Here is a 57,313-nt window from a genome sequence, read left to right as displayed (position 1 = left end):
CACCGTCGCTGCAATGGACGGTGATCCAATGTATACATCAACGACCGTGGCCAGCCCAGGGGTGAGCGTGGGATTTTGTTCGTTTATCGAACTTTATATCCGATTATCGGATTGACCGCCGCCAAGTCGCATCCTACCGTGGGACTGGGATCGATCAGGAGCCGACGTCGTGGCAAGCCCTTTCCAGAGGTATTGGTGTGCCTGTCCGCAGCATCGGCGAGCCGCCAGCGCTGGAGCGTGAGGATGATCGACAAGACCTTGCACTCGTGCGCCGCCGCAGTGGCCGACATCCCCGACGGGGCGACGGTGATGATTGGTGGTTTCGGCACCGCCGGCATGCCCGACGCGCTGATCGATGCATTGATCGCGCAGGGCGCGCGCGACCTGACGATTGTCAACAACAATGCCGGCAACGGCGAGACTGGTTTGGCCGCGCTGATCAAGCATCGGCGTGTGCGCAAGATTGTCTGCTCGTTTCCGCGCCAGAGCGACTCGCAGCATTTCGACAGCGCTTACCGTGCCGGCGAACTGGAACTGGAGTTGGTGCCGCAGGGCAATCTGGCCGCGCGGATCCACGCCGCCGGCAACGGCCTGGGCGCGATCTTCACTCCGACCGGTTACGGCACCGCGTTGGCCGCCGGCAAGGAGACGCGCGAGATCGACGGCCGCCACTATGTTCTGGAGTATCCGATCCGTGCCGACTTCGCACTGATCAAAGCCCAGCGCGGCGACCGCTGGGGCAACTTGATCTACCGCAAGACCGCGCGCAACTTCGGCCCGCTGATGGCGATGGCGGCCGATTGCACCATCGCGCAGGTCGAGCGCGTGGTGGATCTGGGCGATCTGGACCCGGAGGCGGTGATTACCCCGAGCATCTTCGTGCAACGGCTGGTGGCGGTGGCGAACGCACAGGAGCACGCATGCACGCAATGATCGGCTGTGGATTGGATCGCAATGCGCTGGCCGCGCGCGTGGCACGCGATATCCCCGAAGGTGCCTACGTCAACCTGGGCATCGGCCTGCCGACGGCGGTGGCCAACTTCCTGCCTGCGGACAAGGACATCTTCCTGCACAGCGAGAACGGCGTGCTCGGCATGGGGCCAGCGCCGCCGCCAGGGCAGGAAGATCCGGAGCTGATTAATGCTGGCAAACAGCCGGTGACGTTGCGGACAGGTGGCTGTTATTTCCACCACGCCGATTCGTTCGCGATGATGCGCAGTGGTCGCCTGGACGTGTGCGTGCTGGGGGCGTTTCAGGTCTCGGTGCATGGCGATCTGGCCAACTGGAGCACCGGCGAGGCCGATGCGATTCCCGCCGTTGGCGGCGCCATGGACCTGGCCATCGGCGCCAAGCAGGTCTACGTGATGATGGAACTGTTGAACAAGCGTGGGGAAAGCAAACTGGTGGCCGAATGCAGCTATCCGTTGACCGGGCTGCGCTGCGTGTCGCGGGTGTATACCGATCTGGGCGTGTTCGCGCTCGGCCCGGACGGCGCCAGCGTGCTCGAACTGGTCGATGGCGTGAGTCTGGACGAGCTGTGCCGGGTCACCGGGCTGGCGTTGCGTCTGACTCCCTCCAAGGTGGTCGCATGAGCGAGGCCTACATCATCGATGGCATCCGTACTCCGATCGGTCGCTATGGTGGCGCGTTGGCCGGCGTGCGCGCCGACGATCTTGGCGCGCTACCGTTGCAAGCGCTGCTGGCGCGGCAGCCGCAGTTGGATCCGGCCTGCATCGACGACGTATACCTTGGTTGTGCCAACCAGGCCGGCGAGGACAATCGCAATGTCGCACGCATGAGCCTGCTGCTGGCGGGGCTGCCGTGCAGCGTACCGGGCAGCACCGTCAACCGCCTGTGCGGCTCGGGGCTGGACGCCGTCGGCACGGTGGCGCGCGCGCTGCGCGCCGGTGAACTGGGCTTGGCAATCGCTGGCGGAGTCGAGTCGATGTCGCGTGCGCCATGGGTGATGGGCAAGGCCGACAGTGCTTTCGCTCGTAACCAGCAGATCGAGGACAGCACGATGGGCTGGCGTTTCGTCAACCCGCGCATGCGTGCGCGCTACGGCGTCGCGCTGATGGGCGAAACCGCCGAGAACGTGGCCGCGCGCCACGGGATCGACCGCCAAGACCAGGACGCGTTCGCGTTGCGCAGCCAGCAACGTGCCGCTGCCGCGCAGGCGGCAGGTTTTTTCGACGGGGAGATCGTCGCGGTCGATGTGCCGGGTGCCAAGCGCGGCGAAACGGTCACGGTGGCGCGTGACCAGCATCCGCGCCCGGACACCACTGCCGACGCACTGGCCCGGCTCGCGCCGTTGTTCCGCCAGCCCGGTAGCGTCACTGCCGGCAACGCCTCGGGCATCAACGACGGGGCCGCCGCGTTGTTGTTGGCCACGCCGATGCGGGCCCGCGCACTGGGGCTGACGCCGCGTGCGCGCGTGCTCGGTTTCGCCAGCGCTGGCGTGGAGCCGGATTACATGGGAATGGGCCCGGTGCCGGCAATCCAGGCCTTGCTGGCACGGCTGGGCCTGCGCTTGGAGCAGTTCGACGCCATCGAACTGAACGAGGCCTTCGCCGCGCAGGCACTGGCGTGCACGCGCGCGCTGGGCCTGGATGACGCCGCGCCGCACGTCAACGCCAATGGCGGCGCCATCGCGCTCGGTCACCCGCTGGGCATGAGCGGCGCGCGCCTCGCACTGACCTTGCTGCGCCAGTTGGAGGCAAGCGGCGGCAAGCGTGGCCTGGCCGCCATGTGCGTTGGCGTCGGTCAGGGCGTGGCGCTGGCGATTGAGCGGTTGTAGCCGACAGCACGTGCGGACCTGCATGATCCACTTTCAGCCAACCGGCTCCGCCTTGGAGCCAGCGAGACGACGATGACGATGCACGACGACGCTCCCATTGACCCCTTGCTCGGCTACCGTCGCCCGTACCCGGGTACGCAACCGGCCTATCGGCATCCGGCTTATGCCTCCACCGGCAGCCGTGGCCCGACCCGCGACCCGATCGCCATCGCGGTGACGTTGTCCGAGGCCACCGGCCCTACTTTGGACCGGATTACCCTGGGCGCGCACGCCGCCGACCTCACCGCCGGCTTTCCGGGCGCGCCGCTGGGCGAGCGCATCAGTGTCGGTGGGCGTGTCCTCGACGAAAATGGCAAGCCAGTGTGCAACCGCGTGGTCGAAGTCTGGCAATGCAATGCGGCTGGCCGCTATCTGCACGATGGCGACCGCCACGATGCGCCGCTGGATCCCAACTTTACCGGCACCGGCCAGGTGCTCACCGATGCGCACGGCCGCTACCGCTTCACCACCATCAAGCCGGGCGCGTATCCGTGGCGCAACCACTACAACGCGTGGCGCCCGGCGCACATCCATTTTTCGCTGCATGGCGACGGCATCGGCCAGCGTCTGATCACCCAGATGTACTTCCCTGGCGACCCGCTGTTGGCCTACGACCCGATCTTCAATTGCGTGGACGACCCCAAAGCGCGCGAGCGCATGGTGTCCGCGTTCGATTGGGAACACGCCGCCAACGAGTACGCGCTGGCCTACCGTTTCGACATCGTCCTGCGTGGACGCAAGCAGACCCCTTGGGAGTAAGCGCGATGAGTTTCCAGGCAACCCCCTCGCAGACGGTCGGCCCCTATTACCGGATCGGGCTGGAACCGCTGTACCGCACCGAGATCGCGCCAGCGCAGGCACAAGGGACGCAGGTGGAGATCGCCGGTCGCGTGTTCGATGGCCTTGGCGCGCCGGTCGGCGACGCATTATTGGAGATCTGGCAGGCCGATGCCGCCGGCATCTACGACCATGCCGCCGATCCACGCCGTGGCGATCACGACCCGGCCTTCCATGGCTGGGGGCGGGTGCCGACCGACGCGCAGGGCCGTTTCGCCTTCCGCACGATCAAGCCCGGTCGTGTGCCCGGACCGAATGGGCCGCAGGCACCGCATTTGGTCGTGCTGGTGTTCATGCGCGGGCTGTTGCGCGCCGCACCCACGCGCCTGTACTTCGGCGACGACGACCTGGAGAGCGACGCGATCCTGGCGCAGGTGCCGGTCGAACGCCGTGCCACGCTCATCGCGCAACCGCTCGCGCCCGGCCGCTACCAATGGGATGTGCGGATGCAGGGCGAACGTGAAACCGTGTTCTTCTCCTACTGACGGCGGCGCGCAGCGGTTACTCTGCTACCTGCCTCGCCATTGCCATTGCGCACGATCCGATGAGCGTTTCCGATTCGCTGTTGCGTCAGTTGTTCGGTGATCCCGCCGTCGATGCGTTGTTCGACGATCGCGCGCGTCTGCAAGCCATGCTCGATGTCGAGGCGGCGCTGGCGCGTGCGCAGGCGCGTTGCGGGGTAATTCCAATGAGTGCCGTGGCGCCCATCGTCGCCGCGTGCGAAGCCGAGCGCTACGACATCGACAGCCTCGCTGCCGCCACCGCGCTGGCTGGCAATCCGGCCATTGCGTTGGTCAAGGCGCTCACCGCGCAGGTGGCCGCCGCCGACACCGAGGCCGCACGCTGGGTGCATTGGGGCGCGACCAGCCAGGACATCATCGACAGCGGCGCGGTTCTGCAACTGCGTGCCGCGCTGGAGCACGTGCAAGCGCAACTGCAGGCCCTGTGCACCGCGCTGGCGGCACTGGCGCAGCGCGAGCGCGACACCGGCCTGCCTGGGCGCACGCTGTTGCAACACGCCGTGCCGGTCACGTTCGGACTGAAGGCGGCTGGCTGGTTGGATGCACTGCAACGCAGCCGTCGTCGCCTGCACGCACTGCGTGAGGATGCGCTGGTGCTGCAACTCGGCGGCGCCGCCGGCACCCTGGCGGCATTGCAGCAACATGGGTTGCAGGTAGCCGAGGCCTTGGCCCAAGAGCTGCGTTTGCCGCTACCCGCACTGCCGTGGCATGCCGCGCGTGACCGTATCGGCGACATCGGCGCGGCGTTTGCGCTGCTCGCCGGTAGCTTGGGTAAGATCGGTCGCGATGTCGCTTTGTTGATGCAGTCCGAAGTGGCCGAGGCGTTTGAACCCGTGGCGGCGGGCAAGGGCGGTTCCTCGGCGATGCCGCACAAGCGCAACCCGGTCGGTTGCGTGGTCGCGATGGCCGCTGCCACACGTGTGCCGGGCCTGCTGGCGACCCTGTTCGCGGCGCTGCCGCAGGAACATGAGCGCGCCGTCGGCGGCTGGCATGCCGAATGGGAAACCCTGCCGGAGATCGTGCGCCTGAGCGCCGGTAGCCTGCTACAGGTGCGCGTGCTGATCGACGGTCTGCAACTAGATCGCACACGTATGGCCGCACACCTGGACAGCCATGGCGGCCTGCTCTATGCCGAAGCGGTCGCGGTGAATCTAGCCGGACAGTTGGGCAAGGCCGCCGCGCATACGCTGGTGGAGGCGGCGGTGCACCGCGCGCTGGAAACCCAACGACATCTGCGCACAGTGTTGGCCGAGGATCCGCAGGTCGCCGCGGTGCTGTCGCCGACGCACCTGGACGCCTTGTTCGCCGAGGACAGTTGGCGCGGCATGGCGGCGGTGTGGATCGAGCGCGTCCTCGCCGGACAGACGCCTGACTGAACCGGAGTGACGGCGTGATCCGCACAGAACGCCGGTTGGAGCGCGGCCCAGACCGGGAGGCGAAACTTGCCCGAGTGGCACACGCCCTGGCGCAATCCGCGCCCAGTGGCGGCGTATACACTCCAACCTACATGACAGGTTCTAGACTGCATGTAGCGCCCGATTGCGGCGTCCCCCTCATCCTGCGAGCGTATCGTCCATGCCCATCCTCGAGCTGCCCGCGCATCGCCTGAATTACCGTATCGACGGCAGCGAAGGCCGTCCATGGCTGACCATGTGCAATTCGCTCGGCACCGATCTGCACATGTGGGATGCGCAGATCACGGCGCTGGCGCCGCATTTCCGCGTCCTGCGTTACGACCGCCGTGGCCATGGCGCGTCGACGACGGCACCGGGGCCGTATCGCCTGCAGGATCTCGGCGGCGACGTCCTGGCGCTATGGGATGCCCTGTCGATCGAGCGCAGCCATTTCTGCGGTCTGTCGATTGGCGGATTGACCGGGCAATGGCTGGGCGTGCATGCCGGCCAACGCCTGCTCAGCCTGACGCTCTGCGCGACCGCCGCCAAGGTCGGCACTGCCGAGAACTGGCAGGCACGCATCGAACAGGTGCGTGCACAGGGGCTGGCGTCGCTGCGCGAAGGCACCTGCACGCGCTGGTTCACCCCGGCCTTCGTTGCGTCCCAGCCGGCGACGGTCCAGGCCATTCTGGATACCTGCCAGGCCACCGACGTGGAGGGCTACATCGCCTGCTGCCACGCGCTGGCCGAGGCCGATCTACGCGACCATCTGAGCGCCATCGAGGTGCCGGTGCTGGCGCTGGCCGGACACGACGACCCGATCTGCCCGCCGGCTGAATTGCAGGCGATTGCCGCGCAGGTCGCCAACGGCAGTTTCACTGAAGTGCAGGGCCGACACCTGTGCAATCTGGAATCCCCGCACGCGTTCAACGACGCGCTGCTGCGCTTTCTGTTGCAGTAGCCGCGTGGCGCGTGTGCTTTTCCCTGTTGAGGAGCTTTACCGATGGACGAGAACGACCGTTACGCCGCCGGCCTGCGGGTGCGCCGCGCCGTGCTCGGCGACGCCCACGTGGATCGCGCGCTGGCCGCGCGCACGCCGTTTACCGAGGAATTCCAGGATTTCATCACCCGCACCGCGTGGGGTACGGTGTGGACCCGCGAGGGATTACCACGGCACACCCGTTCGCTGTTGACCTTGGCGATGATGGTGGCGCGCGGCCACGACGAAGAATTCAAGCTGCATGTGCGCGCTGCGCGCAACAATGGTGTCAGCGCCGAGGAAATCAAGGAAGTACTGTTGCAGGCGGCGATCTACTGCGGTGTTCCCGCCGCCAACCATGCCTTCGCCCTGGCCGCACCGATCCTGGCCGAGCAGGCCGCCGAAGCCGCCGAGTGATCCATGCCGGTGGACGTGTTGCTGCGCATACGTGCTCAGTCGTGTTCCGGCTCCAGTGTGCGGCGATGGATCAATCCAGCACCAGATGCAATTGCTGCGCAGCATGTTTCAGCGCAGGCAATACCTTGCTTTGCAGGTGGCTCAGCGTCATGCGCGCGACGGACGTGCCGACGTTGAGCGCGGCGACCACGCGTTGCTGACGGTTGCGCACCGGTACTGCGACCGAGCGCAGACCGATCTCCAGTTCCTGATCCACGATCGCATAGCCGTCGCGCTGCACGCGTTCGAGCAGCGTCTGGAACGGCGCACGTTCGGTGATGGTGCGCTCGGTGCGTGGACGCAGCGGATTGCGCTCCAGATAACTGTGCAGCGTGTCGGGCGGTTGCGCGGCGAGCAGCACCCGTCCCATCGAAGTGCAATACGCCGGTAGCCGACTCCCCGCACGCAACCCGATCGACATGAGCCGCACCGTCTCCGCGCGTGCCACGTACAGCAGATCGTCGCCATCGAGCACGCCCAACGAGCAGGACTCGTGCAACGTGTCGCGCAGTGCATCGAGCACCGGCTGTGCCGCTACCGACAGTGCCGCCGTGGACACATAGCCGCTGCCGATCCCTAACGCACGTGGCAGCAGCACATAACCGCGACCATGCACGCCGACATAGCCCAGCTTTTCCAGGGTGTACAACACCCGTCGCACCGCCGCGCGCGGGATGCCGGTGTCCACGCTGAGCTGGGCCATGCTGACATCGCGGCTGTGCTGAGCGAACGCGCTGAGCACCGCCAGACCACGCGCCAGCGAGGTCATGAAATTCGGATCGCCTGCGCAGTCGCCGATGCGGCGCATCAGTTCCGCTGGCAGCCCGTGCTCCGGCGTTGTCGCTGACGGGCGGGTACGTGGGCTGCGGCGCACACGCGGTGGAGCTGGAGAATCGGACATGAAAAAGGCAACGACGCGAAGGCGTTATCGCCGATGGTAGTGTCTGGATTGGGTAGCCTCAACATTCAACGGCAACGCTTGATGCCGAAAACGAGGAGCTTGTCCTGCCGCCCCTCGCCGAGCCGATTGCCGTCGAACAAGCGCAATACCATGGAAGTCCACCCGCCTGCGATTTGACCTGCCGTGGATAAAGCGCATATCAGCGGCTCCATGCGCGTGGCGCGATAAGCCGCATGATGGCCTCTCGTGTTGTCTTTCTGGGCGCAGCTACACGTCCAGCCGCACCACCAGCTTGCCGAAGTTGCCGCCATTGAGCATGTCGATGAATGCCTGTGGTGCGTTTTCCAGTCCATCCACCACGTGTTCGCGGTAGCGCACGCGGCCCTCGGCCAGCCAGGTACCCATTTCGCGCAGGAATTCCGGATAGAGCATGACGAAGTCGCCGACGATGAAACCGCGCACGGTCAGGCGTTGACGCAGGATCTGGTTCATCAGTGCCGGTAGCCGGTCCGGACCAGACAGTAATGCGCCATCGGCGTTGTAGGTGGCGATGGTGCCGCACACCGGGATTCGTGCGAAGTCGTTCAACAGCGGTAGCACCGCGTCGAATACATGGCCACCGACATTCTCGAAATACACGTCGATTCCGTTGGCGGCAGCGGTGCGCAACTGCGCGGCGAAATCCGCAGCGCGATGATCCAGGACTGTATCCATGCCCAATTCCTCGCGCAGATAACCGCATTTTTCTGCGCCCCCGGCGATGGCGATCACCTTCGCGCCGCGCAGCTTGGCGATCTGCGCCACGCTGGCGCCGACCGGGCCGGTGGCGGCGGCGACGACAACGGTTTCACCTGGCTGGGGTTTGCCGATCTCGTGCAGGCCGGCATACGCGGTGAAGCCGGGCATGCCGTAGACACCAAGCGCGGTGCTGGGTGGCAGCGGCGACTGCGGATCGAGCTTGCGCCGCAGGCTGTCGCCTTCGGCAACCAAGTGCGTCTGCCAACCGCCATTTTGCACCAGCACAAGATCGCCCGGAGCGAACCCAGGCGCATGCGATTGGACAACTTCGGCCACGGTGCTGCCGACCATCGTCTCGTCCAATTGCACTGGCGGCGCATACGACGGTGCCGCGCTCATGCGTCCACGCATGTAAGGGTCCAGCGATAGCCAGCGGTTGCGCAGCAACACCTGGCCGTGGCCTGGCGGCGCGAGCGGCACCTGCTCAAGGCGAAAATTTTCCGCACTCGGTGCGCCCTGCGGACGCGAGGCGAGCACGATGCGGGTGCTCAAGGGGGCCGCGCTCATGCGCTTTCCTCGCTGGCGGCGTTCAATTGTGCGATGTCCGTGGACGACAGTTGCACGCGTGCGGCGGCGAGCAGGTCTTGCAGTTGCGTCAGGCTGGTGGCACTGGCGATCGGTGCGGTGATGCTGGGGCGTGCGATCAACCAAGCCAGTGCCACCTGGGTTGGGGTGGCGGCATGCTTGCCGGCGAGGTCGTCGAGCGCCGCCAGGATGCGCAGGCCGCGTGCGTTGAGGTAGCGTGCGACCACGCTGGCGCCGCGCGCCTGGCTCTTGTCGGCGTCGGCGGCATTGCGATATTTGCCGCTGAGAAAACCACTGGCCAGTGCGTAGTAGCACAACACACCCAGCCCGTGCTCGTGCGCCAGTGGTTCCAGTGCGGCCTCGTAGCCGGCGCGGTCGTACAGGTTGTACTCCGGTTGCAGCGTCTCGTAGCGTGGCAGATGGTATCGCGCCGAGATTTGCAGCGCCTCGGCCAAACGTGCGGCGCTATAGTTAGATGCGCCGATTGCGCGCACTTTACCTTGCTCGATCAACCGCCCGAAGGCTGCCAGCGATGCTTCCAGCGGCACCGCATCGTCGTCGGCATGTGCCTGGTAGAGGTCGATGACGTCGGTCTGCAGACGTTGCAGGGAATCGTCCACTGCGGTGGCGATATTCTCGGCGGATAATCCTGGACGCTCGGCCCATTTGCCGACCTTGGTCGCGATCAGCACCTTGTCGCGCTTGCCACTGCGTTTCAGCCATTGGCCGATGATGCTTTCCGATTCGCCGCCGCGATTGCCCGGCGCCCAGGCCGAGTAAATGTCGGCGGTGTCGATCAGATTGAATCCGGCATCGACGAAGGCATCGAGCAGGGCGAACGACGTCTTGGTGTCGGCGCTCCAGCCGAACACGTTGCCGCCGAACGCAAGCGGTGCCGCATGTAGGCCGGAACGGCCGAGTTCGCGTGTGTGCCACATGGCGAAATCCTCCAGAGTGTGGACAGCGACAGGAGTGTCGTGGGTGCTTTCGGAGATGGGACAATCTTGGCAAGCATAACGTTCTGCCTGCGTGATCTGTGCGCGTTGCCGTCGGCGGTGACACGCATGCGTGCTAGGCTCGTGCGATCTTTCTGTGGATGCCTGTCATGACGCTTCGAACCTCGCTTGCCTGTGCCTGTACGCTGGCCGTTGCTGGCGCCCTGCTCACGCCCATGGCGCAAGCGCTCAAGCCCACTCACGGGGTGACATCGCCTGCAGCGGACGCGGCGCTGCGCGCGGCCATCGATGGTAGCTGGCGTGCTCCTGCCAACGTTGCGCGCGATGCGTATCGCCATCCCGACCAGACGCTGACGTTCTTCGGTATCAAGCCGACGCAGACAGTGATCGAAATCACTCCCGGTAGCGGCTGGTATGCGGAGATCCTGGCACCGTATCTACGCGAGCGCGGTCACTACATCGCTGCCGTGGTCGATCCGGCTGCGGTCCCGGAAGGGCGTCGCGACTATCAGCAGAAAGCGCGCAGCGGCCTGGAAGAGAAGTTCGCTGCCGCACCGGCGCAGTACGACCACGCCCACATCGTGGCGTATTCGCCGAGCGCTCCGGTGTTCGGCCCGCCAGGATCAGCGGACCTGGTGCTGACGTTCCGCAATGTGCACAACTGGCGCAAGGCCGGACAGGCCGAAGGCATGTTCAAGGCGTTCTACCAAGTGCTCAAACCCGGCGGCGTGCTCGGTGTGGTTGAACATCGCGCCAAGGCCGACCTGCCAGCCGACGACAAGAGCGGCTACGTGGGTCAGGCGCAGGTGATCGCGATGGCTGAGGCAGCGGGTTTCGCACTGGTCGGCAAGAGTGAGATCAACGCCAATCCGCGCGATACCAAGGACTATCCCAATGGCGTGTGGACGCTGCCGCCGAGCAACCAACACGATGCGGCCGATAATGCCAAGTATCAGGCCATCGGGGAGAGCGACCGGATGACCTTGAAATTCGTCAAGCGCTGATGCGGTCGTTGCACATGGCGGTATGCGCGCGTGGTGCATGCCCCGCGTCGCGCTGTGCGGCGCGGCTGTCGCGTGGTCCGCGGCGTCGATGCTGATTGCCTTCAACAAGCCGTTCAACGTGCTGTGCCAGTTCACCGACCGTAGCGAGCCGCGGCGGCGAACGCTGGCCGAATTCGGTTTGCCTGGCGATGTGTATGCAGCGGGACGGCTGGATTACGACAGCGAAGGCTTGTTGTTGCTGACCGACGACGGCGCGCTCGCGCATCGTCTCACCGACCCGCAGCACAAACAGCCCAAGACCTATTGGGTGCAGGTGGAAGGCGTACCGCAGCAGGAGCAACTGCAGCGCTTGGGCGATGGGGTGATGTTGAATGATGGCCCCACTGCGCCGGCCCAGGTCAGCGTGCTGGATGCTGCACCGGCGTTGTGGCCGCGCGACCCACCGGTGCGTTTCCGCAAGACTGTGCCCGATGCCTGGTTGCAGATCGTGCTGCGCGAGGGCCGCAACCGTCAGGTGCGGCGGATGACCGCTGCGGTTGGCTTGCCGACCCTGCGCCTGGTGCGTGTGGCGATAGGAGCGCACCGGCTCGATGGTCTGGCGTCGGGGAGTTGGCGCGCGCTGTAGACGCGGCAGTCGATGCTGTTTGACCTGATTGCGCATGGATCGCTCGCATCGCAGTGCGTCGGTGGCGGCAATGTGCCGCACGTCATCGAATATACCGCCTCGCTGCGCATTAGAGCATATCCTCTATCAAACAACGGAAATTCCATACACATGATCGGAATTTCCGTATAACCTGTGGGCTAACGTGTCGTCTTGATTGCGCGCCAGGCAATGACCATGGCTGGCTATGGCCTTGCCGATTCATCGGCAGGTCAGCCTGCTGGTGGCATCGGTCCATGACGTAAGATCGCAGACGTAGATGGGAAGCTAAGTCAAAACCAAAAGGAAAGGTCACGCGCGATGAGCCAGGACACCGACGATCACGAAGATCACAGCGACAATCCTTATCGCCCGCGCAAATTCAAGGTGCGCGATCTGTTGCACGATGCGCAATTACTGCGCGATATGGGGATTATCAATGCGCAGTTGTGCGCCCGGCTGGGCCCACTGCCACCTGGCGGATTGCCGGTGCAACCCAAACGCAAACCCGCGTCCTCGCCGTGTCTGCCTGCCGCTGCATCTGCGCCCATCGCCCCGAGGACGACCCGATGAAACTGCACCACCTTGCCGCCACCGCGATCATGTCGCTGGCCCTGACCGCTGCTGGGTGCTCCAAAGGCATCGATGTCGGCAATGAAGGTGCCACCGGGCACCTCAATCCACATCCAGTTAAACGCTACGAAGTGATTGCTACTTCACATGCACCGGGGCCGTGGGATTCGATCAAAGCGTATATCGAATACGACGTCATCAATGAAAAATGCGTGCCGATGATGTCGTCCGTTGGTGTGCGGAAAGTGCCTGGTACCGAGTTCGATGTTCACATGACACAGGTGGACGATCACACATGGAAGGGATATTTCTACCGCGACCCCTTGCTAGATGAGGATTATTTCAAGCTTGGCGTCTGCCATTGGGATGTCACCAGCGTGGGCGTTAGTGCGACTGGTCAAGGAGTAATTTTCAACTGGAGCGGCATGTTGAACCAGCTACTGCGAGAAAGTCAGGAGACGACCTATTTCAAGAAGAGTGCATACGGCGATCAGTCTCTTGTTCAATATGGCGCTCAGGAGCTCACGGCAGAAGACACTGAGGTGATTCAATATCCAGAGACTCATTTCTCAGTCACCATCGCTGTCAAGGAAGCCAGGCAATGAATGCTGCCGATCAAGCGTGAGCCGACGCGGCCAATGACTCTTAAGCCCGGACAAGGTCCTGGCCGAGCATCGTTTCAGCGAAGCGTCGCAACGCTGCGCGGACCACCAGAGTGCCTTCGAGCATTTCACCTGGGAGGTTGCTCACGAACGTGCCGAACGGTGGTGACTCTGGCGACTCCAGAGAATGTGCAAGCGCTCAAAGACGCGCACTACCTCGACGTCAGCCACGGCGCATCGTCCCCAATCCGCTGCCGGCCAAGCTTATGAGACCGTCACCCATCCAGGGCAGTGGTTCGGTCAGAGCGCGGCAGCCGCATCCACACCACATCCTGCCGTGGACAGGCAACAGGCGCAGCAACACCAAGCGCCGCATATGGTGCAGCCCCCACGCATGTACATGCACAACCTCCACAGCACACCCTCACCGAGCTCATAGGCAGGTCATGCAGTGGCGGCATCAGCCCCATGCAGTAAGATCGCAGGCGCAGTGGGGAGGCTTGCTCAAAATCAAAAGGAAAGGTCACGCGCGATGAGCCAGGACAGCGACGATCAAGACGATCACAGCGACAACCCCTATCGCCCGCGCAAACTCAAGGTGCGCGATCCGCTGCACGATCTGCAGCTCCTGCGCGATATGGCCATCATCAATGCGCGGGTGCGTGTCGAGCTGGGGCCACTGCCACCTAGTGGATTGCCGGTGCAACCCAAGCGTAAACCCACGCGGCCACCGCACCTGCCTGACGCCGCATCCGCGACCCATTCCCCCGAGGACGACCCGATGAAACTGCACCACCTTGCCGCCACCGCCATCATGCCGCTGGCCCTGACCGCTGCGGGTTGCTCCAAAGGCATCGATGTCGGCAATGACGGCGCTACCGGTCACCTCAATCCGCACCCGGTCAAACGCTACGAAGTGATTGCCACCTCACATGCGCCGGGGCCGTGGGATACGATTGAGGCATACATCGGGTATGACGTCATCAATGAGAAATGCGTGCCGATGATGCCGTTCGTTGGTGTGCGGCAGACGCCTAATACTGGACTCGATGTTCCCATGACACAGGTGGACGATCACACGTGGAAGGGGTATTTCTACCGCGACGCCTTGCTGGATGAGGACTACTTCAAGCTTGGTGTGTGCCACTGGGATGCAACCGGTGCTGGCATTTCGGCGATTGCCAAGGGGGTAAGGTTCAATTGGGGCGGTATGTTGGTGGAACTCCTGCATGACAGTCCAGAGACGAGCTATTTCAAGAAGAGTGTGTACGGGGACCTTTCTTTCGTTCCTTATGGTGCGCAGGACCTAGATCCTAGCGACCCTGAAGTGCTTAAACACCCTGATGCGTATTTCCCTGTCACCATCGCTGTCAAGGAAGTCAAGCCATGAATTCCTCCGATCAGGCACGCGCCGACGCTGCTATTAACTCCTATAGAAACCGTTTGCAGAGTGAAGTTGATAGCACAAAACGTATATATCTAGATGGTGATAAATATACCGTCTTTGGCTACGCAAACGATCCTATCAGTGGTTTTCATGCCACGGCTTACCGCAATAGAAAAACAAACGAAGTCATCATCGCCTACCGTGGTACCGACACGGATTTATTTACCGGCGAGACCAAGGCGGAAAAAGCAGGCCATGCGCTCACCACCCTCCAGGACATCGCCGTCGATGCCACGATGGTGCGCGACGCCGTCAATCCACAAAAGGCCGCCGCTGATGCGTTCACCGCACAGATGCTCGCCAAGGCTGCTGCACGAGGCATCCCAAAAGAACACGTGACCGTCGCCGGTCACTCCCTCGGCGGCGCACTGGCGCAGATCGAAGCGGCCAAATACGGCCTGGCCGGCTCAACCTACAACGCCTATGGCGCTAGGGGGCTGACCGATGGCACCCCGCAGCCCGGCTGCCACGTCACCAATTACCGCATGGCGAACGATGTGGTGAGCGCGGCCAGTCCTCACGTCGGCAGCATGGTGTCGTTGGCCAGTCATGACGATGTGCAGAGTCTGCGCGTTGGCCGTTATCTGGATGCGCCCGTCGGCGCACCGCCACCCAATGTGCTGATGGCAACGCGATGGGGGGACCACGGCGCTGCCCAGCACTTCGGCAGCCAAAGTCCCGACAACGTCCTGGCCCCGCAGCGGTTCAGTGAAGCGTCGCAGCGTTACGCGGACCACCAGAGTGCCTTCGAGCATTTCACCTGGGAGGTTGCTCACGAGCGTGCCGAACTGTCCCAGGCGTTGCGCCAACTACGCGCGCACCCTGACCAAACCCACCTGCCAGCGGATATCCAGCGGCAGGTGAACGAATACCTGGCGTTGAACTTCGACACGCCGCTGCGCGAGGGCATCGAACATCACGCATACGTACAGAGGAAAGCACNCATGCGGTACACGACATGGACGAGCGAATGGCCTCGGCGGCGCATCGGGCGGGCATTGCGGCTTTTCCCTTGAACCCCATGGGGGCGCTGACCGGTCTGGCGGCACGTTCGCGCAACACGGACAGCGCGCAAACCATGGGGATACCATCATCCATGCCTCCGGTGTCGCACTAACATGAAACCCACTCTGTCGTTGCTCGCCCTTTTCCTTAGCCTATCCGCAGGATGTTCTATGTCGCACGGTGATCCAAAGAATCCAAAGCACAACCCACATCCGGTCAAACGCTACGAGGTCATCGTCACGGCGGATGCGCCGGGGCCGTGGGACTCGGTGAAAGGCTACTTGGAATATAAAGTTTCAAATCAAGAATGCACCCCGGAAGATAAGTTCCTTGGCGTGCATGTCATGCCGCCAATCGTGGGGCAGGATTTCGAGATGACGCGCATCGATGAAAAGACCTGGAAGGGATATTTCTATCGAGACTTCATGCAGGATGAAGATTACTATGGTTTAGGTTATTGCCATTGGGAGCCTTCCAGTGTGGGCGCCTCATTTGTTGCAAAAGGCGTGGCATTTGGTGCTGGGTCAGTATTTGAGGATTTCTTGAAAAATGGCTCGCAGACAGACTATTTCAAGAAAATAGACTATGGCAATCCAGGCTCTGTGCGCTATGGCGCGCTTGGTTATTCATCAATAAATCCAGATTACGTCAAAAATCCTAATTCATTTTTCCCAATTGTCATGACAGTCAGGGAGATTGCGCCATGAGTTCTAAGGATCAAACACGAGCCGATGCGGCGATTGATGCCTATAATGATCTAAGGCAGAGTGGCGCTGGCAATAAAGTTAATTTCACCTATTTGGATGGGCGTCGGTACGAAATATTCGGTTACAAAAGTGATCCATCCACCGGGTTTCACGCGACTGCCTATCTCAATAGAGATACAAATGACATCATCATCGCCTATCGCGGTACCGATCCAGATCTGCTGCACCACACGCGCACCACCGTGTCGGATGCAATCGCCGACCTCACGATGGTGCGGGATCGAGTCAATCCGCAGAAGGCGGCTGCCGATAGCTTCACCCGGGAGATGCTCGACAAGGCGCAGCAGCAAGGCATTTCCAAAGACCACATCACCGTCTCCGGTCACTCCCTCGGCGGCGCACTGGCGCAGATCGAGGCGGCGGAGTTTGGTCTGCGCGGCGCCACGTTCAATGCCTACGGCGCGGTGAGCCTGAGCCACCACGTGCCGGAGGGCGGCAGGCAGGTGACCAATTACGTGATGGCCGGCGATCCGGTCAGCGCGGCCAGCCGCCATTACGGCATGGTGGTGATCTTGGCCAGCGCGGAGGATGTGCAATCGCTCCGGACAGGGGGTTATCTCGGCGCCAGCCCCGGCGCCGCGCCGCCCAATCCGTTGCGGGCGATGCGCCTGGGCGATCACAGCGGCACCCATTTCACTGGTCCACAGAGTGTGCTTGAGCCGGCTAGGCTGGCGCAGCACCAACAACAGTACGCGCACAACAAGGCCGCTTTCGATCAATTTCACCTGGACGTCCATCGGGACCGCGAGGCGTTGAGCGCGGCGCTTCAGCAAGTCACTGCGCAGGCGCTTCAGGCACGGGCGGAACATGCCTACGACGCGGCCAAGCACAGCGTTTCGCGCGACATCGACGCGGTCGAACACACCGCTGGGCAAGCCTACGACACGCTGACGCATCCGGGTCAGTTGTTCCAGCACAGCGCGCAAGCCGCGTCCATCTCTCCCACAGCGACGCACGCGGATACGTCCTCCTCTTCATCATCTGCTGCTGGGTCCGTGCCACCACCCGTCATGGACAGGCACACGTCGATGCAGGAAGACCACGCCGCCCAACAGCACCACGAACGCATACAACAGGCGCCGCAGCACGCGCCGCAACTGGCGCAAGCGCATTCGCAGACACATGCGCCGACGTCACATGACAACGCATTGGCTCCACAAAAACCAGCCAGCGTGGACATGCAGGAACAGGAGCGGATCGCGCAACTGCAGCAGCAGGAACAGCAAGCGCAGGCAGCACGCGAGCAGCAACACCGCCTCGCGCAGCAACACGCGCAGTTGCACCGCCAAGCCATGGATGCGCAGCAACACGAACGCGAACAGCGCCATAGCCAAGACACCCGTTCGCATCAACACGAACAGCGTCAGGCCGCCGAATCGATGTTGCATACCCCGCCAGTGGCGCACGCACCACAGCTCCCGCTGATGACGGCACATCCCCTGGAGCCTGGCGACCGCAGCGTCGCCGTGCAGTCCTTGCAACAACATTTGCAGAGCATCGGCGCCACTGACCACGATGGCAAGGCCATCCAGGACGACAAGGACTACGGCCCCCGCACCCAACAGGCGGTAGAGAATTTCCAGCGTTGGGCTGGCCGCGAGCCGACCGGCATCGCCGACCCAGGCACGCTCGAAGCACTGCACACGCATGCCCAGTTCGCCACGCGGCAGAAGACACAGGACCTCGCCACCGACCGCCATTTGGCAGGCCAAGCTAAGCCTGCTCCCTCCCATTTGACCGATGCCGTCGCCGAGCGCTCGAACCCGCCTCGTCCCGACCTCGCCACTGCGCAGCAGCAGGCAGCCCCAAAAGCGCTGGAACCCTACAGCAGCCCCAATTCCCCGCTGCACGCGCTCTACGCACAGACCAAAACCACCATGGAGGGCAGGGGCATCTCGGTGTCCGAGGAACGCATGCACCAGCTCGTCGGCAAGATGGCGCTCCAAGGAATGAACACAGGAGGGAAAAACGATTTCGTGGTCAAGGGCGATACGCTCTATGGCCGCAATCTCGATGTCCCTTATAACCACTTCATGCTGGACATGAGCGAACCTGCGCCATCGGTGCAGTCCACGCTTCAGCACGTGCAGACCCAATTGCAGACACAGGAGGCGGAATTGACGGCCATGCGGCAGCAACAGCAGCAACATCAATACGAGCACCCGTATGTTCGATAGCCAGACCGATGGCATGAGCGCCACAGCACGCGATACACACAGACAGGGAATTGTTCGATAAGCCAAAGACGGCTGAATGGCAGGAGCACGAGCAGGCGCGGATCGTGCAATTGCAGTAGGAACAGCAAGCGCAGGTGGCGCACGAGCAGCAGCATTACCTCGCGCAAGCAATACCACCAGTTCACCACCATGCCAAGGACGCGCGGCAATGCGAGCAGGAGCAGTGCGATAGCCAGGGCACCGGTTCCACACCCGCAGCAACAGCGCCAAGCCGAGTACCTGCGCGAAAACTACTCCCGCAGTCCATGCCAGGGCCACAGGCGCGTACCCGGTTGAACAACCCGATTGGTCTTGCTCCGCAGACCGTCACCTCCTCCATCGAAATGGCGCGGGTGTCGCTGAACATTCTCAGCAGCCCGATGCTGTGGGCGCGGCGATCAGTCGTAGGCAGACGTGGTGGATGACCGCGGAGGTCGTCGCGCGTTTTGTCAGCACTAGCCGTGCGCACAAAAACGCGATCCAGTGGTGTCGCCCGGTCGCGGCGTTGTGTCTGGCTGCGGCCGGGCGATGTCGCGACGCGACTGCTTATTGTTCGGTGGCGTCCTGTGCGGTCTTGCTACGGCGCACGCGGCGTGTGGCCGATGTGCTGCGGCCCGCACCGCTGTTGCTATTGCTGCGCTTGCTGGTCTCGATGCGCTGTGCCTTGCCCTCGATGGGCGCGGTTTTGTCGCGTTGGCGCTTGCGATAGAGGGCGTAACCGATCAGGCCCACGCCTACCGCTGCCGCCGCAATCGCTAATGCCGGATTGCGGCGCACTGCATTGCGTGCTGCCTTGCCGCCGGTCTTCACCGCGCCCAGCGCCGCGCCCGTTTTGATTGCGCCGATGGTCATACCCGAGTGCAACCACTTGTTCGCCTGCGGGCCGAGATGCTTGAGACTATCTCCGGCATGGCTGGCCAGGTCCAGAGCGCGGTCGGTGATGATGGTCAGCTTGCTCATGGGCGTTCCTACGTGCAGGAAGGAAGGGAGCTAGTGTCCCTCGCATAGCGTATACAGCACGTTAGCGCTGTAACCCCGATGCGGCTGCGCGCTGAAGATCGTTGCGCGCAAGCAACATGCGCTAGAAGCGGCGCAGGACGTGTCGTGCGTTGTTGTCGGGCGGGTGCGCTCAGCGCCGCCTTGGTTTTGTTAGCGACGCTAGGTGCCGCGCGGTTTGGCGCGGTGGCTGGCGGTGGCGGTCCAGGGGTCATCGGGCCACGGATGGCGTGGATAGCGGCCCTTCATTTCTTTCTTCACTTCCGGGTAGGTGTTGGACCAGAAGTTGCGCAGGTCTTGGGTGACTTGCAGTGGCCGTCCACCGGGCGAGAGCAGGTGCAGCACCAGTGGCACGCGGCCATCGGCGATGCGGGGGGTGTCGGTCAGTCCGAACAGTTCCTGCAGTTTGACCGCCAGTACCGGCGGTTGTGGTTGGCCGGCGTGGTCCAGCGCGTAGTCGATGCGCCGCTCCATGCCCGATGGCACCGCGATGCGCACGGGGGCGTGGCGGTCGATGGCTTGGCGTCGGTCCCACGGCAATCGTGTTTTCAATGCCTCTGCGAGTGCGTCCTCGCCGAGTGCGTCGAGCCGGGTCTTGCCGACGAAGGCCGGACGCAGCCAGTCCTCCAGGCTGTCCAGCAGCGCTGTATCGCGCAGATCCGGCAGGTCCAGTTCCGGCATCCATGTCCGCAGCCCGATCACGCGCGCACGCCATTGCCGCACGTCCTCGCTCCACGGCAATGCGTGCAGGCCCAGCTCGCGCACTGCTTCGGTCAGTGCGGTCGCCGCATGCGCCGGGTCGACGCGACCGGCAGGGCGGCTGTCGAGCACGATGCGGTCGAAGCGGCTTTCGCGCAGCGCGCTTAGCGCACGCCGTTCTGCATCCCAGCGCACCACGTCCTGTTGCACGAAGCGCTGCGGAAATTGCGCACGTAGGGCGTTCTCGTCCACTGGCGCGGCGCGCAGCAGCAAGGCGTCCTTGGCCTCGTGGCGTAGTTCGGTGGCGACCAGCCAGGGTTCCCCGCGCAGGTCGCTGTGTTCGAACAAGCGTGCGCTGCGCCCGTTGGCCAGCAGGTAGCGCAACGGATCATGCGGGTGACGCACGCCGATACGGTCGGGAAAGGCGTGGGCGAGCAGGTCGCCGAGCACGTGCGCGTCCACGCTCTCCGGCGCAACGGCAGTGTTACGTAAACGGCGCCGCCATTGCGCGGCGGCGGCATCGATTGCGGCCAGACCACCACGGTGGGCATCGTGCGGCACGCGTCCGCGACGGAATGCGGCCAGCGCGCGCCAACGCGCGGCCAGCGCATCGCCACCCTGGCGTAGCGGGTCGCGTGCCTCGATCAGCGCGGCTAGATCGCAGGCCAACGCTTGGGTGCGCGCATCCGTGGCCGCCAACAGCATCGCCGCCAGCCGTGGATGCGTGCCGAGTGCCAGCATGCGGCGGCCATCGGCGGTGATGAGCTGGTTTGCGTCGAGCGCGCCGAGCCGTTGCAGTAATTCGCGCGCGGCAGCGAGTGCGCCGGTCGGCGGTGGATCGACGAAGCGCAGGCCGTCGCTGCCCCAGGCGGCCAGTTCCAGCACCAGGCCGGCCAGTTCCACTTGCAGGATTTCCGCGCGCCGTTGTGCCTCCAGGCGCTGCGATTGTGGCCACAGCCGATACGCCCAGCCACTGGCAACGCGACCGGCGCGGCCAGCGCGCTGGTCGGCGGAAGCCTGCGCGATAGTCGTCACGTCCAGGCGCGAGAAACCGCTGTTGGGATCGTAATGCGGTTCGCGCGCCAGCCCCGCGTCGATCACCACGCGCACGCCGGGCAGGGTGACCGAGGATTCGGCCACGTTGGTCGCCAGCACCACGCGTCGCCGGCCATGCGGATCGGCTTGCAGAACCTTGCTCTGCTGCTCGACCGGCAACTCGCCGTGCAAGGGCAGTACCTCCACCCTGTTCGCTGCTGCCGCGTGGAGCGCAGGGGGCGCGGTGTCGTGTGCTGACGGACAAGCGCCTGGATGTGTCGCGCCGGCGTCCGCGCTGTTGCCCGTTGCAATCCCACCCGCTTCCAGCGCCGCGTGTACCCGCGCGATCTCGCGTTGCCCTGGCAGGAATACCAGCACATCGCCGGGATGCTGCTGCAGCGCGTGGTCGATGGCGCGGCGCGTTTGTGCTTCCAGCGATTCCTCGCGTCGTGCCGGGAAATGCGCGATCTCCACCGGGAAACTGCGCCCGGCGCTGGACAGTCGCGGCGCGTCGAGGAATTGCGCCAGGCGTTCGCCGTCCAGTGTCGCCGACATCACCACGATGCGCAGGTCCTCGCGCACTTGTGCCTGCACGTCCAGCGCCAACGCCAGGCCCAAGTCCGCAGCCAGGTGGCGCTCGTGGAATTCGTCGAACAGCAGCGCGCCGATGCCCTCGAGCAGCGGATCGTCCTGCAGCATGCGGGTCAGGATGCCCTCGGTGACGACCTCGATGCGGGTGCGTGCGGAGATCTTGTTCTCGAAGCGGATGCGGTAGCCCACGGTCTCGCCGGGGGCCTCGCCGCGCTGTTGGGCCATGAACGTGGCGGCGCTGCGCGCGGCGACCCGGCGCGGTTCCAACATCACGATACGACGGCCCTGTAGCCACGGCGCGTCCAGCAAGGCCGGCGGCACCTGGGTGGTCTTGCCGGCGCCGGGTGGGGCTTCCAGCACCAGGCGCGGGTGGGCGGCGAGGCTGTCGCGGATCTGCGGCAGGAGTGGATCGATCGGAAACACGGTGGACGTCATCGGCCAAGGATACGGGGCGGGCGCGTCGCTGTAGAGCGGCAGTGCCGGTCTGGCCCGTACAATCGTTCGCTTTCCTGGCTGCTCTTGCGCGTATCCGCATGACCTTGATCGATATCGGCGCCAATCTTACTCATGACTCCTTCGACCGCGACCGCGACGCGGTGCTGCAACGTGCCCGCGCCGCTGGTGTCGCGCAGATGGTGGTCACTGGCGCCAGCCGCGAACACTCGCCGCTGGCCTTGCAACTCGCGCAGCAGCATCCCGGCCTGCTCTACGCCACTGCCGGCGTGCACCCGCACCACGCGCTGGAATACACCGCAGAGTGCGATGCCGAGCTACGCGCGCTGCATACCCATGCCGAGGTAGTGGCGGTGGGTGAATGCGGCTTAGATTATTTCCGCGATTTCTCTCCACGCCCGGCGCAGCACCGCGCTTTCGAGCGGCAACTGCAACTGGCCGCCGACATCGGCAAGCCGCTGTTCCTGCATCAACGCGATGCGCATGCCGATTTCCTGGCGTTGATGCGGCAGTTCGATGGCAAGCTCGGTCCGGCGGTGGTGCACTGCTTCACCGGCACGCGCGAGGAATTGTTCGATTATCTTGACCGCGATTGGTACATCGGTATCACCGGCTGGCTGTGCGACGAGCGCCGTGGCGCGCACTTGCGCGAATTGGTCAGGCACATTCCCGCTGCACGGTTGATGATCGAAACCGATGCGCCCTACCTGCTGCCGCGCACGCTCAAGCCGACACCGAAGGACCGACGCAACGAGCCGGCGTTTCTGGCACATATCGTCGAGGAGTTGGCGCGCGACCGTGGCGAGGACGTGGCGACCACCGCGATGACCAGTACCGCAGCGTCGCGGGCGTTTTTCCGTTTGCCTGGCGTGGCGTGAGTCGCCCTGTGGGGCGCAACGGGATTTCCAATTCCCGCCCTTGTGCAGGCTGGCAGTTGTAGGAGCGGCGGGTACCTAGGATGGTTGCATGCGCCGTGCTGACGTTCGGATGCGATTGGCTGGCAACGCCAGTGCAACGCAGCGTCTAGGGTGCAGATAGGGTGGTCTGATACGCCTGTAGATGGCAGTAAGCGGCCATCAGCAGTGGCGCAGCGTGACCGGCGTTGCGAGCACGCACCAACATATCGCCGACGATGTGCTGTGCTTCCACTTGGTGTCCTGCTTCCAGATCGCGCAGCATCGAGGCTTTCATCGGCGAGCCGGGCCGGGTCAACAAGTGCAGTGCGTTGGCCTGCGCCGCGTCGGGGATCGGCTCGCCGGCGGTGTCGGCGACGGCCACGCACTCGGCATACAGCCCGCATAGCAGTGCCACGCCGTCATCGCTGGCGACGATCGCCCCGATCGGTGCGCGCATCAGGCAGGTCGCTGCGGCGAGTGCGGTCAGGAACGTGTACTTGATCCATTGTTCCTGTGCGATCCGTGGTGTGGCCAGGTGATCCAGTCCGGCCTGCGTGCAGGCGGCGGCGAAGGCGCGCACACGCGGGCTGTCGCTGCCGCGTCCATCGCGCTCGCCGAAGGTGAGCGATGCTGGTTTGGCCAGATGCTGTACCGTGCCATCGCGGTCGAGCACGGCATTGATGAAGCACAGTCCACCCAGCACATGTTCGGCGCCGAAGCGGGCGTCCAGCAGTGGGTAGTGGCGCAGGCCATTGAGGATCGGCAGCACGCAGGTATCCGGGTGCAGCGCTGGAGCGACTGCCTCCAGTGCGCTGTCCAGGTCGTAGGCTTTGCAACTGAGCAACAGCAGATCGAACGGCTGCGCATCGGCAACCGACACCAACGTGTCGGCGGTGAGCGTGGTCACCGCGATCGTCGCGTCGCCATGCGGGCTGCGGATGCGCAAACCGTCGCCGCGCAACTGCGCCGCACGCGCTGGCCGCACCAAGAAGCTGACATCGACGCCCGCTTGTGCGAGGCGTCCACCAAAGTAACCGCCGGTCGCGCCGGCGCCGAGGATCAGGATGCGCATGCGGTCTTGTTCGCCACTGTCAGCTACGCAACCCGACCCCGCGCCGCAGCAGCCACAGCGCCAGTGCCGCCAGCGCCGCGACGAAGCCCAGCATCAGCGTATAGGCCACCCACAGTGGCACGTCGCTGGTGCCAAGCAGTCCATAGCGGAAGGCGTTGACCATGTAGAAAATCGGGTTGGCGTGGGTGGCGGCCTCGGCCCAGCCCGGCAGCAGCTTGGTCGAGTAGAACACGCCGCCAAGGTAGGTCATGGGAGTCAGGATGAAGGTCGGGACGATTGCCACGTCGTCGAATTTCTTCGCGTACACCGCGTTGATGAAGCCGGCCAGGGAGAAGATGGTCGCGCCGAGCAGGAATGTGCTCAATGTCACCAGCGGATTCGGAATGTGTAGCTGCGTGAAGCACATGGCGATAATCAGCACGATGACCCCGACCATCAGCCCGCGCAGGACCGCACCAGCGACGTAGCCCCACAAGATCACCCAGTTGGGCATCGGGCTGACCAGTAATTCCTCGACATGGCGACCGAACTTGGCACCGAAGAACGAGGAACTGATATTGCCGTAACTGTTCTGGATCACGCTCATCATCACCAGGCCGGGCACGATGAATTGCATGTAGCTGTAGCCGCCCATCTCGCCGATGCGCGAACCGATCAAACCACCGAAGATCATGAAGTACAGGGTCATGGTGATCGCCGGTGGCACCAGGGTCTGGCCCCAGATGCGCAGAATGCGCTTGACCTCGCGGCGCACGATGGTCAGCAGGGCGACCCAGTTGCGTTGCGCGGGGGTGGGATCGGAGAAGTGTTGCGGGGATGCGGGAGGCGTGGTCATGGTCGTCGCCGTGTGGTTAGGGGGAGGCGGGCGGTTGCGGCGCGGCGGTATTGCCCGATCCGGTGTTGCGGTGTTCGCCGGTGAGGCGGACGAACAGTTCTTCCAGACGGTTGCTCTTGGTGCGCATGGATCGCACGCGGATACCAGCATCGCCGAGTGTGGCGAACACCCGGTTGAGGTCCATCGCGCGTGGCATGTCCAGGTCCAGGGTGTGCGCGTCCTGCGCCAACAGGGTGGTGCCTTCGATGCTCGGCAACTGCGCCGGCAATTGGCCATCGATATCCAGCAGGAAACCTTCCACGTCCAGTTTGGCCAGCAATGCGCGCATCGGGCCTTGTTCGACGATGTGGCCGCGGTCGATGATCGCCAGGTTGCGGCACAGATTTTCCGCTTCCTCCAGGTAATGCGTGGTCAGGATGATGGTGGTGCCCGCCGCATTGATCTCGCGTAAAACGCGCCACATGTCGCGGCGGATTTCGATGTCCACGCCAGCGGTGGGTTCATCGAGGATCAGCAGGCGTGGTCGGGTCATCATCGCGCGGGCGATCATCAGGCGTCGCTTCATGCCGCCGGACAGCGTGCGGCTCATCACCTGCGCTTTTTCCCACAGGTGCGCGCGGCGCAGTTCGGTCTCGGCCAGTTGTTCGGCCTCGGCGCGCGGCATGCCGTAGAAACCGGCGTAGTTGACCAGGATGTCGAATGGTTTTTCGAACAGGTTGAAGTTGATTTCCTGCGGCACCAGGCCGATCAGGCGCATTGCGGCGCTGCGCTGGGTACTCAGGTCGGTGCCGAACACCTCGACCTGACCGGCGCTGAGGTTGACCAGCGAGCTGATGATGCCGATCAGGGTGGATTTGCCGGCGCCGTTGGGGCCAAGCAGGGCGAAAAAGTCGCCAGGCATCACGTCCAGCGACACGCCGCGCAATGCTTGCACGCCGTTGTCGTAGGTCTTGCGCAGGTCGCGTACCCGAAGTGCGGGCGTGGGGGAATGCGAGGGCATGGGGGATGGGGGAGTCAAAGTAGGCCTTCGCGCCGCGTCGACGGCGCTGGAGAAGTGCAGCGGCTATTATAGAAGACCGCGTGGCGTCGCCCACGGCCATAGACTGTTGCAACGACGTGCCTGCCCAATTCCCGCTGAAGTTGGTCGATCGCCGCATGCTGGCGCCATCCGTCGGCCATTACCGTTTCGTTCGCGACGACGGAGAGCCGTTGCCGTTCCTGCCTGGCCAATTTGTGCAGGTGCATTTTCAGTATGCCGACGGCACCGCCACCAAGCGCAGCTATTCTCTGGCCACTCGCCACGACCCGGCGCAGGCCGCCGATGCGACGGTGGAGATCGCGGTGAGCTTTGTCGCTGGCGGCGCGGCCACTGCCTTGTTCGAGGCGCTGGAAATCGGAGGTCAGGTGGTGGCGAGCGGCCCCTTTGGACGTTTCTGTTTGCAGCCGGAGGAGACCAACCGCCGTTACCTGCTGATCGCCACCGGTACCGGCGTCACGCCGTATCGCTCGATGCTGCCGTTGCTGGAGAAGGCGATGGCCGAACGCGGCGTGGAGGTGGTGCTGCTGCTGGGCGCACGGACACCGGACGAATTGCTGTATGGCGATGAGTTCCGTGCCTTTGCCGACGCGCATCCGCGTTTCCGCTTCGTGCCGTGTTTTTCGCGCGAATTGCCGCAAGCGCCGCATGCCGATGTACGCCATGGGTATGTACAGCAATGGTTGCCGGAATTTGCACCGCAGGCCGAGGGCGATATTGCGTATCTATGCGGCAACCCGAACATGGTCGATGCCTGCTTCGAGGCGTTGAAGGACGCTGGCCTGCCGGTGCAGCACATTCGCCGCGAGAAGTACGTCAGCAGTAAGTAGCGTTTGTCTACGCGTGCGGTTTGTCAGTGCGCCTGGGTGTTTCCTCTGGCACGCCGCATACGCGCCTCATTCAAGCAATGTTTCCCTGTTGTAAAGGAAGCTTGACATGAAGAATTTCGGCGTGCATTCTCCTGTCAAGTTCGCTTGACAGGAGGGCGTATGCGGAATACGACGATGGGCCATGGTGGCGGTGGCGTCCAATGGTGCGTGACGATGGTCGGGGGTGAGCAGTGAGCGGGTGCAAGCGCAATGCAATTGCGGCGTTGTGCCTGAGCGTGGTGTTCCTAATGGCTGCCGTTTGGTTGCCGTTTCACGGTGATGTGCATTTACGTAGGCGGTGCTTTAGCGCCAGCATCGTGTGTTTGGTTCTGGCGCTGCTTTCGTGGTGGTCGCCGGCCAGCCTGCTTGATAGCGCGTTGCCGTCACTGGCGCGGCGCTACTACCGCGAATTCTTTCCACCGATGCTGGCTTACGTGTTGGTGATGCTGGGCTGGAAGCGTTTGCTTGGCGGCGTCGATAGCCTCTGGTTACGTATGGTGATCGCGTTACTGCCTGCGTTGCTGCTGCTGTTGGTGATCCGTGCGGTAGCACGTTTCGTGCGCGACTCCGACGAAATGCAGCGGCGCATCGAACTGGAATCAATCGCTCTCGCTGCCGGCTTGCTCTGTGCTGGGTACATGACGGCAGGTTTTCTACAGGCCGCCGACATGATCACGCTGCCGGCGTCGGAGGTGATGCTGTGGGTATTTCCTGCGCTGTGCATCGCTTACGGGATGATCAAGATCGTGAACGCGCGCCGCTATCAATGAATAACCGGATCCGCGAGCTACGCGAGACGCGTGGCTGGTCGCAAGGCGAACTGGGCGAGCGTCTGGGCGTGTCGCGGCAGACCATCAATGCACTGGAAACCGGCAAGTACGACCCGAGCTTGCCGCTGGCATTTCGCATCGCGCGGCTGTTCGGGCACCGCATCGAGGACATGTTTCTTTACGAGGATCCTGCGTGACCCCACATGCATCTACTAACAACGACGTGGTGCCCTGGCATGGCATCCTGCGTGGCATGACTTCAAGGATGCGCCCCATGCGATACCGTTCGATGCCGTTGGCGATCATGGCGGCCACCCTTTTGCTGGCCGCTTGCCAGGCCAATCCGGTGCCGGCAGCGCAGACGCCGGGACGCAGCTACGGCATGCTGCGCTTCCATCCTTGCACATTGACCAGTCCGCTTGCGGCCAACAACGTCGAGGCGCAGTGCACGCGCATGCCGGTGGCGGAGAATCCGGCCGCACCGAACGGGCGCAAGATCGCGCTCAACATCGCCTGGTTGCCGGTGACCGGTCAGGGCAGCAGCGACCCTGACCCGGTGTTCTTCCTGGCCGGCGGCCCGGGTCAGGCTGCCACCCAGGTCGCCAGTATTGTCGATCTGGCATTGCACGAAACGCGTAGGCGCCGCGATGTGTTCCTGATCGATCAGCGCGGCACCGGGCAGTCCAATCCGTTGACCTGCCTTGGCGCGGACGGCAAGACCTTGCCGCCGGCCGACTCGGTGCGCGCGCCCAGCCCTGCAGAAGTGCTCGATTACGCCAGGCGTTGCGCGCAATCGCTCAAGGGGCACGCCGACCCGCGCCACTACACCACCACTCAGGCGATTGCCGACCTGGATGCGGTGCGCACAGCGCTGGGCGTGGACAAGATCAATCTCATCGGGGGCTCCTATGGCACCCGTGTCGCTCAGCAGTACGCGCGTGGCTATGCGGCGCATGTGCGCAGCGTGGTACTCGATGGCGTGGTGCCGAATGATCTGGTGGTCGGCGGCGAATTCGCCACGACCTTCGAAGATGCGATCACCCTGCAGGCGCAGCAGTGCAAGGCCACGCCGGCGTGCGCCAAACGCTTCCCGGTCGATACGCGCATGCAGTTGCGCACGGTGGTGGAGCGGCTGCGGCAGACGCCGGTGGCGGTGGATTATCGCGACCCGGCCAGTGGTCAGAGTACGCACGATCAGGTCACTGCCGATACCGTCACCAACCTGGCGTTTTCCTTTTCCTATGCGCCGCAAACCTCCGCGTTGCTGCCGTTGACCCTGGACGAGGCCGCCCATGGTCGCTATGCGCCGTTGATGTCCCTGGCACGGATGATGGACTTGCAGATGCAGGATCAAATGAACCGTGGCATGCAGTGGTCGGTGATCTGCGCCGAAGACGCCGACCGTTACCGCGCACCGGCACGGCACGACACCCTGCTCGGGCCGGAGGTGGCGCGGATGTTTTTCGCCGCCTGCCCGGCCTGGCCGACGGGCACCCGCCCCGCCGATTTCACCGCGCCGTTGAACTCCAACCTGCCGGTGTTGCTGACCTCGGGCGAACTAGATCCGGTGACCCCGCCGCGCTATGCCGAGCGCGTGCTGCGCGATCTGCCCAACGGCCGCCATCTGCTGCTGCGCGGACAGGGGCACGGCACCATGACCTTGGGGTGCATGCCCAAGTTATTGGGTCGGTTCTTCGAAACCGCCGATGCCAAGCACCTCGATGCCAGTTGCCTGGATGCGATGCGCGGCGTGCCTGCCTTCACTTCATTCAATGGATGGGAACCATGAGCTGCGCATCGTTAGACCGGGAGAGTTGCGCATGATTCTTGTCGACAACGTGCATAAGGCATTCAAGACCAAGGCCGGTCGCGTGCAGGCGGTGCGGGGGGTCAGCTTCGAGGCCGCAGATGGCCAGATCACCGGCTTGCTCGGTCCCAATGGCGCCGGCAAGACCACCACTTTGCGCATGCTCTATACGCTGATGGCCCCCGACCAGGGCCAGGTGCGCGTGGATGGCATCGACGTCGCCGAAGATCCGTTGGCGGTGCGGCGTGCGCTGGGCGTGCTGCCAGACGCACGCGGCGTGTACAAGCGTTTGACCGCGCGCGAGAACATCGCCTACTTCGGCGAACTGCACGGTTTGTCGGCGGCGCGGATTGCCGAGCGCACCCAGTTGTTGTCGGCGGCGCTGGACATGGACGATATCCTCGACCGGCAGACCGAAGGCTTCAGCCAGGGCCAGCGCACCAAGACCGCGATTGCGCGCGCGCTGGTCCACGATCCGCGCAATGTGATCCTCGACGAACCTACCAACGGCCTGGACGTTATGACGACCCGTGCGCTGCGCGGTTTCCTGCGCGGACTGCGCGCGCAAGGACGCTGCGTGATCTTTTCCAGCCACATCATGCAGGAGGTGGCGGCGCTGTGCGATCGCATCGTCATCGTCGCCAACGGCACGGTGGTGGCCGCGGGCACCGCTGAGGAGCTGCGTGCGCTGACCGGCGAAGACAATCTGGAAGACGCCTTCGTCAAGGCGATTGGCAGCGACGAGGGGTTACACGCATGAGCCTGCTCCACACTGTATTCACCGTGATGCGCAAGGAACTGCGCGACCTCTCGCGTGATCGCCGCACTCTGGCGCTGGCGTTGTTGGTCGGCCCGCTGCTCTATCCGGCGCTGATTTTGGGAATGGGCGCGTTGGCCGAGAGCCGGGTCCGCACCCAGATCGACAAACCGCTGGACATTCCGGTCATCGGCCGTGAGCGCGCGCCGAATTTGGTGGCGTTTCTCGCCATGCAGGGATTGAATGCGGTTCCACCCCCGAAGGACTTGAGCGCAGCGATCCGCAGTCAAACCGTGGACCTGGCGTTGAAGATCGACGAGGACTACCCGAACGCCTGGCACCAGGGACACCCGGCGCTGGTGGAGATCATCAAGGACAGCACCCGCCGCGATGCCGATATCCCGACTACCCGGGTGCAGGCGGCGCTTAGCATGTACAGCCAGCAGGTCGGCGCGCTGCGGCTGATGGCGCGCGGGATCGATGCGCAGGTCGCGCGACCGCTGGACGTGGCTGTCCAGGATCTGGCCACGCCCGAAGCCAAGGGTGCGGCATTGCTGGCGATGCTGCTGCCGGTGCTGCTGACCATCACCTCGTTCATCGGTGGTGCTCACTTGATTCTCGACGCCACCGCTGGCGAGCGCGAGCGACAGTCGCTGGAGCCGTTGCTGGCCACGCCGGCCTCGCGCAGCGCCATCGTCAGCGGCAAGATCGCCGCTGCCTGCCTGGTCGGTTTGGTCTCGCTGCTGCTGACCCTGCTCGCGTTCAAGCTCAGCGCGCAAGTCGCCAGTGGCATCGGCCAGCAACTCAACGTTAGTGTCGTGGCGATGTTGCAGATGCTGTTCGTGCTGTTGCCGATGTTGTTCATCGGGACCTCGCTGCTGACCGTGCTGGCCGCAGCGGCCAAGAGCATGAAGGAGGCGCAGAGCCACATGGCCTGGCTGATGCTGCTGCCGATGCTGCCCGGTTACGCGCTGATGGTGTATCCGCTGAAAACCATGCCATGGCAGTTCGCGGTGCCGTTTCTGGCGCAGAACCAGATGCTGCTGAAGATCATCCGCCGCGAGCCGATCGACCCGCAGATCTGGGCGGTCTATCTGATCGCCGGTTTCGGCTTGGCCGCACTGTTATGGTTGGCTGCGGTGCGCCGTTACCGCCAGGAGCAGTTGGCGATTGCCGGATAGCAACGGCTGGGCGGATGCGGCCTGCCTGCTGAGGTGCTGCGTGCCTTGGGCGCGGTCGTGCGCTCTCCATGCCTTGGCGTCGTTGGCGGCTGTGCTCGGCATCGCTTGTGTGAGCACGACTCGATGGCGCGTCGCGTTGGCTTGGAGTGGCGAACAAAACCTCGCCAGTCGCTATCGGCTGGGGGCGGACAGTGCGCAGGAACCGCCGTGTATACGGGGCCGAGCACTGCCCGCGCACGTCCGGCGGTGATGCCGTTCTTACTCTTAACCGCCGGGGTTGAAGGCCAGTGTGCGTCGCGTGGTGATCGGTGCGCTGACCGGCTCGAAGCGCCAGCGCTTGGTCGCGCTCAACGCCTCGTGGTCGAACACATGCCCCGGGGTGGAACGCAACACGCGCGCGTTGGTGACCGCGCCGTCGGTGCCGACGGTAATCTCCACCAACACTTCGCCGGCGATGGCCGAGCGCAGTGCTTCTGGCGGATAACGAGGTGCCGGAGTACTGATCGGACGCAACGCCTGCACGCTGGCTGTGGATGCTGCGGGCGTCGGCGCTGGAGCCGGCGTCGCGGCTCGTTGCTGCGCGGCCGGTTGCGGCGCGGCAGCCGTTGTGCTGGGCGCGAGCTGGGGTGGTGTTTCCTGGCGCGCGCTTTCGCGGCGTGCGGCCTCCTGTTGCGCGGCCATCTGTTGCGAGGCCTGTGCCTGGCTGGTTTGCGGTTGCGCCTGTTTCTGTTGCTCGCTGGCCAGTTTGGTTTTCTGTTCGGCCGCTTTCTTGGCTTTTACGGCTTCTTCCTGGCTACGCTGTGCCACGGTCTGCATGCCTTTGCTCACGCCCTGCTTGAGCCGTGGCAAGGCCGGTGCCTGGCTGTCTATCTTCTCGATCAAACCGATCAGGCGCTGGGCTTCCGGGAAATCCTCGCGGTTGATGCTCTGTTCGGCGGCGATCAAGGTGTACGGCATGAGATCGGTCAGCGCGCTCTTCACCCCGGCATCGTCCGGCTGCTTGTCGCGTAGCCCCAAGTAGTATTCCACGGCATTGTTGCCGGCAGGCGTATACATGCGGTTCTGGCGTAGCGCCTCGCTGGCCGAAGCGCGCAATTGCTCGGTGTCCATCGATTGCACGTTGCCCGAGGCCGCGGGCGTCGTCGGCACACTTGCTGCGGCGCTGGCCGGTGTGGCGTCGGGCGCGGCCTTTTCTTGTTTGGAACACGCAGCTAGCGTGGCCAGCAGCAGGGTCGCGACGATGTGGCGCGTCCTGGCGAATGTAGTGTCGTGCGGCATGCTTTTTTCTGATCCCCGGTGATGACGATGTCGCGATGCGGATAGTGTTGCTGGCGTATTTGCGACGGCATCCCCGTTCCCCTTGCCGTCAGCGCACTGCGTGAGTCAATCTAGCATCCGTTGGTATTGCATGCGTGCCAGTCCTCGTCGGATGGAGGAAAAAGCGTGACCCTGGGCACGCTGGTCAGTGCGTTGGTTTCGCTGGCGAGGCCATCAGCCGGTCGGTCCAGGCGATGCCGATCGCCGATAGGATAAAGATGCCATGGATGATGGTCTGCCACAGAACTCCGTCGTGGGTCAGTGTCGCGCAGCTTTTCAGATCCACTGTCGCCGCGGCGCTCGCCAATTGGTCCGGTGAACACAGCGGCATACCGCCGAGCGCGCCGACGGCGATGAAGGTCTTGAGCAGGTGGATCGAGGAGATGCCGATGATCGACAGCGCGAGCTTCACTTTCAGCACGCTGGCGTTGACGTGGCTCAGCCATTCCGGCTGGTCGGGATGGCCTTCCAGGCGCAGCCGCGAGACAAAGGTTTCGTAGCCGCCGACGATCACCATCACCAGCAGGTTGGAGATCATCACCACATCAATCAGGCCAAGCACGATCAGCATGATTTGCTGCTCGCTCAGGTCCGGCGCTTCGTGGATCAGGTGCCATAGTTCTTTGCCGAAAAGAAAAACGTACACGCCCTGGGCCACGATCAATCCCAGGTAGAGCGGCAATTGCAGCCAGCGCGAGGCGAAGATCAGGCTGGATAGTGGAGTCAGGCTAGGGTGCGGGCGCTGGAGCGTCATGGGTCGGAATGTCGCATTGCGTCAAACAGCCAGGGTACCCGCCCTGCGGCAATGCTGCCAAGCGCAGGCGGCCGTTACACTGCGAGTTCCTCGAAAGGACAGGACTGAGCTCATGATCGATCTGTATTACTGGCCGACGCCCAACGGGCACAAGATCACCCTGTTGCTTGAGGAGGCTGGGCTCGATTACACGCTCAAGCCGGTCAACATCGGCGCTGGCGAGCAGTTCCAACCGGCGTTTCTGGCGATCTCGCCGAACAACAAGATACCGGCCATCGTCGATCACGCGCCGGCCGATGGCGGTGCGCCGCAGCATGTGTTCGAGTCCGGCGCGATCTTGCTGTATCTGGCCGAGAAGACCGGCCGTTTTCTGCCGAGCGATCCGCGTCAACGCAGCGTCGCGCTGGAATGGTTGTTCTGGCAGATGGCCGGTCTCGGCCCGATGACCGGGCAGATGGGCCATTTCAACGTCTATGCGCCGGAAAAGATCGGCTATGCGATCGAGCGCTATGGCAACGAGGTACGCCGTCTGCACGGCGTGCTCGACACGCGTCTGGCGCACAGCGCGTATCTGGCCGGCGAGGAGTACGGCATTGCCGACATGGCGAGCTATCCGTGGATCGAGGTGTACAACGGCTTGATGCCGGACTATGCCGCGTTCCCGCACCTGCAACGTTGGCACGATGCGATTGCCGCGCGTCCGGCCACACAGCGCGCCTATGCGTTGAAGCAGCGGGTCAATCCGAACGCCGGCAAGCCGCTGAGCGAGGCCGAGCGCAAGCACTTGTTCGGCCAGCGCTGAGCCGTCGCGCTTCTCAAATACGCTGCGCACGCGCATCATTCTTGCGCTTGCTGCTCCCTCAGGAACCTTCATGCGCTCTCTGTTCGCCGCCCTCGCCCTCGTGCTTGCCATGTCTGTCGTCCCCGCACATGCTGAAAAACTGACCCTGGAGGCCATCACCGGCAGCAAGCCGTTGTCCGGGCCAACGCTGATGAAGCCCAAAGTGGCGCCGGATGGCTCGCGGGTGACCTTCCTGCGCGGCAAGGACAGCAACCGCAACCAGCTTGACCTGTGGGAGTACGACATCGCCAGCGGCCAGACCCGCCTGCTGGTCGATTCCAAGCTGGTGCTACCCGGCACCGAGACCCTGAGCGACGAAGAAAAAGCGCGGCGCGAACGCCAGCGCATCGCGGCCTACACCGGCATCGTCGAGTATCAGTGGGCACCGGACGCGCACGCGCTGCTGTTCCCGCTGGGCGGCGAACTGTATCTGTACGACTTGTCCAAGACAGGCAGCGCGGCGGTGCGCAAGCTGACCCATGGCGAAGGTTTCGCCACCGATCCGAAGATTTCGCCCAAGGGCGGCTACGTGAGCTTCGTGCGTGGACGCAATCTGTGGGTGATCGATCTGGCTAGCGGCCAGCAATCTGCGCTGACCCACGACGGCAGTGAGATCATCGGCAATGGTGTGGCCGAGTTCGTCGCCGACGAGGAAATGGATCGCCACACCGGCTACTGGTGGGCGCCGGACGACTCGGCGATCGCCTTCGCGCGTATCGACGAAACCGATGTGCCGGTGCAGAAGCGTCAGGAGGTCTACGCCGACCACAGCGATGTGGTGGAACAGCGCTATCCGCAGGCCGGGCAGCCCAACGTCAAGATCACGCTGGGTGTGATCGCGCCGCGCGCGGGCGCGCAGCCGCAGTGGATCGACCTGGGCAAGAACCCGGATATTTATCTAGCACGGGTGGATTGGCGCGATCCGCAACGGCTGACCTTCCAGCGCCAGTCGCGCGACCAGAAACGCCTGGAATTGATCGAAGCCACGCTGGCCAACGGCAAGCAGCGCGTATTGGTCACCGAGACCAGCAAGACCTGGGTGCCGCTCACCAACGACCTGCATTTTCTCAAGGACGGGCGCTTCGTCTGGGGCTCCGAGCGCAGTGGTTACGAACATTTGTACCTGGCCTCGGCAGATGGCCGCAGCTTGCATCCCTTGACGCAAGGCGAATGGGTCGTGGACGCCTTGCTCGCCGTGGACGAGAACGCCGGCAAGGTCTATTTCTCGGCCACCAAGGAATCGCCGACTCAAGCCAATATCTATGTGGTGCCGTTGGCTGGCGGCGCGATCGAGAGGCTGTCGCAGCCCGATGGCATCCATACGGCCAGCTTCGCCACCAACGCCAGTGTCTACGTCGATCGTTGGTCCAACACCACCACGCCGCCGCAGATCGCGCTGTTTCGCGCCAATGGCGAAAAAATCGCCACGCTCCTAGTCAACGATTTGGCCGATCCACAGCATCCCTATGCCAAGTACCGCGACGCGCGGCGCCCGGTCGAGTTCGGCAGCATGACCGCGGCCGATGGCAAGACGTTATTGCACTACCGGCTGATCAAGCCGTCTGGTTTCGACCCGAGCAAGCGCTACCCGGTGATGGTCCACGTCTACGGCGGCCCGGCGACGCAGACCGTGCTCGATAGCTGGCCTGTCAATTCCGATGACATGTTCGACCAGTATTTGGCTCAGCACGGTTACTTGGTGTTCTCGCTCGACAATCGCGGTACGCCGCGCCGCGGTCGCGACTTCGGCGGCGCGCTGTATGCGCGCCAGGGCACGGTGGAAGTGGACGACCAACTACGCGGTATTGCCTGGTTGAAGGCGCAGCCATGGGTGGATGCGGCGCGGATCGGCGTGTACGGCTGGTCCAACGGTGGCTATATGACGCTGATGCTGCTGGCCAAACACAGCGAAGCCTACGCGTGCGGGGTGGCGGGTGCGCCGGTCACCGATTGGGCGCTGTACGACAGCCACTACACCGAGCGCTACATGAACCTGCCGGCAGCCAATCCGGATGGCTACCGCGACGGCCGCGTGGCCGCGCATCTGGATGGTCTGACCTCGCCATTGCTGCTGATTCACGGGATGGCCGATGACAATGTGTTGTTCGCCAATTCCACTTCGCTGATGAGCGAGTTGCAAAAGCGCGGCAAGCTGTTCGAGCTGATGACCTATCCCGGTGCCAAGCACGGTCTATCCGGTACCAATGCCTTGCATCGCTACCGCACCACCGAGGCGTTTCTGGCGCGCTGTCTGAAACCTTGAGCTCACACACGCGAGGTTGTCGGCGCGGCGTGGTCGGCCAGGATCAGGATGTCCACGTAACCGAAAGTGATCCCGCAGCGGATGTCGCCGTGTCGGTTGAGGCCGGCGTCTGCCAGTGAGGTGATGGCATAGGCAGGCGCAATGTCCGCTTGCTGCCATCCACCTGCTGCCCTGTTTCAGTCAACCCGCGCTGCCATCGGCTTCATTGCCCGGTGTGGGGTGGTGTTGCCGGTTTGCTTGCACCTGGCGGTACCCAGATCGCCATGCCGGCGGCGTGTTTCTGTGTCGTCGGGATGCCGATGCCCAGGCCGCCGCCGACGTGGCCACCATAGCTGCCGCCGCCGAGCGAGACACCGCCGCCGGAGCGTTGCGAACTCACACCCATCAGCACCACGCCGTTGGCACCGAGTTTGGCGGCCTCCTGTTTGAGTCGCGCCAGCGCCGCGTCGGTCTGGCCCTGGGTTCCGAAGCCTGCCGCACTGGAGGCTTCCAATTGGGCGATATCGACCGCGCCCGCTGGCGGGGTCGAATAAATCTGCACCAGGGCCGGATCGATGGCTGGACGCGTCGCACCGACCATCACTTTGGAAGAACTGGCGCAGCCGGCCAGCGCGAACAGCAGGGCCAGCGGCAACAACGGACGCACGTGCATGGCATTACCTCCGTGGGCGGATCACCACGCGATCATAGGCGGGCAGGGTGAATCGCGCCGAACCCGCTGTCGGTCACTGTGATGTGTGTGTCGGCCATGCCTCGCCAGGTGTGGTCTTGAAAGGTTTGCCGCAGATGCTATGGTCGCGGTCAGTGTGCTTGTGGAGCCTGGCATGGGTGTGATCAGTCTGTTGTGGGGCATCGTGGCGTTGCTGTGGATGATCCTGGCCTTCTTGCCCTTGCTGGGCTGGGGGAATTGGTTTGTGATTCCGTTCGCGGCGGTCGGGGCGATCATTGCGGCGGTCGGCCTGCTCTTCACCCAGGCGCCGAACCGTGGCCGCGCCAAGGCCGGCCTGTTACTCAATGGGCTGGCGATGGTGGTCGGCGTGATCCGCCTGAGCCTGGGGGGCGGGGTGATCTGATCCGTTGTGCGTGCGAGGTGCCTTGCCGTCGTGCCGCGTGCGCCATCGGCCGCAGTCACATGCCACAGTCGATGGCGGGCCGACTCGCATGCACGCCGATGCTGGCGAGGTGTGTCTGGTAGTGCCGGGCCACTTCCGCCATGCTCCGTATCCGTTCTCTAGGAATCTGCCCGTGGCGCATCCCCACTATCGCCCTCGGCGCATGCGCCGCGATGCGTTTTCGCGTCGTCTGATGCGCGAACACACCTTGACCGTCGACGACCTGATCTGGCCGGTGTTCGTACATGAATTACCCGGTCGCGCACCGATTGCCGCCATGCCTGGGGTGGAACGGTTGTCGATCGAGGCGTTGCTGCAGGAGGCCGAGCTGGCGCTGGAGTTGGGGATTCCGGTGATCGATCTGTTTCCGGTGATCGACCCGGCCAGCAAGCGTCTGGATGCGGCCGAGGCATGGAACCCCGACGGCCTGGCACAGCGCGCGGTGCGGGCGCTGAAGGCCCGCTTTCCGGAACTTGGGGTGATGACCGACGTGGCGCTGGATCCGTACACCACCCACGGCCAGGACGGCATCATCGACGCGCGTGGCTATGTGCTCAACGACGTCACTGTCGAGGCGCTGGTCCAACAGGCGTTGTCGCATGCGCAGGCCGGCGCGGACATCGTCTCGCCCTCGGACATGATGGACGGCCGCATCGGTGCGATCCGCCGCGCGCTGGATGCCGATGCGCAACTGCACGTGCGCATCATGGCCTATTCGGCCAAGTACGCCTCGGCTTTTTATGGCCCGTTCCGCGAGGCGGTCGGCAGCGCCGGCAACCTCGGCAAGGCCGACAAGACCACCTACCAGATGGACCCGGCCAACGGCGACGAGGCGTTGCGTGAGATCGCGCTGGACCTGGAGGAAGGCGCGGACATGGTGATGGTCAAGCCGGGCATGCCTTACCTGGATGTGGTGCGGCGGGTGAAGGACACCTTCCGAGTGCCGACCTTCGCCTATCAGGTCAGTGGCGAGTACGCGATGCTCAAGGCGGCGGCCGGCAACGGTTGGCTGGACGAGCGCGCCTGCGTGTTGGAATCGCTGATGGCGTTCAAGCGCGCCGGCGCCGACGGCGTGCTGACCTATTTCGCGCCGCAGGTGGCGCGCTGGCTGCGCGAGACCGGCTAAGTGGCGGTGACGGTGTGGCGGTGCATTGAAACCGCCACACCTCGGCGATGGGCTAGCCTGCGCTGACCTGACAGCGCGCTGGTCTGGATCACGGCGCTGTGGCGGTGGATTGCGCAGTCACCGCGATCACGGCAGGGTCAGTGTGATCGGATTGGCCTTCATGCTCGCACTCAGCGACGGGAACGGATCCAGCTTGGTCATGGCGATCAGGTCGTTGATCGAGACCACCTCGCACTGGATGCTGCTGTCGTTCACGCACAGGTAGGCGGCCGCGCCGACGTCCGGCACGTAGACCGCTTTCCACACCGCGTCCGGTACCTGCACGTTGTCGTTGCCGATGCCGCTGTGGGTGCCGCTGTCGAACACGGGCCCGGTCACCACGTAGATTTCGCCGCGCTGCGTGGCCATCTGTCGTACCTGCTCTTCGATCCGCGCCCATTCGCCGGTGTTGAGCACGTGGTTCTGCGGCACCACATTGGCCATCGAGAACGTTTCCTTTTCCGAGCTTATGGTGGAGGCATCGCCCGCCGGCGTCATGTGGCCGCGGTCGTAGCCGGAATTGGTGTAGTCCGAACTCCTGGAGCGATCCGCGACGGGGATGGCGGTTTCGTCGTGGAAGCTACCGACTCGACCGATCTTCTCGGCCCCGGCGACTTGTTGGTCGGTCAGGTGCTCGGCCGAGTACAGCGGGCCCTTAGTCACGCCCGAGGCGAGCAGGACATACTCGGTGTGGCATACCTCGGTAGTGCGTGCGCTGATCGACGCGTCCACCGTCGGTGCCTGGCCGTCGGCATAGAGCGCGGGGCAACCGGTGGCGGCGTTCGCCGCATGCGCCGCGAACAGCGCCAGCAACACAGCACAACTGCGCAGGGAAACGGACATACGCAACCTCGCTTTCGTTTCATAAGAAGTGAGGGCAAGAAAATGACCGTGATGGGTGACGTTTTGGCGACAGTTTGATGTGATCGCAAAAGTTTTCCATCACGATTGTTTGCTGACGAAATTCATAAATGAGTTGTCGAACTCGATAAGCATTCTCATTTACAATGCCCGATCTTTCTCCGTTCCGCTTTGCGCCGTGATCAAGAGGTTGCTGTTCCAGTTGCATTGGCTGCTCGGTATCAGTGCCGGGGTGGTGCTATCGGTCATGGGGCTGAGTGGGGCAACGCTCGCGTTCGAGGATGAGATCGTGCGCTTGGTCAATCCGCCGTTGGCTGCCACGGCGGCGCGGTATGCGGCCGGCGAACAGCCGCTGCCGTTGTCGGAATTGGCGCGGCGGCTGGATCTGGACGGCGCGCATCGGACCAACCGGTTACTGGTCGATCCCACCGGCACGCGCCCGTCGAACCTGCGCCTGCCTGGGTACCAGGGCGGACGGATGTACTTTGATCCTTACACCGGCGCGGTCGTGGCACCGCCGCGTCTGAGCGGCTTCTTCGCGTTCGTGGAGAACCTGCATCGACGCTTGGCCGCTGGCGAGCGCGGCAAGGCCGTCACCGGGGCCTGCGTCATCGCGTTGTTGTTTTTTTGCCTGTCCGGCCTGTACCTGCGCTGGCCGCGGCGTTGGTGGAACTGGCGCGCATGGTGGGTGGTGGAGTGGACGCGGCAGGGGCGCAGTTTCCTGTGGAGTCTGCACTCGGTGGCCGGCACCTGGTGTCTGGTGCTGTACCTGATGACCGCGGCGACCGGGTTGTACTGGTCCTACGATTGGTACCGGCAGGGGCTGGTGGCGATGCTGGGGGGCGATCCGGCGTCCAAGGAGGGCGATGACGGCGGTTCGCCGCCCGTGATCGACTATGTGCGGTTGCAGGCCGCGCTGGACACGCTGCCGGCTGCGCATCGCACCTATCTGGACGTGCGCCTGCCTAGCCGTCGCGGGCAACCGGTGATCGCGCGTTACCTGCCACCGGATCCGGCACATAGCCGGGCCTATGACAGCGTAGAGATCGATCCGTCCAGTGGTTTGATCGAGCGCCGCCAGGACTACCGGCAGCAACCGCTGGGACGACAACTGCTGACCAGCATGTTTGCGCTGCATACCGGCAGTTTCTTCGGCCTGCCGGGCCGGTTGGCGATGCTGCTGTCGAGCCTGTGCATGATGCTGTTCTGCATCACCGGCTGGATGTTGTACCTGGACCGACGCCGCAAACAGCGCGCGTTGCGCCGCATACGCGGCGATCTGGCAGTGCCGTCGGCAACCGGCTCCGGTGACTGGTTGGTGGGTTTCGCCAGTCAGAGCGGTTTCGCCGAACGCCTGGCCTGGGAGGCGGCGAGCCACATGCAGGCCGCCGGTCTGGGAGTACAGGTGCTCACGTTGGCGCAGTTGGATGCGGCGCAGTTACGCACGCGGCAGCGTGCGCTGTTCGTGGTCAGTACCTTCGGCGATGGTCAGTCGCCGGATACGGCGCGCGGCTTTGCCAAGCGCGTGCTGCGCCAGGTTCAGGCCCTGCCTGAGTTGCGCTACGCGGTGTTGGCGCTGGGTGATCGCCACTACCCGCAGTTCTGCGGATTCGCGCGGCAACTGGAGCAGTGGCTGGACGCGCAGGGCGCACAGGCATTGTTCCCGACGCTGGAGGTGGATCGCGCCGACCCGCAGGCACTGGCGCAGTGGCAGCGGCAGATATCCGATCTCACCGGTGTGGCGATGGCGACGCCGGCGTTGCAGGTGCCTGAACCGTTGGACTGGCGCTTGATCGAGCGACGCTTGCTCAATCCTGGCAGTGCCGGGGCACCGCTGTGGTGGATTGCGCTGGCACCACCAGCGTCAGCGCACTGGCAGGCTGGCGACATTCTGCAAGTGCAGCCCTGCCATGCCGAGCATGCGGTGCGTACCTGGCTCGCCGCACAGGCGCTGGACGCGGACGTGCTGGTACAGGCCGACGGCACATCGCGACCGCTGTGGCAGGCGTTGGCCGATCGTGAGCTGTCGCCGCCGGTGACGCCGACGCAGGCATTGCAGGATTGGTTCCAGACACTGCCGCGGTTGCCGTTACGCGAGTATTCGATTGCCTCGACCCTGGCCGATGGCGTGTTGCACCTGGTGGTGCGGCTGCATCTGTGCGATGACGGTGGCGTCGGCCTGGGGTCGGGCTGGTTGTGTCTGCATGCGCCGGCGAATGCGCCGCTGCGGGCACGGATACGCGCCAATCCCGGTTTCCGTCGCCAGGGCGCTACGCCGATGCTGTTGATCGGCAACGGTACCGGCATCGCCGGCTTACGCAGCTTGTTGCGCGAGGCCGACCAGGCCGGTGTGCATGGGCATTGGTTGCTGTTCGGCGAACGCAATGCGGCGCACGATGCGTTGTTTGCCGATGAGCTGCAGGCATGGCAGGCCAGTGGTCATCTGCAACGTCTGGACCTGGTGTTTTCGCGCGACCAAGCGGGCAAGCAGTATGTGCAGGATCGCTTGCGTGAGGCGGCCGGAGCGGTGCGCGACTGGATCGCGCGCGGTGCCGCCGTGTATGTCTGCGGCAGTCTGGACGGCATGGCGTGTGGCGTGGAGGCCGCCTTGCACGAGATCCTGGGCGAGGACGCTCTCGACGCGCTGAGCACGGCTGGCCGCTATCGGCGCGACGTGTACTGAGCCGGCTGGCGTGGTCGTGCTGGCGTGGTGTTGCTGGTTTGACCAACCGCTGTGCATGCAATCACGTCAGCGATGCGCGATGCCAAGCCGGCTATCGCTGCCTCGCATGCCGATGGCATGGCCAGGCGCGATGGCGTTCAGCGATCGGCCACGACGCGATCGCCGCTCAACGGGTTGCCATGCAGTCGCCGCTGCCGCTGGCACGCGGGGTTTTCATCCGATACACGTCGCGTTTGCCGGCCTTCGGCGCACGCGCGCTGCCGCTCAGCAGTAGTTCGCCTGGTTTGGAGGCGTCCAGCACGGCACCAGCGGTGTGCCCATCGGCGCTGTTGAACGATAGCGCCAGGGGCTGCGGTGACACATAGCGTCCGTCGGCGCATTGCGCGAGCAGCACCTGGCTACCCTGGCCCTCGCGTGCGCGGGTAAACAGCAGCGCGCGGCCATCGCCCAGCCAGGCTGCATCAGTCTCGTCGTCGGCGCTGTTGACCCCGGCCAGCGCGTGCGGTTGCGCGAACGTCTGGCCGTCCAGGCCTGCGACGAACAGATCCAGGCCGCCTGCACCGCCGTGCCCTGTGCTGGCGAACAATAGCTGCGTTCCGTCCAGCGAGAGCGTCGGTGCGCGTTCGTCGCCGCGCGAATTCACTGCCGGCCCCAGATTTTGCGGGGCACCATAGCGGCCGTCGGCCAGCACCGGCGCGCGATACAGATCGCTGCCGCCATATCCACCGGGACGCTCGGAGGCGAAATACAGCCATCGCCCGTCGGCGCTGAAAAATGGATCGGTCTCGGCGCTGGTCGAATTCACCGGTGGCGGCAGTGGCTGTGGTTCGCTCCAGCGACCGTCGCGCAGCACGGCCTGCCAGAGATCGCCGCCGCCAGGGCCGCCGGCACGGTCAGGGCTGGCCCAGACGATGTGCTGGCCATCCGCCGCGACGCTGGCGCGGGTCTCCTCGGCGACGGTGGAGACCACGCCCATGCCTTCCATGCCGAATTCGGAAAGCGCGAACGCCGACGGTGCGCAGAGTAAACTCGCCACCAGCGCGAGCGGCAAAGCATGGGTTCGCATGTGCAATTCCGTGAAATGTCGCCTCCAGTCTAAAACAACCAACGAGCGTTCCATGTCCAACTCCCGCTTTGCCGTGTTCGGTCACCCTGTCGCCCACTCGCTGTCGCCACGTATCCACGCCGCGTTCGCCAAGCAGACCGGCATCGCCATGCAGTACGAGGCGCTCGACGCTTCTCTGGAAGGGTTCGCGTCGGCGCTGGCCGCGTTCCTCGCCGAGGGGGGAGTCGGTGCCAACGTGACCGTGCCGCTGAAGGAAGCCGCGTTCGCGATCAGCGCCGTTCGCAGCGAGCGTGCGCAACGTGCCGGTGCGGTCAACACGCTCAGTTACCGGGATGGGCAATGGCACGGCGACAACACCGATGGCGCTGGTCTGGTCCGCGACCTGACCGGGCGGCACGGTCTGGACCTGCGTGGCCGCCGTGCCCTGTTGATCGGCGCCGGCGGTGCCGCGCGCGGCGTGGCGCCTGCGCTGCTGGAGGCCGGGGTGCAGCGATTGGTGGTGGTCAACCGCTCGCCAGAACGCGCCGACGCCCTGATCGATGCGCTGGGCGAGCCGGCCCGCGCGACCTCGCGCTATTGGGACGACCTGCGCGAGCTGGGCGATTTTGAATTGATCCTCAATGCCACCACCATCGGTCGCGATCCGACGGTGGGATTCACCCTGCCGTTGTCGTTGGTCAACAGCATGACCCTGGCGGTGGATTTAAACTACGGCGAAGTCGCCATTCCGTTTCTGGCCTGGGCGCGCGCGGCACAGTGCCGCGATACCGTGGATGGCCTGGGCATGTTGGTGGAACAGGCGGCGGAGAGTTTCGCGGGCTGGCATGGCGTGCGTCCGCAGACCGATCCGGTGTATGCCGCGCTGCGCGAACGCGAAGCCGTGCTGGTCAGTGCCAATTGAGCGTTTTGTTGCTGCGACGGCGATGACCGATACACCTGCGCCGTCGGCACCGCGCGCGCCTGTGCCATCCCCGCGTCAGCTCACCGAGCCGGTCAAGCTGGCCATCCGCGATGCCTACGCCAAGCTGCAGGCCAATACGCCCGGATTCCGCGTGCGCCGTGCGCAGAGTCAGATGATCGGCGTGGTATCGCGCGCGCTGGGGACCTCTGGTGGCGTGGGCGTGGCCGAGGCACCCACCGGCGTCGGCAAGAGCTTGGGCTACCTGACCGCCGGCGTGCCAATCGCGCTGGCGAGCAAGAAGAAACTGGTCATCAGTACCGGCACGGTGGCCCTGCAGGCGCAGTTGGTGGAGCGCGACATCCCGGCGTTCCTCAAGGCCACCGGCCTGGAGGCCACGGTGGCCTTGGCCAAGGGGCGCACCCGCTACCTGTGCCCGCGCAATGTGGCCGAGCTGCACGGCGAGGTGGCGCAGGACAGCATGTTCGAGGACCAGGCACCGCTGTACGACCGCCCGCCCAGTCCAGCCGAGGCCGAACAGGCACGCGCGCTGGCGAAGGCTTATGCCGAGAGAACCTGGAATGGCGATCTGGATGCTGTGCCGGAGCCGATTGCGCCCGCGTTACGCGCGCGCATCACCACCAATGCGGCCGGCTGTGCCGGACGCCGTTGTTCGTTCGCGGCGCAGTGCCCGGTGCTGAAGGCGCGCAGCGAGGTACGCGACGCGCAGATTGTGGTAACCAACCATGCGCTGTTGTTGTCGGCGCTGGCGCTGGGTGACAGCGACAATGGTCAGCCGTTGATCGCGCCGCCGTCGGATATGTTGTTGGTGTTGGACGAAGGCCATCACATCGGCAGTGTCGCCATCGATCAAGGGGCCGCCAGTCTGCCGCTGGACGAGATGGCGCAGCGCACCGGGCGTTTGCAGGCGTTGATCGCCGCGGCGTATCGGCTTGCCGACAAGGACACCATTGGCAAGCAGTTGCCGAATGAGGCGATCGAGCTGGCGGCGCACGTGGTCAAGGGGCTGAAGGCGTTCCGTGCCGAGATCGAACGCGTGTGGGTGCCGGAGCCTGGCGAAGACACGCCGATGTGGCGTGCGCCCAACGGACGCCTGCCGCAGGAGTGGATGCCGCTGATCGACGCGCAGGCGCAGGACACCGCCGCGTTGTTGAACTGGGTGCAGGCCGCGCACCAGATGGCGGTCAAGTCCAAGCAAGAGGACACGGCCAAGGAGCGCCTGCAGCGGAATCTGGGCATGGCCCTGGAGATGGTCGAACAGCAGTACGCGTTATGGCTGGGCTGGCGCCGCGAGGACCAGGAAGGCCAGCCGCCGATGGCGCGCTGGATCACCGCCTCGCGCGATGCCGACCTGATTTGTCATTGCTCGCCGGTGTCGGCCGCGCAGGTGTTGCGCTCGCTGTTGTGGAGCGAAGTGGATGCGGCGGTACTGACCTCGGCCACGCTCACCGGCGGCGGGGATTTTCAGGTCCTGGCGATCGATAACGGCCTGCCCGACCATGCCGAAATGGTGTCGCTGTCCTCACCGTTCGACTTGCCCAATCAGGCCGAATTGATCGTACCCGCGTTTCCCGTGGCACCGGACGATCGCGATGGCCATCCACGCGAAGTGGCGCGCTACCTGGTGCGTGAATTGGATTGGGGTAAAGGCTCCATCGTGTTGTTCACCTCGCGCTGGAAGATGCTCAAGGTCGCCGACCTGTTGCCCATCGCCCAGCGCAATCGCGTGCTGGTGCAGGGCGACGGCTCCAAATCGCAGATGATTGCCGAGCACCTGCGTCGCATCGGTGCCGGCGAAGGGTCGGTGCTGTTCGGGCTGCATTCCTTCGGCGAGGGCCTGGACCTGCCTGGCGAAGCGTGCACCACCGTGGTCATCACTCAGGTGCCGTTCGCCGTGCCGACCGATCCGCAAACCGCCACCCTCGGTGAATGGTTCGAGAGCCGTGGTCTGAACGCCTTCAACCTGATCGCGGTGCCGCATGCGCTGCGCACTCTCACCCAGTTCGCCGGCCGCCTGATCCGCACCTCCAGCGACCATGGTCGCGTCATCATTCTCGATTCGCGGCTACTGACCAAACGCTATGGCAAACGCATCATCGATGCACTGCCGCCATTCAAGCGGGTGATCGGCAGATAACGCTGGGACCGGCATCGGTGGCGGCTCCAGGTAGCGTCGGCAGGTCGGCAGGAATGTGGCGACAGCTTCCGGCACCAGATCGAATCGACATCCGGTGTTGCAGCCGAGTGTGTTGCCGCTGCGCGCACGGTTGTTCGAGTTGTCCGGAATTGTTTGACCGTGCGGTAGGTGGCGCCGCGGCGTCTACATTTTGATGTCAATGCGTGTCGCCGCAGCGGTCGTCATGGAGCGATTTTTGCTGCAATCCACGGCGCATGACGCATTTCAAGGAGGATTTTCATCACGTTGTGGCGTATGGATTGAACGTATCGATAGCAGCGATTGCAACGAACGAATTCTCTGCATGCGATGGCGTTGGGATGCTGCAGTTCCCTCAACGCGAGCCGATGCGATGCGCACTTTCCATTTGCTGATATTCGTCCTGCTGTCGCAGTTCCTGATCGTTCCGATGGGAGCCGCGCAGTCCACGCTCACCCGCGACAACGGCGCCCCGGTGGGTGACAACCAGAATTCGCAGACCGCCGGTCCCAATGGCCCGACCCTGCTACAAGATGTGCAATTGATTCAAAAGTTGCAGCGCTTCGACCGCGAGCGCATCCCCGAACGCGTGGTGCATCCGCGCGGCACCGGCGCGCATGGCGTTTTCACCGCCACAGCCGATATTTCCGATCTGAGCAAGGCCAAGGTATTCGTACCGGGCGAAATCACCCCCGTGTTCGTGCGTTTCTCCTCGGTGGTGCATGGCAATCATTCGCCGGAAACCATGCGCGATCCGCACGGTTTTGCTACCAAGTTCTACACCCGCGAGGGTAACTGGGACCTGGTCGGGAACAATTTCCCGACATTTTTCATCCGTGATGCGATCAAGTTCCCGGACATGGTGCATGCATTCAAACCCGATCCGCGTACCAATCTTGACGACGACGCGCGCCGTTTCGATTTCTTCTCGCACGTGCCCGAGGCCACGCGCACGCTGACCCTGCTGTACTCCAACGAAGGCACGCCTGCCGGTTACCGTTTCATGGATGGCAACAGCGTGCATGCCTACAAACTTGTCAATGCACAAGGCCAGGTGCATTACGTCAAGTTCCATTGGAAATCGCTGCAGGGCATCCGCAATCTCGATCCCAAGCAGGTCGTCGCGATGCAGGGCAAGGACTACAGCCATTTGACTCACGATCTGGTGAACGCGATTGCACATGGCGATTATCCAAAGTGGGATCTGTACATCCAGGTGCTCAAGCCGGAAGACTTGGCTAATTTTGATTTCGACCCGCTGGATGCGACCAAGATCTGGCCCGGTGTGCCCGAGCGCAAGATCGGCCAGTTGGTCTTGAACAAGAACGTGGAGAATTTCTTCCAGGAAACCGAGCAGGTTGCGATGGCGCCGGCCAATCTGGTGCCCGGCATCGAACCTTCTGAAGATCGGTTGCTACAAGGGCGCTTGTTTTCCTATGCCGATACCCAGTTGTACCGGATCGGCACCAATGGTTTGAGCCTGCCGGTGAACCGGCCGCGCGTGCCGGTGAACAACGGCAATCAGGATGGCGCGATGAACGGCGGCAGCACCGTCGGCGCTGTGAACTACGAGCCGAGCCGGCTCGCTCCGCGCCCGCAGGATCCCAATGCCCGCTACAGCCAACTGCCGCTCTCCGGCACGACACAACAGGCCAAGATCACCCGCGAACAGAATTTCAAGCAGGCCGGCGACCTGTTCCGCAGCTATAGCAAGAAAGAGCAACAGGATCTGATCCAGAGCTTCGGCGAATCGCTGGCCGGAACCGACGATGCCAGCAAGCACATCATGCTGTCGTTCCTGTACAAGGCCGATCCGGCCTATGGCACGGGAGTGGCGCGTGTTGCCAAGGGCGACCTGGCGCGGGTCAAGCAGTTGGCCGCGCAGTTGCAGGACTGAGCATTCACCACGCAGCGCGGCGGGGCCTGCTGGTCTGCGCGCTGCGTATTTTCATCGAGATGGAGAACGAAGATGCGCCGTTTTGCTGTGTTTCTCGCCAGCATGATCGCTGTGGCAACCGCCACCGCCGCACCTGCTGCGCCTGTGTCGAAGGATCCCGCCAAGATCCAGGCGCAACTGCGTGATTATTTCTTCGATGCCGCACGCGAAGGCCGCCAGGACATGCTGGCCGAATTCATCCATGCCCACTACGACCTCAATACCCGCGACGACAAGGGGTATACCGCGCTGATTCTGGCCGCCTACCACGGCCATCAGGCGGCGGTGGAACAGTTGCTGCGCGCTGGTGCCGACCCGTGCGCACAGGACAAGCGCGGCAACACCGCACTGATGGGCGCGATCTTCAAGGGCGAACTGACGATTGCCAAGCGCCTGATGCAAGCCGACTGTGCGCCCGACCAGCGCAACAACGCTGGCCAGACCGCGGCGATGTACGCGGCGTTGTTCCAGCGCACCGAGGTGCTGAAGGAACTCGCCGCCAAGGGTGCCGACCTACAGGCCAAGGACGCGCAGGGTAACGATGTGGCCAAACTGCAACGCGGCCAATTCGCACCGTTCCCGACACGCTGAGCGAAACCACGCTAGCGCCGGCGCACGCGATGAGCCGGTGGCCGGCGTTGCCCTTGGCCCGTGGGCACTGCTGCGACGTGGCATCGCCCCTCCCGGATCGGCGAAAATACCGGCGTGGCCGGTTCCAACGGCCCGCGTCGTCGCTGTCTGCGCTGTCGCTCGCCTCCGCATACCATGCTGGGGTGTGTACAGCACAGCGGTACGTTGTCCATGCCAGTATTGCGCTGGCCTTTGCCACGGTTCGCCGTCGCCACCCCGGATCTGTCTTGAACACCACCGCCCCTGTTTCCACCGACGACCTGCCCTTGTCCGAGCGCTTGCGCATCACCCTGGAATTGCTCGACGCCATCGAGGCCGACCGCACGCTCCTCGACTCCCTGCCCGAAGCCGAGCGCGTGCGCCTGCATCAGGCGGTGGCCAAGGTCTTCCATCCCGAACCCAAGACGCGGCGCAAATTGCTCAAACAACAGGCGCGCGAACGCCATCAGGAGAAAGTGCGCAAGGCCGAGGCGTTACTGGAGCAGACCGGTATCCGTGCATTGCGCCGCAAGCCCGTGTTTAGTACGCCCAACTATTTCCCACCGCAATCGCCCGCTGCGCTGAGTTGTGTGCAGGTTGATGCCGAAGAGTCGGCGACGCAGTCGCCCGAATTGCGTCACTGCTACGTGTGCAAGCAGAAGTTCACTCAGTTGCATCATTTCTACGACCAGATGTGTCCGCCCTGCGCCGAGATGAATTACTTCAAGCGCACCGAAACGACGGATCTGCGTGGACGCGTGGCACTGTTGACCGGTGGACGGGTCAAGATCGGTTATCAGGCCGGATTGAAACTGCTGCGTGCCGGCGCCGAGTTGATCGTGACCACGCGTTTCCCGCGCGATTCGGCTGCGCGCTATGCGCAAGAGCCGGATTTCGCCGAGTGGGGACATCGGCTGCAGGTGTTCGGCTTGGACCTGCGCCACACGCCCAGCGTGGAAGCGTTTTGTAGCCACTTGCTCGCCACCCGTGCGCGTTTGGATTTCATCATCAACAATGCGTGCCAGACGGTGCGTCGACCGCCACAGTTCTATGCGCACATGATGGCGGGCGAAACCGCCGCGCTGCACGAATTGCCCGAGCAGGTGCGTGGGTTGGTCGGCAGCTACGAAGGTTTGCGTGGCCCGGAATTGCTGCCGGCGGCGTCAGCGACCACGCTGCCGGCCGGTGCAGGGCAGAGTCTCGGCGGGACTGATGGCTTATTGCATGCCGCAGCGTTATCGCAGATGCCACTGCTTGCCGACGATCTGCTCGGCCAACAGCATGTGTTTCCGGAAGGGCGGCTAGACCAGGATCTGCAGCAGGTGGATTTGCGTGGACGTAATTCCTGGCGTCTGCTCTTGGCCGAGGTGTCGTCGGTGGAACTGCTGGAAACACAGTTGGTCAACGCGATTGCACCGTTCGTGATCAATGCGCGGCTCAAGCCGCTGCTGTTGCGCACGCCCGAGCGCGACAAGCACATCGTCAACGTGTCGGCGATGGAGGGGCAGTTCTATCGCAACTTCAAGACCACCCGGCATCCGCACACCAACATGGCCAAGGCGGCGTTGAACATGATGACCCGCACGTCGGCGGCGGACTACCACAACGACGGCATCCACATGAACAGCGTGGACACCGGCTGGGTCACCGACGAGGATCCGGCAGAAATCGCCGCGCGCAAAGTACGTGAGGAGCGCTTCCATCCGCCATTGGACATCGTCGATGGTGCGGCGCGCATCGTCGATCCGATCATCCACGGCTTCAATACCGGCGAGCATGTGTGGGGCCAGTTTCTCAAGGACTACGCGCCGACGGATTGGTGACGTTCCGGTCTGCCGATGACGTGAAACTCTCCCTCCGCCTCGTGCAGGAAGCCGATGCTCTGTTCTTCCGAAAAGCGCTTGTTTCGGAAAATGCTTCTTCACGTCCCAGCTTTCGTCTCGCTAGAAAGTAGCATCCACAAATCCGGCTGCTACACAGCACTGATGTGATGGATGGACGTCGGTCTGGCAACGGATGCTGACACCGTTTCCAGACTTCCATTTGCAGTATCTTGCGTCTCAGAAATCAAATGACGCGACTGTTTTTCCATGCGTCCACACAGCATGATTGCGCGGCGTTGCACTTGAAAGTTGAGCGTAAGTAATCCGCATTCACGCCGCTGGACTTGCGCGCGACAGCACACAGTTGTCGCCAATGCTCTGTAATAACGCACCATCCTCAACGATCTTGCGTGCGCGCACGCTGTTCTTACGGTGCAGTCGATAGCGCTTCGCGGCAGGGTTGGCAACGTCAGTCGGCTCGTCTTGATGAGCAAGCTCACCCGATAATGTGGACGTACTGGATCTGAGGCGTATCGATCCGATGCTGACGCCGTTGCTTACTTCAATCTGCAGGACGGCGTACTCCTCAGAAAGTCACTGCATTTGTTGCTTGAGATTAAGTTGCTTGAGCTGTTAGTGTGCGCGGCGCATTTTTGTACTCAAGGCATCCTATGGACAGACTAAGTGAGCCTGCCGAACGCAGGATTGCAATGCGAATGGGTACGGAAAGGCGCAAGCAAAATTTATAAAACGATAAAAATTTTCCAGTAAAGCGGAATATTCAAAAGAAATTTATTCCATTCTTAAAATTGAGAGTCCTTCCGTGTTAGACAAACTACCCATCTCGGACATCGACTTGTTTTCAGAAGCTTGTCTGTCCGATCCTTATGAAAGTTATGAGATATTGCGAGCCCTCGGGCCTGTCGTGTTCCTGTCTTGCTGTAATGCTTTTGCGCTCACCCGTTACCAAGTGGCAAAGCAAGCCCTTGAGGATCATGACGTATTTTCAGCAGCGAAAGGCGTGACGCTCAATGCCCTGATGGATTCCCACCAGATCGGCGTGACCATACAGGCAAGTGACCCGCCAGAGCATGACCGGTTACGAAAGGTCCTGCATTCGGCACTTATGACCGAGAGGCTGGCAATATTAGAGGCAAAAATCGATGTAATTGCCGATCAGACCGTCAAAAGCCTTGTCCAGCAAGAACAGTTCGATGCCATTTCGGATCTGGCGCGAGCCGTTACCCAGAATGCGATCTATGATCTCCTCGGCCTTCCGCAAACCGGTAGACATAGGCTGGCAGGTTTTACAGATGCGCACTTCAATGCCTATGGGCCGCTCAACAATACGATCGAGACGGCCGCCAGGGAGCGAGTCAATAACGGATTGGCGGCGATGCAAAAAGGGCAATCCCTTCTCGGCTATTTCATCAGCAGGCTCGAATCGGGCAGCGTCGGCGCGGCGATAAAAAATAATGCCACTCAAGGTATTATTACCGATTTCGAGGCCGATAAACTACTTTCGACGCTTATCATTGCAAGCGTCGATACTACGGTACATTCGATCGGTAACGCAATTTATTGCTTGGCAACGCATGATGACCAATGGGAAATGTTACGTGCCAACCCTTCACTAGTCCCGGCTGCCTACAATGAGGCACTTCGCTTCGATTCTCCGTCGCAGATTATAACGCGCACTACGAAGCGGGCCTTTGTGGTGGATGGCTATAGACTTCCAGCCGACGTGAAGGTCGCGATACTCTTCGGGTCCGCGAACCATGATGAAACCGTTTTCAGTAACGGTCGGGATTTTCGTATCGACCGTCCCATGTCACGCACGCTCAGTTTCGGCAGCGGCGTCCATGCCTGCATCGGTCAAAGACTGGCAAGACGGTTAGGTCGTGCGGTGATCGGTGCATTAGTGAAGCATGCAGAGCGAATAGTCTTATCGGGAACTCCTGAGCGACAACTCAATAGTGTTTTGCGCGGATTTTCAAAGTTGCCGATCAAGACGGTTTCTGTTGATGACCTTGTTTCTTCTCCTGCCTGCCCACGTCTAGTTGAGCTGGTGGCATCATGAAAGAGTCCGCCCGATTGAAATATGAACTCGAATCAGATTCCGTCATGGCGATGGATAGAGCGATGGATAGATATCTCGAGCGATGGTATCTCTTTTATCGCTCGAAACGTCCGCCGGAAGAGGATCAATTCTGGTCAGCGCTTCCTGACCGTGGCTTTACACTGAACGCTATGCGGGTGGGTTTGCGCAGCATGGGAGAGGGGCCGAATATTCTGCTGGTCCATGGCATAAGTGGCAGGGGAAGCCAATTTGCCTCGATTGCTCGTGCGCTTGCGGAATCAGGTTGGCGCACCTTGATGATTGATTTTTCCGATGAGAGTAATGACAAGAATTATAAGCTTTCGACAAGCGATGTCGTTGCTGCTTTCGCAGAAATCATCTGCAGAGAGGGAGCGCTGCATGGTGTTGTGGCCCATTCGCTTGGCAACCTTTGGATTTGGTATGCGATAGCTCGCGGGTTGCGCATTAATCATTTTGTTGCAATATCCGGTGTCTTTCGTGCGGCTCTGGTGTTTGAGCATTTTCAGCGCATGAATCGCTTGAGCGATAAAGAGATGGGAACTCTCAACGTTATGCTGAATGCTCATGAAGGTGGTGATGTGCTGACGATGCAGGATCCGTCATTCATCATCACACAGATGCCACGACCACAGCGTGGCCTAATCATTCAGGGTCGAGACGACGGAGTGGTCGGTTTAGCTGAGGGACAAGCCTATGCGGACGCCTGGCGGGAAGCGGAGTATATGGAAATTCCAGGAGCTTCACATGCCAATATTTTGAAGGTGCCAAACGTTGTGGCCGCAGTAGAAAACTTTTTCGCTTCTTTCTCTGAGCACAAAACGGAAAAATCGCCATGATAAATCCAGTTAAACTAGTTTTAAGCGACTCAGAGATGCCATGCCATCTATCTAGCGAGTGGCTCATAGCGGCGGACAGTCAACGGTTCCAGGTGGATGTATGCCTCAACCCTGAAAGCTCTTATGCTAATGTTATAGTACTACCAATCGGCGTTACAGCAGATCCCTTATTGCCGATGATCCGGCAACTGCGTCGATGGTCATCCGTGTATGTAATATACAGCCGATTCGTTTTGGATAGTGCGACGAGCACTCTGACTGACGAGGCTATCGACGCATCCTCTCATGCGCGCGATATCATTACGCTTATGGAGCACTTTGCTCTATCTCGTGCCGGACTGCTCGGATACTGCACTGGTGCTTTGATCGCGGTACGTGCTGCCTTGTTGCTGGAAAATCGATTTTCTGCGCTAGTGTGCTGCAACGGGGCCTTCGAGACCAGTCGTCGCACGGACTACGAACGCGAATTCGATGATCTCATCAAAAGCTGTGCGGGACGACCCCGAGTTGCCTCGACCGTAAGAGATATCCTCGCTGCGAAAGTCGATGTTAATCAAGAGTTTTATCAGCACACGAGCATCGCGTTACGTGATGCTGAAACATTCTACAAATATGTAATGTGCGTGCATGCTGTCTATGCCGAAGGTTTGTCGGGCTTGTGTAATTCCGTAGATACGCCAACGCTCTTGATCGCCAGCGCTGAAGATAAGATCGCTTCTCCGCAAAGTTCCGACTTGCCTCTTGCATTTCTCAGTCAGGCCGAAAAGCTCATTCTCGATGGCGAAGACCATTATTTGCCGTGCCGTCCAGGCACCCCAGCCCTTGTCACAATGGATAATTTCCTGCGGTTACAGGCAGAAAAGCCGTTAACCGAGGCAATGGCATGACTAAAATTATTGACGCATTGAAACGCGCATCTATCGATACAGGGCGCGATGGTTGCATGCGGATCGTGGAACACTCGTTGAGCGAGGATGCTGTCATGGCGGCACATCGCTTGTCTGCTGCATTTGCCGTAAGCTCCAAAGATGTATTGACGGCAGCGACGACTGCACTTCTATATCGTTATACTCACGTTGAACGTTTGGAAATTCAGGTGGAAATCTCGGCGAAAGATCCCGACAAGCGCATCGTTCCGGCTTTGTTGGTCTATCAAATAGAGCAACCTGGCCAGCAACACTTTTCTGTTCTGCTTGAACATCTGAGTGCCACCAATGGCAGATATACAGCCCAGGATGCACTCACACCCGTCATTACACATGTGTTCGATAGTTTTGAAGTGGCATCGCTCGACATGGCGAGCTGCTTTCTCAAAATCATCTTTTCTGACACATCCAAGTCAAGTGTGATGCGTCTTTGTTATCGTGATGATTATTTGCCGCGCGCAGTGGCAGATCGTTTTGCCGCTCATTTATCACACTTGCTTGAAATGATTGTGGAGCAGCCGCATCGCACGATTGACGAGCTCTATTATGTTCCAGACACGGACCTGAAAGTGCTCGTTGAATCGGGTTTCGGTCCATGTCGGTTGTATCCCATCGTGCCTGTCATTGACCTCATTGCGTGCCATGCAGCAGATGAGACATCTCGGGCAGTGGCCGTGCAGGACGACCAAACGCAGCTGACATATGGCACCTTGTGGAGCAGAGCAGGTGCAATAGCACACAGCCTGATAGGATTAGGATTGCCTGCAGGCAGCCGCGTTGGTGTGTTGATGGAGCGCTCACCAGACTGGGTTGCCGTGATCATCGGTATTTTTCGGGCAAACATGGTCTATGTACCTTTAAGTATGCGCAATCCACCCGCACGCAATGCTTATATCGTTGCCGATTGTTCAGTAACAGTCGTTCTGTACGAAAGCTCAAATCATGCATGTCTGGACAATATCCATTGTCCTGTCGTCAACCTCCATCAAATGACGGTCTCGACTGGCATCGAGAATATCACCCTGCCGGAAGTCTGCCTTGATGACGATGCCTACGTTATTTATACGTCAGGAAGTACAGGTCATCCCAAAGGTGTTCGCATTACCCATGGCTCGCTGTCGGAGCATATTTTTGCTGCTCGGGAGGCATTCGGACTGAAGCAATGTGCACCAAGGATAGGACAATTTACCGAAGCAGCCTTCGATTTTTCCTTGCTCGAAATCTTCATGAGCCTATGTCATGGTGGCGCTATTTATATCCATCCGCGATCTGAATTACTTTCGATGGTCGAGTATTTCGCAATGCTGGATAGGCATCAGATGAATGTTATTTGTCTGCCGACAGCAGTTTGGCATGAATGGGCGCCGAAAATCGCAGCTGCACCGAATTGCCTGCCAAGCACGTTGCACACCGCTATTGTTGGTGGAGAAGCAGCAAATGCCAGCCAATTCTATCCAGGCGGGTCTGTAGAATCTTTGCGCCTCTTTAATATATATGGTACGACAGAAACGACAATTTTAATGTCAGCCCATGCTTGCGATTTCAACGACCGTGCGAAGCGACATGTACCCATAGGCCACTCCCTGCCCAATGTCCGGACCTATTTGCTCGACAAAATGATGATGCCAGTTGCTGCTGGTATCGTTGGTGAGCTTTGCATCGGTGGGCCAATCGTGTCGCCTGGCTATATAGGCAGGGAGGATCTCAATACGACTCGCTTTTCAATTCTTAATCTGCCAGGAATAGTCGAGGATGAGCGGATATACAGAACGGGTGACTTGGCGTTTTCCGACGATGATGGCAATTTCGTCTTTGTAGGACGTCATGACGACCAAATCAAGATTAATGGCGTCCGGATCGGTCTGAACGAGATCGAGATGTGCCTGAGCGCTTGCGAGGATGTACGCCAGGCTGTCGTGACGTGGAACAGCATGAACGGGACCGATGGGGTTCTTGTGATGCATCTACTGATGCGAGAAAGCCCCCATAGGCATGAACCTGCCGCGCTTGAACGCATTACGTCGTATCTGAAGGAGCATTTGCAGCCAGCAATGGTCCCGCGCCATTATACCTTGATTGATGAGTTTCCTCTTAATGCTAACGGTAAAATTGATCGTGCAAAGCTTCATGCTCTTCCGATCTTTGCCACGCAAATACAATCGGTAGAGTTGCCGCAAGATCCTATAAAGCAAGAACTATGGGGGATTTGGCAAAAAATCATGCCGGATTATCCGCTGAAATCGGTAGACGATGATCTTTTTGCTATGGGGGCATCGTCACTGAGACTGGCCATCTTCTTTGTGGAGATCTCCAATGCCTTGAATATCGATATCGACATTCACGCTTTGGCCGGTCGCAACACTGTGGCAGGGATTGCACGGTATATTCACAAGAGTGATTAGGCGGCCTAACACGACTGCTAGAGCGTGTTATGAACTTGAGGCTTTCGCGGCTATCGTAAGCGGATGAAGCCAGCACGCTCCTATCCG

50 protein-coding genes are annotated in these 57,313 nt (G+C 62.5%); 37 read left to right on the top strand and 13 right to left on the bottom strand.

Annotation, left to right across the window (positions count from 1 at the left end):
* Positions 1-243: 243 nt before the first annotated feature.
* The 8 genes from XALGPE39_RS14085 (at position 244) to pcaC (ending at position 6,984) form a co-directional block, all read left to right on the top strand.
* Positions 244-933, top strand: a complete 690-nt coding sequence (locus XALGPE39_RS14085; protein ID WP_045728720.1) for a 3-oxoacid CoA-transferase subunit A — start codon at positions 244-246, stop codon at positions 931-933.
* Positions 930-1,592: a 3-oxoacid CoA-transferase subunit B gene (locus XALGPE39_RS14080; RefSeq protein ID WP_045728719.1), complete on the top strand. Its 663-nt coding sequence runs from the start codon at positions 930-932 to the stop codon at positions 1,590-1,592. The genes XALGPE39_RS14085 and XALGPE39_RS14080 overlap by 4 nt, the downstream gene beginning before the upstream one ends.
* Complete coding sequence (gene pcaF, locus XALGPE39_RS14075; protein WP_045728718.1) at positions 1,589-2,797, top strand: 3-oxoadipyl-CoA thiolase; 1,209 nt, start codon at positions 1,589-1,591, stop codon at positions 2,795-2,797. Before XALGPE39_RS14080 ends, pcaF begins: the two co-directional genes overlap by 4 nt.
* Before the next feature lie 78 nt (positions 2,798-2,875).
* The gene (gene pcaH / locus XALGPE39_RS14070; RefSeq protein ID WP_045729241.1) at positions 2,876-3,595 is read left to right on the top strand and encodes a protocatechuate 3,4-dioxygenase subunit beta; all 720 of its coding nucleotides are present in this window, start codon (positions 2,876-2,878) and stop codon (positions 3,593-3,595) included.
* Between the two features lie 5 nt (positions 3,596-3,600).
* Positions 3,601-4,158: a protocatechuate 3,4-dioxygenase subunit alpha gene (pcaG, locus tag XALGPE39_RS14065; protein ID WP_045728717.1), complete on the top strand. Its 558-nt coding sequence runs from the start codon at positions 3,601-3,603 to the stop codon at positions 4,156-4,158.
* A 59-nt stretch (positions 4,159-4,217) separates the two neighbouring features.
* A complete protein-coding gene (locus XALGPE39_RS14060; RefSeq protein WP_045728716.1) occupies positions 4,218-5,570 on the top strand; it encodes a 3-carboxy-cis,cis-muconate cycloisomerase in 1,353 nt (450 codons plus the stop codon).
* A 199-nt stretch (positions 5,571-5,769) separates the two neighbouring features.
* Positions 5,770-6,549 carry a 3-oxoadipate enol-lactonase gene (gene pcaD, locus XALGPE39_RS14055; protein ID WP_045728715.1) on the top strand — a complete coding sequence of 260 codons (780 nt, stop codon included), beginning with the start codon at positions 5,770-5,772 and terminating at the stop codon, positions 6,547-6,549.
* Between the two features lie 42 nt (positions 6,550-6,591).
* Positions 6,592-6,984, top strand: a complete 393-nt coding sequence (gene pcaC, locus XALGPE39_RS14050; protein WP_045728714.1) for a 4-carboxymuconolactone decarboxylase — start codon at positions 6,592-6,594, stop codon at positions 6,982-6,984.
* Between the two features lie 70 nt (positions 6,985-7,054).
* Here pcaC and XALGPE39_RS14045 read toward each other — a convergent pair whose 3' ends face one another.
* The 3 genes from XALGPE39_RS14045 to XALGPE39_RS14035 all read right to left on the bottom strand — a co-directional run bounded on the left by XALGPE39_RS14045 (position 7,055) and on the right by XALGPE39_RS14035 (position 10,185).
* A complete protein-coding gene (locus tag XALGPE39_RS14045) occupies positions 7,055-7,924 on the bottom strand; it encodes an IclR family transcriptional regulator C-terminal domain-containing protein (protein WP_082061909.1) in 870 nt (289 codons plus the stop codon).
* 267 nt (positions 7,925-8,191) lie between these two features.
* Positions 8,192-9,229 (bottom strand): NADP-dependent oxidoreductase, encoded by a 1,038-nt coding sequence (locus tag XALGPE39_RS14040; RefSeq protein WP_045728713.1) that lies wholly within the window; start codon positions 9,227-9,229, stop codon positions 8,192-8,194.
* Entirely contained in the window at positions 9,226-10,185 is a 960-nt protein-coding gene (locus tag XALGPE39_RS14035) for an aldo/keto reductase (protein WP_045728712.1), read from the bottom strand. The genes XALGPE39_RS14040 and XALGPE39_RS14035 overlap by 4 nt, the downstream gene beginning before the upstream one ends.
* Before the next feature lie 167 nt (positions 10,186-10,352).
* Between XALGPE39_RS14035 and XALGPE39_RS14030 the strand changes: the two genes are divergently transcribed.
* From XALGPE39_RS14030 to XALGPE39_RS15325, 8 genes are all read left to right on the top strand, one after another.
* On the top strand, positions 10,353-11,207 hold the full coding sequence (locus XALGPE39_RS14030) for a class I SAM-dependent methyltransferase (protein ID WP_045728711.1): 855 nt from the start codon (positions 10,353-10,355) through the stop codon (positions 11,205-11,207).
* 88 nt (positions 11,208-11,295) lie between these two features.
* Entirely contained in the window at positions 11,296-11,832 is a 537-nt protein-coding gene (locus XALGPE39_RS14025; RefSeq protein WP_045729239.1) for a pseudouridine synthase, read from the top strand.
* 339 nt (positions 11,833-12,171) lie between these two features.
* Positions 12,172-12,423: a hypothetical protein gene (locus tag XALGPE39_RS14020; protein WP_045728710.1), complete on the top strand. Its 252-nt coding sequence runs from the start codon at positions 12,172-12,174 to the stop codon at positions 12,421-12,423.
* On the top strand, positions 12,420-13,028 hold the full coding sequence (locus XALGPE39_RS14015; protein WP_200893886.1) for a hypothetical protein: 609 nt from the start codon (positions 12,420-12,422) through the stop codon (positions 13,026-13,028). The genes XALGPE39_RS14020 and XALGPE39_RS14015 overlap by 4 nt, the downstream gene beginning before the upstream one ends.
* 529 nt (positions 13,029-13,557) lie before the next feature.
* Complete coding sequence (locus XALGPE39_RS16515) at positions 13,558-14,415, top strand: hypothetical protein (protein ID WP_235429825.1); 858 nt, start codon at positions 13,558-13,560, stop codon at positions 14,413-14,415.
* The gene (locus XALGPE39_RS15845; protein WP_152624917.1) at positions 14,412-15,488 is read left to right on the top strand and encodes a hypothetical protein; all 1,077 of its coding nucleotides are present in this window, start codon (positions 14,412-14,414) and stop codon (positions 15,486-15,488) included. The genes XALGPE39_RS16515 and XALGPE39_RS15845 overlap by 4 nt, the downstream gene beginning before the upstream one ends.
* 102 nt (positions 15,489-15,590) lie before the next feature.
* Entirely contained in the window at positions 15,591-16,184 is a 594-nt protein-coding gene (locus tag XALGPE39_RS14000; protein ID WP_235429824.1) for a hypothetical protein, read from the top strand.
* The gene (locus tag XALGPE39_RS15325; protein WP_082061908.1) at positions 16,181-18,421 is read left to right on the top strand and encodes a peptidoglycan-binding protein; all 2,241 of its coding nucleotides are present in this window, start codon (positions 16,181-16,183) and stop codon (positions 18,419-18,421) included. The genes XALGPE39_RS14000 and XALGPE39_RS15325 overlap by 4 nt, the downstream gene beginning before the upstream one ends.
* A 585-nt stretch (positions 18,422-19,006) precedes the next feature.
* Here XALGPE39_RS15325 and XALGPE39_RS13990 read toward each other — a convergent pair.
* Together XALGPE39_RS13990 and hrpB are read right to left on the bottom strand one after the other, a co-directional pair.
* Complete coding sequence (locus XALGPE39_RS13990; protein WP_045728708.1) at positions 19,007-19,420, bottom strand: hypothetical protein; 414 nt, start codon at positions 19,418-19,420, stop codon at positions 19,007-19,009.
* A gap of 198 nt (positions 19,421-19,618) precedes the next feature.
* Positions 19,619-22,216 (bottom strand): ATP-dependent helicase HrpB, encoded by a 2,598-nt coding sequence (gene hrpB, locus XALGPE39_RS13985; RefSeq protein WP_045728707.1) that lies wholly within the window; start codon positions 22,214-22,216, stop codon positions 19,619-19,621.
* 98 nt (positions 22,217-22,314) lie between these two features.
* On the opposite strand from hrpB, the gene XALGPE39_RS13980 reads away from it, so the two are divergent.
* Positions 22,315-23,112 (top strand): TatD family hydrolase, encoded by a 798-nt coding sequence (locus XALGPE39_RS13980; protein WP_045728706.1) that lies wholly within the window; start codon positions 22,315-22,317, stop codon positions 23,110-23,112.
* Positions 23,113-23,257: 145 nt separating this feature from the next.
* Here the strand turns inward: XALGPE39_RS13980 and panE are convergent, their stop codons facing one another.
* From panE to XALGPE39_RS13965, 3 genes are read right to left on the bottom strand one after another with little or no spacing between them, the layout of a single operon-like run.
* A complete protein-coding gene (gene panE / locus XALGPE39_RS13975) occupies positions 23,258-24,202 on the bottom strand; it encodes a 2-dehydropantoate 2-reductase (RefSeq protein ID WP_045728705.1) in 945 nt (314 codons plus the stop codon).
* A gap of 19 nt (positions 24,203-24,221) precedes the next feature.
* Positions 24,222-25,037, bottom strand: coding sequence for an ABC transporter permease (locus XALGPE39_RS13970; RefSeq protein ID WP_045728704.1), 816 nt, complete (start codon positions 25,035-25,037; stop codon positions 24,222-24,224).
* 16 nt (positions 25,038-25,053) lie between these two features.
* Positions 25,054-26,037 (bottom strand): ABC transporter ATP-binding protein, encoded by a 984-nt coding sequence (locus tag XALGPE39_RS13965; RefSeq protein ID WP_045728703.1) that lies wholly within the window; start codon positions 26,035-26,037, stop codon positions 25,054-25,056.
* Positions 26,038-26,192: 155 nt separating this feature from the next.
* On the opposite strand from XALGPE39_RS13965, the gene XALGPE39_RS13960 reads away from it, so the two are divergent.
* The 6 genes from XALGPE39_RS13960 to XALGPE39_RS13935 all read left to right on the top strand — a co-directional run bounded on the left by XALGPE39_RS13960 (position 26,193) and on the right by XALGPE39_RS13935 (position 31,457).
* Positions 26,193-26,903 carry an FAD-binding oxidoreductase gene (locus tag XALGPE39_RS13960; RefSeq protein ID WP_045729234.1) on the top strand — a complete coding sequence of 237 codons (711 nt, stop codon included), beginning with the start codon at positions 26,193-26,195 and terminating at the stop codon, positions 26,901-26,903.
* Positions 26,904-27,133: 230 nt separating this feature from the next.
* Positions 27,134-27,712, top strand: coding sequence for a hypothetical protein (locus tag XALGPE39_RS13955; RefSeq protein WP_045728702.1), 579 nt, complete (start codon positions 27,134-27,136; stop codon positions 27,710-27,712).
* Positions 27,709-27,909 carry a helix-turn-helix transcriptional regulator gene (locus XALGPE39_RS13950; protein ID WP_045728701.1) on the top strand — a complete coding sequence of 67 codons (201 nt, stop codon included), beginning with the start codon at positions 27,709-27,711 and terminating at the stop codon, positions 27,907-27,909. Before XALGPE39_RS13955 ends, XALGPE39_RS13950 begins: the two co-directional genes overlap by 4 nt.
* A gap of 77 nt (positions 27,910-27,986) precedes the next feature.
* The gene (locus XALGPE39_RS13945) at positions 27,987-29,501 is read left to right on the top strand and encodes an alpha/beta hydrolase (RefSeq protein WP_045728700.1); all 1,515 of its coding nucleotides are present in this window, start codon (positions 27,987-27,989) and stop codon (positions 29,499-29,501) included.
* 31 nt (positions 29,502-29,532) lie between these two features.
* On the top strand, positions 29,533-30,279 hold the full coding sequence (locus XALGPE39_RS13940) for an ATP-binding cassette domain-containing protein (protein ID WP_045728699.1): 747 nt from the start codon (positions 29,533-29,535) through the stop codon (positions 30,277-30,279).
* Positions 30,276-31,457, top strand: a complete 1,182-nt coding sequence (locus XALGPE39_RS13935) for an ABC transporter permease (RefSeq protein WP_045728698.1) — start codon at positions 30,276-30,278, stop codon at positions 31,455-31,457. The genes XALGPE39_RS13940 and XALGPE39_RS13935 overlap by 4 nt, the downstream gene beginning before the upstream one ends.
* A 264-nt stretch (positions 31,458-31,721) precedes the next feature.
* Here XALGPE39_RS13935 and XALGPE39_RS13930 read toward each other — a convergent pair whose 3' ends face one another.
* Together XALGPE39_RS13930 and XALGPE39_RS13925 are read right to left on the bottom strand one after the other, a co-directional pair.
* Positions 31,722-32,735, bottom strand: coding sequence for an energy transducer TonB (locus XALGPE39_RS13930; protein WP_045728697.1), 1,014 nt, complete (start codon positions 32,733-32,735; stop codon positions 31,722-31,724).
* Between the two features lie 184 nt (positions 32,736-32,919).
* Positions 32,920-33,528 (bottom strand): TIGR00645 family protein, encoded by a 609-nt coding sequence (locus XALGPE39_RS13925; protein WP_045728696.1) that lies wholly within the window; start codon positions 33,526-33,528, stop codon positions 32,920-32,922.
* Between the two features lie 112 nt (positions 33,529-33,640).
* Between XALGPE39_RS13925 and XALGPE39_RS13920 the strand changes: the two genes are divergently transcribed.
* Positions 33,641-34,330 carry a glutathione binding-like protein gene (locus XALGPE39_RS13920; protein WP_045728695.1) on the top strand — a complete coding sequence of 230 codons (690 nt, stop codon included), beginning with the start codon at positions 33,641-33,643 and terminating at the stop codon, positions 34,328-34,330.
* A 70-nt stretch (positions 34,331-34,400) separates the two neighbouring features.
* Positions 34,401-36,632, top strand: coding sequence for a S9 family peptidase (locus tag XALGPE39_RS13915; protein ID WP_045728694.1), 2,232 nt, complete (start codon positions 34,401-34,403; stop codon positions 36,630-36,632).
* A 202-nt stretch (positions 36,633-36,834) separates the two neighbouring features.
* Here the strand turns inward: XALGPE39_RS13915 and XALGPE39_RS13910 are convergent, their stop codons facing one another.
* The gene (locus XALGPE39_RS13910) at positions 36,835-37,284 is read right to left on the bottom strand and encodes a hypothetical protein (RefSeq protein WP_045728693.1); all 450 of its coding nucleotides are present in this window, start codon (positions 37,282-37,284) and stop codon (positions 36,835-36,837) included.
* Positions 37,285-37,462: 178 nt separating this feature from the next.
* On the opposite strand from XALGPE39_RS13910, the gene XALGPE39_RS13905 reads away from it, so the two are divergent.
* Positions 37,463-37,705 carry a hypothetical protein gene (locus XALGPE39_RS13905; RefSeq protein WP_200893926.1) on the top strand — a complete coding sequence of 81 codons (243 nt, stop codon included), beginning with the start codon at positions 37,463-37,465 and terminating at the stop codon, positions 37,703-37,705.
* A 172-nt stretch (positions 37,706-37,877) separates the two neighbouring features.
* Positions 37,878-38,870 (top strand): porphobilinogen synthase, encoded by a 993-nt coding sequence (gene hemB, locus XALGPE39_RS13900; protein ID WP_045728692.1) that lies wholly within the window; start codon positions 37,878-37,880, stop codon positions 38,868-38,870.
* 126 nt (positions 38,871-38,996) lie between these two features.
* Here hemB and XALGPE39_RS13895 read toward each other — a convergent pair whose 3' ends face one another.
* The gene (locus XALGPE39_RS13895; protein ID WP_045728691.1) at positions 38,997-39,752 is read right to left on the bottom strand and encodes a DNA/RNA non-specific endonuclease; all 756 of its coding nucleotides are present in this window, start codon (positions 39,750-39,752) and stop codon (positions 38,997-38,999) included.
* 196 nt (positions 39,753-39,948) lie between these two features.
* Here XALGPE39_RS13895 and XALGPE39_RS13890 point away from each other — a divergent pair, with 196 nt between their 5' ends.
* The gene (locus XALGPE39_RS13890; protein WP_045728690.1) at positions 39,949-42,453 is read left to right on the top strand and encodes a sulfite reductase flavoprotein subunit alpha; all 2,505 of its coding nucleotides are present in this window, start codon (positions 39,949-39,951) and stop codon (positions 42,451-42,453) included.
* Between the two features lie 166 nt (positions 42,454-42,619).
* Here the strand turns inward: XALGPE39_RS13890 and XALGPE39_RS13885 are convergent, their stop codons facing one another.
* Positions 42,620-43,519 (bottom strand): PD40 domain-containing protein, encoded by a 900-nt coding sequence (locus XALGPE39_RS13885; protein ID WP_045728689.1) that lies wholly within the window; start codon positions 43,517-43,519, stop codon positions 42,620-42,622.
* Positions 43,520-43,571: 52 nt separating this feature from the next.
* On the opposite strand from XALGPE39_RS13885, the gene aroE reads away from it, so the two are divergent.
* The 9 genes from aroE (at position 43,572) to XALGPE39_RS15320 (ending at position 57,226) form a co-directional block, all read left to right on the top strand.
* On the top strand, positions 43,572-44,420 hold the full coding sequence (gene aroE, locus XALGPE39_RS13880; RefSeq protein WP_045728688.1) for a shikimate dehydrogenase: 849 nt from the start codon (positions 43,572-43,574) through the stop codon (positions 44,418-44,420).
* A 22-nt stretch (positions 44,421-44,442) separates the two neighbouring features.
* On the top strand, positions 44,443-46,575 hold the full coding sequence (dinG, locus tag XALGPE39_RS13875; RefSeq protein ID WP_045728687.1) for an ATP-dependent DNA helicase DinG: 2,133 nt from the start codon (positions 44,443-44,445) through the stop codon (positions 46,573-46,575).
* Positions 46,576-47,023: 448 nt separating this feature from the next.
* Positions 47,024-48,490: a catalase KatB gene (gene katB, locus XALGPE39_RS13870; protein ID WP_235429918.1), complete on the top strand. Its 1,467-nt coding sequence runs from the start codon at positions 47,024-47,026 to the stop codon at positions 48,488-48,490.
* A gap of 72 nt (positions 48,491-48,562) precedes the next feature.
* Positions 48,563-49,120, top strand: a complete 558-nt coding sequence (locus XALGPE39_RS13865; RefSeq protein WP_045728685.1) for an ankyrin repeat domain-containing protein — start codon at positions 48,563-48,565, stop codon at positions 49,118-49,120.
* Positions 49,121-49,386: 266 nt separating this feature from the next.
* Positions 49,387-50,961: an SDR family oxidoreductase gene (locus tag XALGPE39_RS13860; protein ID WP_045728684.1), complete on the top strand. Its 1,575-nt coding sequence runs from the start codon at positions 49,387-49,389 to the stop codon at positions 50,959-50,961.
* A gap of 823 nt (positions 50,962-51,784) precedes the next feature.
* On the top strand, positions 51,785-53,041 hold the full coding sequence (locus XALGPE39_RS13855; RefSeq protein WP_045728683.1) for a cytochrome P450: 1,257 nt from the start codon (positions 51,785-51,787) through the stop codon (positions 53,039-53,041).
* Positions 53,038-53,898, top strand: coding sequence for an alpha/beta fold hydrolase (locus XALGPE39_RS13850; RefSeq protein WP_152624915.1), 861 nt, complete (start codon positions 53,038-53,040; stop codon positions 53,896-53,898). The genes XALGPE39_RS13855 and XALGPE39_RS13850 overlap by 4 nt, the downstream gene beginning before the upstream one ends.
* 176 nt (positions 53,899-54,074) lie before the next feature.
* A complete protein-coding gene (locus XALGPE39_RS13845) occupies positions 54,075-54,785 on the top strand; it encodes an alpha/beta hydrolase (RefSeq protein WP_045728681.1) in 711 nt (236 codons plus the stop codon).
* Positions 54,782-57,226: a non-ribosomal peptide synthetase gene (locus XALGPE39_RS15320; RefSeq protein ID WP_082061907.1), complete on the top strand. Its 2,445-nt coding sequence runs from the start codon at positions 54,782-54,784 to the stop codon at positions 57,224-57,226. Before XALGPE39_RS13845 ends, XALGPE39_RS15320 begins: the two co-directional genes overlap by 4 nt.
* The last annotated feature ends 87 nt before the right edge of the window (positions 57,227-57,313 follow it).

This window comes from Xanthomonas sp. GPE 39, from assembly GCF_000963005.1.
GTDB lineage: Bacteria > Pseudomonadota > Gammaproteobacteria > Xanthomonadales > Xanthomonadaceae > Xanthomonas_A.
Note: the sequence above shows the minus strand (reverse complement) of the source record. Positions and strands in the feature narration are given on the sequence as shown.

What these genes read in the sequence shown, in the direction of transcription:
- XALGPE39_RS13925 (WP_045728696.1), bottom strand. Translation starts at nt 33,528, where the DNA reads ATGACGCTCCAGCGCCCGCACCCTAGCCTGACTCCACTATCCAGCCTG.
- XALGPE39_RS13845 (WP_045728681.1), top strand. Translation starts at nt 54,075, where the DNA reads ATGATCCGGCAACTGCGTCGATGGTCATCCGTGTATGTAATATACAGC.
- XALGPE39_RS13920 (WP_045728695.1), top strand. Translation starts at nt 33,641, where the DNA reads ATGATCGATCTGTATTACTGGCCGACGCCCAACGGGCACAAGATCACC.
- XALGPE39_RS14040 (WP_045728713.1), bottom strand. Translation starts at nt 9,229, where the DNA reads ATGAGCGCGGCCCCCTTGAGCACCCGCATCGTGCTCGCCTCGCGTCCG.
- XALGPE39_RS13895 (WP_045728691.1), bottom strand. Translation starts at nt 39,752, where the DNA reads ATGTCCGTTTCCCTGCGCAGTTGTGCTGTGTTGCTGGCGCTGTTCGCG.
- XALGPE39_RS13960 (WP_045729234.1), top strand. Translation starts at nt 26,193, where the DNA reads ATGCTGGCGCCATCCGTCGGCCATTACCGTTTCGTTCGCGACGACGGA.
- XALGPE39_RS13865 (WP_045728685.1), top strand. Translation starts at nt 48,563, where the DNA reads ATGCGCCGTTTTGCTGTGTTTCTCGCCAGCATGATCGCTGTGGCAACC.
- dinG (WP_045728687.1), top strand. Translation starts at nt 44,443, where the DNA reads ATGACCGATACACCTGCGCCGTCGGCACCGCGCGCGCCTGTGCCATCC.
- katB (WP_235429918.1), top strand. Translation starts at nt 47,024, where the DNA reads ATGGGAGCCGCGCAGTCCACGCTCACCCGCGACAACGGCGCCCCGGTG.
- XALGPE39_RS15320 (WP_082061907.1), top strand. Translation starts at nt 54,782, where the DNA reads ATGACTAAAATTATTGACGCATTGAAACGCGCATCTATCGATACAGGG.
- pcaH (WP_045729241.1), top strand. Translation starts at nt 2,876, where the DNA reads ATGCACGACGACGCTCCCATTGACCCCTTGCTCGGCTACCGTCGCCCG.
- XALGPE39_RS13945 (WP_045728700.1), top strand. Translation starts at nt 27,987, where the DNA reads ATGCGATACCGTTCGATGCCGTTGGCGATCATGGCGGCCACCCTTTTG.
- XALGPE39_RS13965 (WP_045728703.1), bottom strand. Translation starts at nt 26,037, where the DNA reads ATGCCCTCGCATTCCCCCACGCCCGCACTTCGGGTACGCGACCTGCGC.
- XALGPE39_RS13935 (WP_045728698.1), top strand. Translation starts at nt 30,276, where the DNA reads ATGAGCCTGCTCCACACTGTATTCACCGTGATGCGCAAGGAACTGCGC.
- XALGPE39_RS14060 (WP_045728716.1), top strand. Translation starts at nt 4,218, where the DNA reads ATGAGCGTTTCCGATTCGCTGTTGCGTCAGTTGTTCGGTGATCCCGCC.
- XALGPE39_RS14025 (WP_045729239.1), top strand. Translation starts at nt 11,296, where the DNA reads ATGCTGATTGCCTTCAACAAGCCGTTCAACGTGCTGTGCCAGTTCACC.
- XALGPE39_RS13990 (WP_045728708.1), bottom strand. Translation starts at nt 19,420, where the DNA reads ATGAGCAAGCTGACCATCATCACCGACCGCGCTCTGGACCTGGCCAGC.
- XALGPE39_RS14080 (WP_045728719.1), top strand. Translation starts at nt 930, where the DNA reads ATGATCGGCTGTGGATTGGATCGCAATGCGCTGGCCGCGCGCGTGGCA.
- XALGPE39_RS14085 (WP_045728720.1), top strand. Translation starts at nt 244, where the DNA reads ATGATCGACAAGACCTTGCACTCGTGCGCCGCCGCAGTGGCCGACATC.
- XALGPE39_RS13940 (WP_045728699.1), top strand. Translation starts at nt 29,533, where the DNA reads ATGATTCTTGTCGACAACGTGCATAAGGCATTCAAGACCAAGGCCGGT.
- XALGPE39_RS14015 (WP_200893886.1), top strand. Translation starts at nt 12,420, where the DNA reads ATGAAACTGCACCACCTTGCCGCCACCGCGATCATGTCGCTGGCCCTG.
- XALGPE39_RS14020 (WP_045728710.1), top strand. Translation starts at nt 12,172, where the DNA reads ATGAGCCAGGACACCGACGATCACGAAGATCACAGCGACAATCCTTAT.
- XALGPE39_RS13910 (WP_045728693.1), bottom strand. Translation starts at nt 37,284, where the DNA reads ATGCACGTGCGTCCGTTGTTGCCGCTGGCCCTGCTGTTCGCGCTGGCC.
- XALGPE39_RS14000 (WP_235429824.1), top strand. Translation starts at nt 15,591, where the DNA reads ATGAAACCCACTCTGTCGTTGCTCGCCCTTTTCCTTAGCCTATCCGCA.
- XALGPE39_RS13885 (WP_045728689.1), bottom strand. Translation starts at nt 43,519, where the DNA reads ATGCGAACCCATGCTTTGCCGCTCGCGCTGGTGGCGAGTTTACTCTGC.
- hrpB (WP_045728707.1), bottom strand. Translation starts at nt 22,216, where the DNA reads ATGACGTCCACCGTGTTTCCGATCGATCCACTCCTGCCGCAGATCCGC.
- XALGPE39_RS13980 (WP_045728706.1), top strand. Translation starts at nt 22,315, where the DNA reads ATGACCTTGATCGATATCGGCGCCAATCTTACTCATGACTCCTTCGAC.
- pcaD (WP_045728715.1), top strand. Translation starts at nt 5,770, where the DNA reads ATGCCCATCCTCGAGCTGCCCGCGCATCGCCTGAATTACCGTATCGAC.
- pcaC (WP_045728714.1), top strand. Translation starts at nt 6,592, where the DNA reads ATGGACGAGAACGACCGTTACGCCGCCGGCCTGCGGGTGCGCCGCGCC.
- XALGPE39_RS13950 (WP_045728701.1), top strand. Translation starts at nt 27,709, where the DNA reads ATGAATAACCGGATCCGCGAGCTACGCGAGACGCGTGGCTGGTCGCAA.
- XALGPE39_RS14035 (WP_045728712.1), bottom strand. Translation starts at nt 10,185, where the DNA reads ATGTGGCACACACGCGAACTCGGCCGTTCCGGCCTACATGCGGCACCG.
- XALGPE39_RS14045 (WP_082061909.1), bottom strand. Translation starts at nt 7,924, where the DNA reads ATGTCCGATTCTCCAGCTCCACCGCGTGTGCGCCGCAGCCCACGTACC.
- pcaF (WP_045728718.1), top strand. Translation starts at nt 1,589, where the DNA reads ATGAGCGAGGCCTACATCATCGATGGCATCCGTACTCCGATCGGTCGC.
- panE (WP_045728705.1), bottom strand. Translation starts at nt 24,202, where the DNA reads ATGCGCATCCTGATCCTCGGCGCCGGCGCGACCGGCGGTTACTTTGGT.
- pcaG (WP_045728717.1), top strand. Translation starts at nt 3,601, where the DNA reads ATGAGTTTCCAGGCAACCCCCTCGCAGACGGTCGGCCCCTATTACCGG.
- XALGPE39_RS16515 (WP_235429825.1), top strand. Translation starts at nt 13,558, where the DNA reads ATGAGCCAGGACAGCGACGATCAAGACGATCACAGCGACAACCCCTAT.
- XALGPE39_RS13850 (WP_152624915.1), top strand. Translation starts at nt 53,038, where the DNA reads ATGAAAGAGTCCGCCCGATTGAAATATGAACTCGAATCAGATTCCGTC.
- XALGPE39_RS13970 (WP_045728704.1), bottom strand. Translation starts at nt 25,037, where the DNA reads ATGACCACGCCTCCCGCATCCCCGCAACACTTCTCCGATCCCACCCCC.
- XALGPE39_RS13930 (WP_045728697.1), bottom strand. Translation starts at nt 32,735, where the DNA reads ATGCCGCACGACACTACATTCGCCAGGACGCGCCACATCGTCGCGACC.
- XALGPE39_RS15325 (WP_082061908.1), top strand. Translation starts at nt 16,181, where the DNA reads ATGAGTTCTAAGGATCAAACACGAGCCGATGCGGCGATTGATGCCTAT.
- aroE (WP_045728688.1), top strand. Translation starts at nt 43,572, where the DNA reads ATGTCCAACTCCCGCTTTGCCGTGTTCGGTCACCCTGTCGCCCACTCG.
- XALGPE39_RS13915 (WP_045728694.1), top strand. Translation starts at nt 34,401, where the DNA reads ATGCGCTCTCTGTTCGCCGCCCTCGCCCTCGTGCTTGCCATGTCTGTC.
- XALGPE39_RS14030 (WP_045728711.1), top strand. Translation starts at nt 10,353, where the DNA reads ATGACGCTTCGAACCTCGCTTGCCTGTGCCTGTACGCTGGCCGTTGCT.